Source organism: Pseudomonas sp. DW-iso3 (genome assembly GCF_058725305.1).
The window spans coordinates 1,123,349-1,178,268 of sequence record NZ_JBZXDZ010000001.1; the positions used below are offsets into that span (position 1 = coordinate 1,123,349).

Genomic DNA, 54,920 nt, shown 5'->3' on the forward strand with positions numbered 1-54,920 from the left:
GACTCCGGCTGCGGCTGGCCGAGCTTTTATGCGCCGATCGCCGACAGCGCCATGGTCGAGATCCGTGACGTCAGCCACGGCATGATCCGCACCGAAGTCACTTGCGCCAAATGCGATGCCCACCTGGGGCACGTGTTTCCGGACGGTCCGCCGCCGACCGGCCTGCGTTACTGCATCAACTCGGTGTGCCTGAACCTCGTCCCGCGCTGAATTGAACCGCGCGGCGCCCTGTAGGAGCGAGCCCGCTTGCTCCTACAGGTTTGGGTTGATATCACGGCATCAATGTCGTCAATTAAATTGCACGCAATTGAATTGCTTACTATGTTTGTTGTTCTTTTCTCCCGATCGAGGCATTGCCATGAGCAACAACCTGCTGAGCATCCCTTGCACCACCATCAAGGGTGAGCAAAAGACCTTGGCCGATTTCGCCGGCAAGGCCATCCTCGTGGTCAATACCGCGAGCAAGTGCGGCTTCACCCCGCAATACAAGGGGCTGGAACAGCTCTGGCAGCAGTACAAGGACCAGGGATTAGTGGTGTTGGGCTTCCCCTGCAACCAGTTCGGCAAGCAAGAGCCCGGTAACGAAGGCGCAATTTCCGAGTTCTGCGAGCTGAATTTCGGCGTCAGCTTCCCGCTGTTCAAGAAGATCGACGTGAATGGCAGCGACGCCCACCCGTTGTTCGTGCAACTGAAAGAACAGGCGCCGGGCCTGCTGGGCTCCAAGGGCATCAAGTGGAACTTCACCAAGTTCCTCATCGGCCGTGACGGCCAGGTGGTCAAACGCTTTGCGCCGACCACTAAGCCGCAGGACCTGACCCAAGAGATCGAAGCCCTGCTCAAATGACCGTCTCCCTGGCTCTCGACAACCAACTGTGTTTCAAGCTCTACGCCGCGTCCAGGGCGGTGACTCGCGCATACAAGCCGATGCTCGATCAATTGGGCCTGACTTATCCGCAATACCTGGTGATGCTGGTGTTGTGGGAGTGGCACGCCGCCACGCCGGCGCAACCCACGGTCAAGGCGTTGGGTGAGCGCTTGATGCTGGATTCGGGCACGCTGACGCCGCTGCTCAAGCGCCTTGAGCAACTCGGTTTGGTCAAGCGCCAGCGCAGCGCCAAGGATGAGCGGGAGGTGCACCTGAGCTTGAGCGAAACCGGTGTGCAGTTGCGCGACCAGGCTCATGGGCTCAAGACCCGGCTGCTGTGTGACAGCGGCATCGACCTGAACCAGGCCGACGCCCTGCGCGATGGCCTGGATCAGTTGCTTCGGCAGATCAGAGACTTGTCGTCTTCGGCACCCACAGCTCCAGCAGGCCACTGAGTTCTTCGCGACGGAACGGCTTGGCCAGGTAGTCGTTCATGCCCGCGGCCCGGCAACGTTCGCGCTCTTCGGACAGCGCGTTGGCGGTCAACGCGACAATCGGCAGGTCCGGCCAGCGCCCGCTGCGACGAATCTGCCGGCTGGCTTCGTAGCCGTCCATCACCGGCATATTGCAGTCCATCAACACCAGGTCGAAGTGTTGTTCCTCAAGAAACTTGAGTGCCTCGCCACCGTGGGCGGCCACGATCACCTCACACCCCAGTTTGCTGAGCATACCCTTGGCCACCAGCTGGTTGACCGGGTTGTCCTCCACTAGCAGGATGCGTGCCCTGTGCACCAGGGGCGCGGTTTCCATCTGGATCGGGTCGAGGATCAGTTGCGCGTCGCTGCGCAAGTTACGTTGCAGTATCTGATACAGCGCATTGCGGCTCAGCGGGCGCGCCTGTTGTTGCAGCGGTGCGAGTGCGGCGACTTCTTCACTGGGCATGAAATTGCCATAGGCGGTCACCACCAGGATCGGTGCCGTGATGGTGGGGCGTAGGCGAAACAGGCATTCCGGGCAGTCGGTGATCAGCAGGTCGGGGGTTTGCCCGCTTAAATCTTCATCACGCGGGTAGCATCGGGGTGTCAGCCCCCAGTGGGGCAGCAGGGTGGTGAGCAGTTCCGTCAGGCCGCTGCCGGTGCTGGTGATGGCGATCACTTCACCCTTGAGCGGTGCGGGTTGTATTGCGGGAAGATGGGTGGGCAGCGGCAGGTCGGCGCAGAACTGGCTACCGAACCCCACTTCGGAGCTGATGCTCAGCCGGCCTTTCATGGCTTCACACAGGTTATGTGTCAGCGCCAGACCCAGGCCCGTGCCGCCGAACTGGCGAGTGATACCGGCGCCGGCCTGGGTGAAGGGTTGGAAGATCTTCACCTGGGCTTCCTGCGCAATACCGATGCCGGTATCGCAGACCTCGATACGTACCTGGCCTTCATGCGCGCTGAGGCGAACATCCACGCGGCCGAAGCGCGTGAACTTCAAGGCGTTGGACAGCAGGTTGCTGACGATCTGCCGTACACGGGTCGGGTCGCCCAGGACCTGGGCGGGAAACTGCGGGTCGATCAGGCACGTCAGCTCGACGCTCGGCGCGGCGTTCTGCGACAACAGGTTGGCGGTGTCTTCCACCAGCGAACCCAGGTCGAACGGGATGCGCTCCAACTCCAACTGGCCAGCGTCGAACTTGGACAGGTCGAGGATATCGTTGAGCAACTCCACCAGCACCTTGCCCGAGTCATGGGCTATAGACAGTTGCTGGCGCTGTTCGGCGTTGAGTGGGCTGTCGAGTGACAGCGCGATCATCCCCAGCAGGCCGTTGAGCGGTGTGCGGATTTCGTGGCTCATGTTGGCCAGGAACGCCGCCCGTGCCTGGGCCATGCCCAATGCATGCATCTTCGCCGCTTCCAGTTCATCGTTGGACTGGCTCAGCCGCTGGTTGCTGGCTTTGAGCTCCAGGGTACGGGCAGAGACGATGTCTTCCAGTTGCCCGAGGTATTCGGTGAGCCGATCTTCAGCGTGACGACGTTGCTGGATCTCCGTCTCCATGTTTTCAAACTGCTGATTGGCAACGTTCACCAGCACGCCGATTTCGTCGTGCTCATGGCCCGGTGGGCAATCCAGGCGTGCCTGTTTGCGGTTGCTCAATTCGCGGATGATACGTACCAGGGGCTGGGTCAACATCACGTAGAACAAACCCAGCAAGATGCCGGTCAGTAACAGGCTGCGGACGAAGCCGTTGAGGAGGGTGACCTCCGCGCGGCGCAGGAAGCGGCTACCAAAGGCATAGGTGTCCACGTCCAGGCGTAGCACGCCGAGGGACTCGTTGGGCATATGGCTGAGGAACAATCGGTCTTCAAACTGGCGGTTGGCACCGAACAGGAAGTCGCTGACCGGGCGGTAGGAGCTTTCTTTGCGTGGGCGGTCGACATCGGCCAACACCACACCGTTGTTGTCGATCAACTGGGCATGAATGATGGCGGGGGAGTGCAGCAGGCCCAGGGTCAGTTCCTGAGCCAGTTCGGCGTCGATGTTATAGGCGATGCGTGAGGCGGGGTTATGGCTGATTTCGATCAGCGAGCGAATTTCGCGGTTGATGGATGCGTCTTCGCTGGCATAATCAATGCCGATTTGGATCAGGCTGAGCAAGGTTCCCAAGACGAAACCGACCAGCACAGTCAATCTGGCTTGTTTATAAGACAAGCGGTGGGCGAACTTGATATCCATCGAGTGTTGAACCACTTCACGTTTCCCTTCGCCCGGCAAGCATAGCTGAACATCCACAGGCTCTGGCTTACCCGGCATGAATCGTTTTTTTACGCAGCCTCGTGCGGTCTGCCGCAGGGTTGCCAATACGCCATCTTTTGCAAGAACTTGCCAGAGGAATAATCGTGGATTCTCGATTGGATGCCTTTCTTGAACGGGCCGACGCAGTGCTAGCCCGCCTGGAACCCTTGTTGCCCGCGCCGCGTCAAGCCATTGATTGGAACCAATGCCTGGCTGCCCGCTGGCAGCGTGAGGGCCGCAGTGGTTTCTTGTTGCCGCTGGACGTGAGCCTGGAGATGCGCCTGTCCGACCTGATCGGTGTGGACAAGCAACGTGAAACACTGGCACGCAACACTCAGCAATTCATCGACGGCCTGCCCGCCAACCACGCCTTGCTGTGGGGTTCGCGTGGCACTGGCAAATCGTCCATGGTGCGTGCCTTGCTCGCCCAGCATGCCAAGGCCGGTTTGCGCCTGATCGAAATCGAGCGCGACCATTTGGCCGACCTGCCGCGTGTGGTCGAGCAACTGGTCAAGCTGCCGCAGCGGTTTATCCTGTTCTGCGATGACCTGTCATTCGAGGCCGGTGAAGGCGATTACCGCGTACTGAAAAGCGTACTGGACGGCTCACTCGAACAGGCCCCGGAAAACGTACTGCTGTATGCCACCTCCAACCGCCGCCACCTGGTGCCGGAAAACCAGAGCGACAATGACAACTGGAAACGCGTGGATGGTGAGTTGCACCCAAGCGAAGCGGTAGAGGACAAGATTGCCTTGTCCGATCGGTTTGGTTTGTGGCTGTCGTTCTATCCGTTTACCCAGGAGCATTTCCTGGATGTGGTGGAGCACTGGATCGGCGAGCTGGCGAGCAAGGCCGGTTTGCAGTGGCAGCGCGATGAAGCCCTCGACATCCTCGCCGTACGCTGGGCAACCGGCCGTGGCAACCGCAACGGCCGCTGCGCTTACCAGTTCGCCCGTTACTGGGTGGGCCTCAAATTGCTGGAGCGTCAACCATGATCGACCTACAAAGCGCCGGTACCGGCCTGAATGGCTATGCCATGCTGTGCGCGCAGTTGGAGTCGCTGCTGGCCGATGAGCGGGATTTCATCGCCAATAGCGCGCAGTTCTCTGCGTTCCTGTTCAACCAGCTGGACGACTTGAACTGGGCCGGTTTCTACCTCAACCGTAACGAAGAACTGGTGCTGGGCCCGTTCCAGGGCCAGATCGCCTGTGTGCGCATTCCATTCGGCCGTGGCGTGTGCGGCGCGGCAGCGGCAACGCGCCAAACCCAGCGGGTGGAGGACGTGCACGAGTTTCCCGGGCATATTGCCTGTGACAGCGCCTCGAACAGCGAACTGGTGGTGCCTCTGGTCAAGGACGGCAAGCTGATTGGCGTCCTTGACCTCGACAGCCCATCGCTGTCGCGTTTTACCCTTGAGGACCAGGCGGGTATTGAACAACTGGCGGCGATTTTCCTGAAATTGACCGACTGCTGACGGTTCCATCGGGGGCGAGCCGGGAGGCTCGCTCCCGCCTATTGCTCTGTCGTTAAACTGTCCAGTTGCATTCGCAGCTGCCTTTCCAGTTCAAGCATGCATTTTTCCAGAGTCTTGATGCCGGTTTCGATCAGTGGCAGTTCATCACCTCGGGCACACCCCTGTTCCAGCGCTTCGCACTGAGCGGCCAGTACGCTGGCTTGCACAATGCGCGCGGCGCCCTTGATCTTGTGCGCCTGTTCGATGATGTCTTGGAGTGGCGCCTGTCGAGCCACTAGCGCAATTATTTCCTGGCGGTCATGCGCGCTGCTGCTCAACAACTCCTCCAGCAGGCGCCGGCTCAGTTGCGGGTCGCCTCCCGTCAACGCGTCCAAGCTGCTCAGATCCAGCAGTGTACTGGTGGGGTGTGGACCGATCTGCGCCAGCTGTCGCTCCAGTATCGTGAGGCTGATGGGTTTGAACAGGCAGTCGTTCATTCCCGCTTCAGCGCAGCGCCGCTTCTCTTCCGGTTGGGCATTGGCCGTGAAACCCAGTATGACGCAAGGGGGCAACTGCTCGCGTTGTTCGTATTCACGGATGGACCGGCTTAACTCATAACCGTTCATGATGGGCATGTTGCAGTCGGCGATGACCAGGTCGAAGTGTTCCTGGCGCCAAGCCTGGAAGCCGGCCGCGCCATGCTGGGCAGCCGTGAACTGGTGGCCGAGGTAACCCAGTTGCTGGCACATCAGCAAGCGGTTCGCGGGGTGATCATCTACCACCAGCACATTGAGCACCGGCGCAGGCGTGGGGGTTGCCGGCTTGGGTTCTTCCACCGCATGCACGGGCTGCAGGCTGTGCATCTTAAGGCTTACGTACACCTGCGTGCCCACCATGGGAACGCTGCTCAGGCTCAATTGCCCGCCCATCATTGCGCACAGGCTGCGGCAGATCACCAACCCCAGGCCCGCCCCGCTGCGGGCCAGGTGCCCCGAGTTGTCGGCCTGGGAGAAGGGTTCGAACAAGCGCAATTGGTCTTCTCGGCTGATGCCTATACCCGTGTCCTCGACCACCAGCTTCATTTCGACTTGCTGCGGCAGGTCGGTAGCGTGCACCTCCACCTTGACCTTCACCTCACCGCGCTCGGTGAATTTGATGGCATTGCTCACCAGGTTCGACAGCACTTGTTTGAAGCGCAGCGGGTCGATCAGGACGTCGGTGTCGTCAAGCCCAGGTTTGAACTCCAGCAGCAAACTGAGCGTCTTCTGGCGCGCCAGGCCGTCGAACACGCGGACCACCGACTCAATCACGTCCTTCAGGTTTACCCGCTCGGGGGACAGGCTCAGTCGGCCTGACTCGATGCGCGCGATGTCGAGGATATCGCCGATCAGCTCCAGCAGGTCCTTGGCCGAGTGGTAGGCAACCTCGATGGCCGGGCGATCCAGATGGCCCTGATCTGCTCGCTTGAGGGTCAGTTCCAGCATGCCGATGACGGCGTTCATCGGTGTGCGTATTTCGTGGCTCATGGTCGCAAGGAAGGTACTTTTGGCGCGGTTGGCCTCATCGGCACGCTCCTTGGCCGCGCGCAGCTCATCGAACAGTTGGCGCCGTTCGCTGATGTCGATCCAGCCTCCGATGATGCCCTGGACTTCGCCGGTCGAGTCGCGATAGGGGAGGATCCAGTGATAGATCGTCAGTTTTTTTCCGCGAATATGCAGGGGGCGATCCACGATCAGCGGGTTGCCTTGCGCGACCACACGCTGATAGTCAGCGTGGTATTGCGACGCTTCTGTTTCCAGTGCCGTACTGATCTGAAGGGCACTTTTTCCGATGACGTCCTCACGCTTGACGTCGAATACCTGCAGGTAGCTGTCGTTACAGGTCTGCAACAGGCCGTTGCGGTCGCGTACGTAAATCGGATGAGGCGTTTCATTGACCAGCGCGCGCATGAATTCGAACTGATCGTTGAGGGCGCGCTCGGCCATCCTGCGATGTTGTATCTGGCGGCGCATGTAGGCGTTCCAGGCCAGCGAGATCAATAGCAGCAGCCCGGTGCCGATGATGATCTGGGCAATCAAGTCGTTGTAGTCGCGCCAGTAGCTGTCGGAGGCGGCGGTGTAGCCTCGCCAGCGGCTGTTGATCACACCGAGCTCATCCGGAGCGATACTGAGCAGCGCCTTGTCCAGGATCGAGCTCAATTCCGTGGCGTCGCGTGAGGTGGCCAGCGCGAAAAGGGCTGGCAGGGTGCCGATGCTGGTGCCGATCTGTAATCTGTCCTGGAAGACGTGTGAAGACAGCAAGTAGTTGGCGACCACCAGTGAGTTCACCGCACCCTCAACGTGGCCTTGCGCGAGTAATTCCGCAGCCTTGAAGGTGTCACTGGTTTCCACCAGTTGGATATGTGGGAAGTCCTTGCGAAGAGTGACTTCGAGCGGGTTACCCTGGGTGATCGCCAGACGTTTGCCGGCCATTTGTTCCAGGTTCAACGGGGCGTCAGGCTCTTTGCGCGTCAGCAGTACGTAGGAGTTTTCCAGGTAGGGACGGCTGAAGTTCAACTGCGTCTCTCGCTCACTGCTGGGCACAATGGCGCCGATGATATCGACTTTGCCGGTGTCGATTTGTTCGATCATCGCGTTGATGTCACGCCCGCGTTGAATCTCGAAGCGTAGCCCGGTACGCAGGCGTATCAGTTCCAGGAGGTCGGCTGTAATGCCGCGGAAATTGCCGTCGGCATCAAAGAACGTCAGCGGCGCAAAGGTTTCGTTGGCGATGACCGTGACCACGGGGTGTGCCTTGAGCCAACGCTCTTCGCGTTGGGTCAGTTGCAGCTTCTGATCGGTCAGCAGAATGTCGCTGCCGGCACTCCAGCGTTTGGCGATGTTTTCCCGTTCATGGGTGGGCAGTGCTGCCAGCACGGCGTTTACGATGTTCAAAAGGATGGGCTGGTCCTGGCGCAGGGCAAAACTAAATCCGTAGGCTTCGTGCTTGCCGAAGTTGGCCATATGGATATTTTTCAGGTAACCCTTGTTGATCATGTAATGGGTGGAAATGGTATCGCCAAGAAACACATCGGCCTGGTCGAATGCGACGGCATTCAACGCATTCTGATAGGAGGGATAGGCACGAATAATGGCCTTTGGATACAGCTTTTGTACCTCCTCCAGGGGCAGGTAGTGGTAGACCAGGCTCAAGCGAAGACCGGCCAGGCCATCGCTGAGGCTGCGGGTTTCTCCTTCGCGTGTTACCAGAACAGGCTGGTCCACGGCATACGGTGCCGAAAGGGTGAGCAATGGATGGGTGGCTTCAAAACCGTTGGAAGAACCCAGCAGGTCGATTTCACCTGACTCCAGTGCCTGGATGGACGCCTCCCGGGTCGGGTAGCGCTGCACCCTGACGGGTAACGCCAGTGCCTTGGCCAACACCCCGGCGTAATCGGCGGTGATGCCTTCATAGTCGTACCCGCTCGACGTGATATCGAACGGCGGGTAGTCGGGGGCTGCCGTACCCAGGATCAGCTCACGTTTGTTCTGCAGCCACCGGCGTTGAGTGGCGTCCATTGGCGTGTCCAGTTGGACGTTCCCTGCGCGGCTCAGTAAATTATAGTGCTCCGGTTGTGTTGCAGCGGCGAGCACAGTGGTGCTCAGGCACACGCCTGCGCTCAAAATAATGAGATAGTCCTTTATACACTTCGGCATCCGCTTTCTCACACCAGCGCGTTTCGTTTTGCCAGCTCGATAAGTTCTACCAAGGACTTTGCTTTCAGTTTTTGCATAAGCCTCTTTTTATACGTGCTGACGGTTTTGTTACTTAAAAACATTCCTTTGGCAATTTCCTTGTTGGTACGGCCTTGTGCAAAAAGTTGCAATACCATTAACTCTCGATCATTCACTGTTTTGAACAGCTCCAACTCTTCGTAGTTTGCTTCCGGTCCGCTCGTATTCAAGGCCTGGCTGGGAAAGTAGTTATAACCGGATAATACGGCGCGGATCGCACTCAGCAATTCACTCAGATCACCTTCCTTGCACACATAACCATCGGCACCTGAGCGCATGCAGCGAGTAGCAAACAGGGTGGGGGTTTGCGCCGTGAGGATAAGGGTCTTCATGGAGGTATTCATGGAGTTGAAGCGGCATAGCACTTCGAGCCCATCCAGTTTTGGGATTCCGATGTCCAGAATGATCAAGTCCGGAAGGCACTCGCGAACCATTTGTATCGCATCACAGCCATTATCGGTTTCGCCGACGACTTTATAGCCTTCGTGTTCCAGCAGCATTCGAATGGCCAGCCTGATTACAGGGTGATCATCGATGATGAAAACTGTGTTCATAATCATATTCCACGCAAGTGCAAATAAAGCGGGCACATTAGCTCAGAAGTTGAGGCGGGAGGATGAAGCAGCGGGGGGGAAGGTGCAAAACAGGAAAAGTCCTACAACAAAAACGGCTTAGGCTCACGCATTGCGAAGGCTTTGTGGGCGTTCATGTCGGCGCCTCAGGTTATTTGAGGGGTAAACCGCATGCCTGATGTTATCTAGCCAATCTCGGTAAGTTCTCTTAAGGCAGGATGTTTAATTTCCTACATTGATGAAAGCCATGAGTTCGTCCTGGTTCAGCGGTTTTGATAAGTAACCCAGCAGTGGCAGATTCCGCCGAAAGGCTTGCTTGCTCAGATACTCCAATTCGATCACGGGTAAACCACTGAGTAAAATGGCACCTGCTATAAAACATTGGCGGCTGGCTATTTCTATCAACTCCAGTCCAGGCAGGTCGGGCAGGCATTGATCGCACAGCATGAGATCGAAGGGGGCTTCGCCCTGCGTCATCAGTTGGATCGCTTGTTCAGCGTTTTCAGCCAGCGTCAATTGGTCGAAGCCAAAGCTCTTGAGCAGGCACTGGGTGGCAAGGCGCTGAAAGGGGTGATCCTCCACCACCAGGAGTCGAAGGTTGGACTTGAGCATAGGATGGGCACACGGTGAGTCAGATGGCGATTGGGCACGACGTAAAAGCGTGCGCGATTGTTCATCGTATGCTTGTACGAATTCGATCAGGCCGCTCTGTTCCCTTCGTAGGTAGCTTCCTTTCAGGGAGCAGGCGGTTGATCAAACGCTATTGAGGGCTAGAGCGCCCGGTCATCTCACGGGCCATCTCGGTGGCGTAGCTGTCGGTCATGCCGGCGATAAAGTCGATCATTCGCAGGAACGAGGTGTGCAGCGGCCACGCCGGGTCTGGCGCGTTGTTGCCCAGCAGATCGAGGATGCGTCGGTTCTTGAACGACGGCGTGCGTCCGCCGTGCTGCTCCAGGGCCGCACCGCAGAACGCATTCAGGAGAATTTCCAGGGTGGTGTAGGCGCCGATCTCGTGCAGCGTCTTGCGCTTGTCCTGGAAGATCTTCTTGCGCGCCATGTCCTTGGCATCCAGCACACAGCGCTTGGCCGGGCCGTGCATATGTTCTACCAAGTCGCCGGGCAGGGTGCCGGCGAGCAGGGCGTCCTGCTGTTCGACGAAGGCCTGTGCGGCTGCGTTGGTCAGATGTTCGATGGCCTTGCCGCGCAGGATTGCCAATTTGCGTCGGCGCGAGTCATGGGCGCCCAGTTGGCGATAGGTTTGGGGCAGATCGTCGCCCACCAGGTTCAGTAGCAGCGACTCGACTTCGGCGTATTCCAGCAACTCCATTTCCAGGCCGTCTTCCAGGTCGATCAAGGCGTAGCAGATATCATCCGCCGCCTCCATCAAGTACACCAGCGGGTGTCGGGCCCAGCGTTGTTCTTCGAGTTGCGGCAGGCCGAGCTTGTGGGCGATCTGCTCGAGGATCGGCAGTTCGCTCTGGTAGCAGCCGAACTTGTGCTTCTTGTAACCCAGGGAGTCCGCGTGGCGGGCGGTCCATGGGTATTTCAGGTAGGTGCCCAGGGTCGCATAGGTCAGCCGGGTGCCGCCGTCGAACTGGTGGTATTCCAGCTGGGTCAATACGCGGAAACCTTGGGCGTTGCCTTCGAAGTTGAGGAAGTCGTTACGCTCGGCGCTACTCATGTCGTCCAGCCAGCCGCGTCCTGCGGCTTGTTGAAACCAGTGGCGGATGGCGTCTTCGCCAGAGTGCCCGAACGGTGGGTTGCCGATGTCATGGGCCAGGCAGGCCGATTGCACCACCATGCCCAGATCGCTGGGGTCACACCAGTCGGGCAGGGCGTTGCGCAGGGTTTCACCTACGCGCATGCCGAGGGAGCGACCCACGCAGCTCACTTCCAGGGAGTGGGTCAGGCGCGTGTGGATATGGTCGTTGCTGGAGACAGGGTGCACTTGGGTCTTGCGCCCCAGGCGACGAAAGGCGCCGGAGAAGATAATACGGTCATGGTCTTTGTGAAACGGGCTACGCCCCAGTTCTTCCGGGCTGTGCAGCGGTTTGCCAAGACGTTCGCGAGTCAACAGGGTGGGCCAATCCAAGGCGGGTACTCTCCGTGCGGTGAATGACCCTCCCAGCTTCCCGGTTCAGCGTGCCCTGGGCAAGCGAAAATCTACAGCCCGGCCGCGTCGATATCGATTAACAGCAAACGCTGACCGTTTTCGAAGAATTGTCCGGCCGTGAGGCAATACTGGTTGGTGGTGGCGTCGCGGTAGGTCGAGGACAGGGTCAGGCGACGTTCTTCCCAGCCTTCGGCCAGCAAGTGATAGAAGTAGGGGCGCCATGACCAGTTGTGGCCCAGGTAGCGGCTATCGGACTGCCAGGCATCCTGGCGCCACTCGAAGTTGGGTGTCAGCTGGGTGCCATGCCGGTCACACTGGTAGAAGCGCAGCAGCCAGGGAAACGCCGGCAGTTGCGGCAGTTTGCTCAACGGTGCCTGGGCCTGGGCCCAGGTTTGCAGGATCTTCATCAGTTCGACCAGTTGATGGCGCAGCTGCATGATCCGCCCGCGCTCCGCCAGCTTCTGCTGGACGTAGGCCGCGCGCAATTGGGCGAAGCGCGGGACGAAGGCGTCGGCGGCGAACCAGTCCAACCGGGCCTGGGCAAACAGATAACCCTGTACATAGCGCGAGCCGCACTCCAGGGCAAAGCGCAACTGCGCCTCGGTTTCCACACCTTCGGCAATGATCCAGCAACCGGTCTTCTCGGCCATTTGCGCCAGGGCACGCACCACTTCACTGCTTGGCCCACCACGGGCAGCTTCCTGGAACAGGCGCATGTCCAGCTTGAGGATATCCGGCTGCAACGCCAGCACCCGGTCGAGCTGGGAATAGCCGGCGCCAAAGTCGTCGATGGCGATGCGCGCACCGGCTTCGCGATAGCGCGCCACCACGTCAGCCAGGCGACGGATGTCGCCACCCAGCTCGGTGATCTCGAACACGATGCGCTGCGGATCGACGCCATGGTGCTGGATCTGTTTGAGGCTCGGCAGGGCCTGGCCCGGTCGCAGGCGATTGATCCAGCGTGGCGAGATGTTCAGGCTCAGGAACCAGTCTTTGGGGGCTTCATGCAAGCGGCTCAGCGCATTGTCGCGAATCTGTCGGTCGAGTCGGCGCAAGGTTGCGCCCGGTGTGCGCGGGTCAGCGAACAGCGGGCCTACGGACTGCAGGCGACCGTCAGCCTGACGCAGACGGCCCAGGGCCTCGACGCCGGCGATGCGGCCCGTGGCAGTGTCGATAAACGGCTGGAAGCAGGCGAGCGGTTGCCCGTCGATCACGGCGCCTCCTTAGAATGGTTGGCGAAAAAAGGCCCGACCCTCGAAATGAGGGCCGGGCCGTTTCTGTTAGCAAGAATGCAGCCAGCCAGGCTCAACTTTTACGCGAAGAGCCCTGCATGGCCAGTTTGATCAGCGGGATCAAGCCGGCACCGAGGCGCACCAGGCGCGTCAGGCTGCCGATACCACCGCCCTTGGCGCCTTTGCCGGTAAAGAAGCCCATCAGCGTCACCGCGGCCACGCCCCACAGCGGCGCGTGCTTGAGGCCGAGGCTGTCTTGCCAGTTATGGCCCAGGTTGCGCACCTTGTTCAAAGGCAGCATCAACTGCTGGGACTCGTGGCGAATCTCCTGACGGTGCATTTCCATGCGCAGACGAATCAACGCCTTGCGCATTTCCCGGCGGGAGGTGGTTTTCGGGATTTCAGTGATGCTCATGGCAGCAGGCGCTCCCGGTCATTGGCCAGCTCTTCGAGGGTGGCGTGGAACGGCGTGGACTCATCAAACACCGCCGCTTTCAAGCGCACCCCGCAAAACGCTGCGGCCAGGGTGTAGAACACGCACAGGCTGATGATCCCGGTCAGGCGATAACCGGTGTCCCAGACGAGGATCATCACCAGCGTGGACAGGCCCACCAGCAACAGCAGCGCAAACACCAGCGCCAGGCCGGCAAACAGCAGCAGGCTGACGGTGCGGGCTTTCTGTTCCTGCAATTCGATGCCAAACAATTCGACGTGGCTGTGCAGCAAGCCCAGTACGGCCGCGCCCAGACGTCTTGAGGTGGTGCCCGTGGACGAGCCCGTTTCGCCGATAGACATGATTAGCGCCTTGTGGCCAGCAGGCCGATCAGAAAGCCCACGCCGGCAGCAATGCCCACCGACTGCCAAGGGTTGGCTTGCACGTAATCTTCGGTCGCAGTGACCGCCGCCTGCCCGCGTTCGCGCAGGGAGTCCTCGGTCAATTGCAGGGTTTCGCGGGCCTTGAGCAGGCTTTCGTGGATCTTGCTGCGCAGCTCGTCAGCCTGGTCACCCGCCAGCACCTTGGTGTCATCCAGCAACTTTTCAGTGTCGCTGACCAGGGTTTGAAAATCCGCCATCAGTATTTCTTGAGCAGTCTTTGCAGTTCTTCTGGCCATGGGTATCTCCGTGATTGGCTGATCTGTACGTTTTCGAGTCACCGGCTTCGGTGAAGGTTCAGTGCAATTGTGTGGTACAGCTTTTGCTTTGCCTTGGTGCGCAGGCCCTGAGGCTTGCGCTGAATCTGGGCGGTCGGGCAGGAAGCCTTGAAAAACCTTACCCTAAATAACTGAAATTCGCGGAAAAATCCTATCGGTATCGGCTTGTTGTGTTGATCGCTGCGCTAAAGCGGTTCACGCCCTCTTAAGAGGGGTGGGGCCGGCGGTGCCAATTTAGTGCGCGCAACCCCGGATTGAACCGCTTTGGTGCTTTTTGCCTTTATTGCAGGCCTGCCAACCTCCATGGAAAATTTGCACAGTGCAGTGGACACGCTCGTCCACAGTTCCAATACCCTGTTTATTCTGATCGGCGCGGTCATGGTCCTGGCGATGCACGCGGGCTTCGCGTTCCTTGAAGTCGGTACGGTACGCCAGAAGAACCAGGTCAACGCGCTGTCGAAGATCCTCAGCGACTTCGCTATCTCTACGTTGGCCTATTTCTTTATAGGCTATTGGATCTCCTACGGTGTGAGCTTCATGCAACCGGCGGCGGTGATCAGTGCCGACCATGGCTATGGTCTGGTGAAGTTTTTCTTCCTGCTGACCTTTGCGGCGGCGATCCCAGCCATCATTTCCGGGGGCATTGCCGAGCGTGCACGGTTTGCTCCACAACTCTGCGCTACGGCGTTGATCGTGGCATTTATCTATCCGTTTTTCGAAGGCCTGGTGTGGAACGGCAATTTCGGTCTGCAGGCCTGGCTGCTCGCGACCTTCGGTGCCAGCTTCCATGACTTTGCTGGCTCCGTGGTGGTGCATGCCATGGGCGGGTGGCTGGCGCTGGCGGCGGTGTTGCTGCTTGGTCCGCGCAACGGACGTTACCGCGAGGGGCGCTTGGTGGCGTTCGCGCCGTCGAGCATTCCGTTCCTGGCGTTGGGTTCTTGGATTCTGATCGTCGGCTGGTTTGGCTTCAACGTGATGAGCGCGCAGACCCTGAACAGCGTCAGCGGCCTGGTGGCGGTCAACTCGCTGATGGCCATGGTGGGTGGCACGGTTGCGGCCCTGATCATCGGCCGCAACGACCCAGGCTTCCTGCATAACGGCCCACTGGCCGGGTTGGTGGCGATCTGCGCCGGTTCCGACCTGATGCATCCGGTGGGCGCGCTGGTCACGGGTGCAGTCGCTGGCGGCTTGTTTGTGTGGTTCTTCATCGCGGCCCAGGATCGCTGGAAGATCGACGACGTGCTGGGTGTGTGGCCCTTGCACGGCCTGTGCGGCGTGTGGGGCGGCATTGCCTGCGGCATTTTCGGCCAGACAGCCCTGGGTGGATTGGGCGGCGTCAGCCTGATCAGCCAGTTGATCGGCACGGCCCTTGGCGTGCTGGTGGCGTTGGTGGGCGGCCTGCTGGTATACGGCGTGATCAAGCGCGTGCATGGGCTGCGCCTGAGCCAGGAAGAGGAGTACTACGGTGCGGACCTGTCGATCCACAAGATCGGCGCGGTCAGTCAGGATTGATCGGCGCCTCGTCAGCGGCGTCCGGGTGTGAGTAAAAGCCGTGCAGCAGGCGATAGCGGTTCTGCCGCACCTCATCGACTCGCGCCTGGACCTGTTGGTCCGGCAGGCCCAGCAGGATCAGGGCGTGGGAGGCGAGCATCAGGCTCGACTCCAACAGCTCGGGCACCACTTCGCTGGCGCCCGCGGCTTTCAGTTCCGCGAGCTGGCTGTCATCGCGAGTGCGCACCAGGATCGGCACTTCGGCGTTGATCCGGCGCGCCTCTTTCAACACCGCCAGGGCGACATCGCTGTTGTCCACGGCAATCACCACCAGCCGCGCACGTTCCACGCCGACCGCGCTGAGCAGGGCGCCGCGCCGACAGTCGCCGTAATGCACGCTGCTGTCTTCGGTGGCTGCTTCCTGTACGCGCTCCGGGTCGTCATCCAGGGCGATATATGCCTGTTGTTCCTTGCGCAGAAAACGCCCGATCGATTGGCCGACGCGGCCATAGCCGCAGATCACTGCGTGCCCGCGCAGCTCGGCGTTCAGCGCAGTGATTTCTTCCAGTTGCACTTGCTGGTTGGGTTTGCGGTGCAGGCGCAGGGCGATGCCAGGTGCGGCGCGCAACAGCAGCGGCGTGAGCAACATCGAGCAGAAGGTCGCCGCGAGCAACAAACCGTTGAATTCGTCAGGGATCAACCGGCTCTGCTGCATCTGTGCCATCAATGCAAAGCAGAACTCGCCACCCTGGGCCAGGGCCAGGCCGCTGCGCCAGGCTGTTTCACTGTCGCTGCCGCGCAGCTTGACCAGCACGGCGACCACGCAGCCTTTGACCAGCATCAAGGTAAGGGTCAGGCCGAGGATGAGCAGGCTGTGGCTGACAAACAATTGCAAGTCGATGAGCATGCCGATGCTGACGAAAAACAACCCTAGCAGGATGTCGCGAAAGGGCCGGATATCCGCCTCGATCTGGTGACGGTAGTGGCTTTCGCCCAACAACATGCCGGCCAGGAACGCCCCAAGAGCCGGGGAGAGCCCCAAGAGGTGAGTGAGCCAGGCGGTCAGCAACACGATCACCAGCGCCAGCAGCACAAACAACTCCGCTGAATGGGAGGCCGCCACTTCATGAAACAGCCGTGGCAATAACCAGCGACTGGCGAGCAGCAGGCCGACAAACAACACCACGGTCTTGCCCAGGGTCAGTGGCAGCGCCCAATACCAGGCTTGCTCGCCAGTGCCGGCGAACACCGGCACCAAGGTCAGCAGTAACACCGCTACCACATCCTGGAACAGCAACACGCCAATGGCGTTCTGGCCATGACTGCTGAAGATTTCCCCGAGGCTGGTCAGCTCCTTGCTGACGATGGCCGTGGATGACAGCGCCAGCCCAGCCCCCAGCAACAGGGCGATACCCGGCGCCACGCCCAGGATCATCAGCAACAGCCCCAGTAGCACCCCGCACCCCAACACCTGCAGGCTGCCCAGACCAAACACCACACGGCGCAGGGCCAGCATCTTGGTCAAGGAAAACTCCAGGCCCAGGGAGAACAGCAGGAACACCACGCCCAGCTCGGCAAGGTCGGGCAGCTCTTCGCTGTCATTCACCCAGTCCAGCGCGGTGGGCCCCACGGCCAGGCCGACGCACAGGTAGCCGAGCACGGGCGGCAACTGCAGCCGGCGAAACAGCGCAATCACCACCAGGGATGAGGCCAGAATGATCAGCAGGTTGGCAAACACACGCATCTCCGTTGCAAGGGGGCAGGCAAAAAGCCGCAAGAGTCGGTGAATCAGTTATAGGCCATGGTGACCTGGGTCAGGGTTTTTGTGGTGGTGGGCTTCATGCCGCCACCGGGCATAGAATGTTGACCTACTTTCTGATCAGGTCCATTCGTCATGCTTCCTGAATGCCAGCTATTAGGCACCGTGGGTTGCCATCTTTGTGAGATTGCCGAAGCCGAAATCATGCCGCTCGTCGATAACGGGTTGCTGGTCGAACTGGTGGATATCACCGACCCCGAGGACCTGACCGAGGTCTACGGCCTGCGGATTCCGGTGCTGCGTCGGGTGGACAGCGGTGCGGAACTGGATTGGCCATTCGACACACAACAGGTTGTTGCCTTCCTTCGTTAGGTTTATGCGATGGCAGGTTTCCAAATATTAAGTTACTGTATGTTTGTACAGCGATTGAAATAGAGGGAACGCCCGTGGTGAATGTCGAACAACTGAAAAGCAGCGTCAATCGCATGTCCGCCGACGTGGTGCGCGATGCGGTGAAGGAGCTGTGCCTCGATGGTCTGGTCACGGAAGGCAAGACGCCGTTCAACAAAGTGCACTTCAATACCTGTTTTGCCGAGATCGAGGCGCTGTTCCAGCGCGCCGGCTACCACAAGCAGCTGGATGTGGTGGGGTACCAGGGGTTGTTGTACGCGTTGTACGATCCGGGCCGTTGGGAAGCGGTGGATGTGCTGCGCTGGCTCAAGGAATTCACCGAGGCCGCCAGTGCCTCGCCGATCCTGCGGGCGGAGTTGGCCAAGGCCTGAGATCGGCCCTAGGCTCAATCCCGCTGCATGCGGGATAATGCCCGCCTGTTTGGTCAAAGGCGTCGAGCATTTCATGTCCACCTCCGGTTTTTCCGCGTCCCAACACCAAGCCAGCACGTTGTATCTGCCCCCCGGCCCTTGGGTGACGGTGCTGGATTGCCTGTGCGAGCACTTTCCGGCCATCGGCCGCGAACACTGGCTGGATCGCATCGCGCGAGGCCGAGTGCTGGATATCAACGGCAGCCCGATCGCCCTGGACCTGGCCTACAAGGAAGGCTTGTGCATCTACTATTTCCGCGAAGTGCCAAACGAGAAAGTCATCCCGGTGCAGGAAACCATCCTGTATGCCGACGAGCATCTGGTGGTCGCCGACAAACCGCACTTCCTGCCCGTGACCCCGGCCGGTGAATACGTCGAGCAAACCCTGCTGCGCCGTTTGATTCGCCGCCTGGATAATCCATCGCTGGTGCCGTTACACCGTATCGATCGGCACACCGCGGGGCTGGTCCTGTTCTCGGCCAACCCGGCCAGTCGCTCGGCTTACCAGCAACTGTTTCCCACGCGCCAGATCGATAAATTCTACGAAGCCATTGCGCCAGCACTGCCGGACCTGACGTTCCCCAGGGTGCATAAAAGCCGGCTGGTCGATGGCGAGCCGTTCTTTCGCATGCAGGAAGGTCAGGGTGTCGCCAACACCGAAACGGCCGTGGAGGTGCGCGAGAAAAAGGGCGATTTGTGGCGTTATGGCCTGTTCCCGGTGACGGGCAAGAAACACCAGTTGCGCGTGCACATGACCGCCCTCGGCGCGAGTATCTGTAACGACCCGTTCTACCCAGAGGTGATCAAGGACGCGGTAGACGACTACGCCAACCCCCTCAAACTGCTCGCCCAGGGTGTGCGGTTCATTGACCCGGTCACGGGTGAAGAGCGCAGTTTCCGCAGTCGGATCACCCTCGACTGGTAACCCCCGGAAACGACAAGGCCCGCGCGAGGCGGGCCTTGATGGCAAACGTTAAGACTTACAAGTCTTTGACGGTGCGAACCTGGTCTTTGTTGATGCGGGTGCGCTTGCCGTCAAGTTGTTCGAATTCGTAGAAACCCGAATCTTCATTGTATTTCGGGGTGTCGACGGCCTGGATTTCGCGACCGTCATTCAAGGTGATCACTGTTGGCGAGGCGCAACCGGCGAGGGTGGCGAGGCCCAGTGCAAGCATGAGAGCGGCGATGGTCCGTTGAGTCATGAGTCTGTCTCCGAGAGAATACTTATTAATAGCTGACCTTGTGACGCGTGCAGCGCCGACAAAGTTCCTTGTGCGAGGTTCATTCTGACACGCCCGATGGCGTCTGTAACAGCTCCGGCGTATTAAGGTTGGCCAGGCGAGGGTCATCCGCCGGGCATTCCAGACCCACGCCGCCCAGTTGTAGAAACAGCTTGCGCGGGCTGCGCTCACCGGCGTGCCACGCGCTGTCTACGGCGTCGCGCAGGCCGGTGGGGACGATGCAGATCAACGGTTCCCAGAACGCACCATGGCGCACCATCACCGGCAGCCGCGGGTTGCGTTGCGCGGTTTCACGCAGCGCCTGGATCAGCCCTGCGTCGATATGCGGCACATCGCACGGCAGTATCAGCAGGTGCGCATGACGTGCGGCGGCGAGCCCCGCCCGGATACCGGCGAGCGGGCCGGGGAAGTCCGGGCTGTCGTCATTCACCAACTGGTCGGCGTAGGCGGCATAGTGTTGCGGGTTGCGGTTGCACGAGATGATCAGGTCATCCGTGAGCGGTCGCACCAAACGTTGCACGTGCGCGATCAAGGGCTGGCCGCGCCATTCCAGCAAGCCTTTGTCCTGGCCGCCCATACGTTGGCCGCGCCCGCCGGACAGCAGCAGCACCGAGCAGGGCAGGAGGGATGAATCGATAGGCATAACGGTTCCGCAGCGGCAGCAAAAGGGGGGCCTGTGATATAACATCGGGCTGTTCCTTCGACAACCGGACCGTGCCATGAAAGCCAAGGCAGATGCGCCCTTCGTACCCCTGAATATCGCTGTATTGACCGTCAGCGACACCCGTACCCTCGACACCGATACCTCCGGCCAGGTCTTTGTCGACCGCCTGACTGCCGCCGGCCACCACCTGGCCGAGCGCGTGCTGCTCAAGGACGACCTCTACAAGATCCGCGCCCAGGTCGCTCACTGGATCGCCGAAGACGTGGTGCAAGTCGTGCTGATCACCGGCGGCACCGGCTTCACCGGCCGCGACAGCACCCCCGAAGCGGTGAGCTGCCTGCTGGACAAACAGGTCGATGGCTTTGGTGAACTGTTCCGTCAGATTTCCGTGGCCGACATTGGCACGTCCACCGTGCAATCCCGTGCCCTGGCCGGCCTGGCCAATGGCACCCTGGTGTGCTGCCTGCCGGGTTCCACCAATGCGGTGCGCACCGGTTGGGATGGCATCCTCGCCGAGCAACTGGACAACCGTCACCGCCCGTGCAATTTCGTACCGCACCTGAAACAGGCTGAGCCTTGTGAGTCCCGTGGGTAAGCCCGGCAAGACCGGCGCTCTGCTGCCGGTGGAAGACGCGTTGGCACAGCTGCTGGCCATGGCCGAAGCCGCGCCGATCCGCGAGCAGCAAACGCTGCTGCTGGCGGACTGCGACGGCCGTGTACTGGCGCAAGACCTGATCTCCACCCTCGACCTGCCGCCGTGGCCAAACAGCGCCATGGACGGTTACGCCGTGCGCCTGGCGGACTGGACGGGGGAGCCGTTGGTGGTCAGCCAGCGGATTTTCGCAGGGCAGGCGCCACAGCCTCTGGCGGCGGGCACCTGCGCCCGCATCTTCACCGGCGCCCCGGTGCCGGAAGGGGCCGACTGCGTGGAAATGCAGGAAAACGCCGTGGTTCACGCCGATGAGCGCGTGAGCTTCACCGAACCTCTGCACGCCGGCCAGAACATCCGCCCCCAGGGCCAGGAAACCACGGTTGGCGAGTTAGTGTTGTCGGCCGGCACGCGCCTGGGCCCGATTGAACTGGGGCTGGCGGCGTCCCTCGGTCGTGATCGCCTGGCGGTGGTACGCCGCCCGCGCGTGGCGGTTTTGTCCACCGGTGATGAACTGATCGAGCCGGGCTTGCCGCTGGGGCCGGGGCAGATCTACAACAGCAACCGACGGGTGCTGTGCTCATGGCTGGCGCGCATGGGTTGCGAAGTGATCGACGCCGGCATCTTGCCGGACGATCTGGAGCAGACCCGCGCACGTCTGGGCGGTTTGGGCAGTGTCGACTTGATCCTGTCGACGGGCGGTGTGTCGGTGGGCGAAGCGGACTTTCTTGGGATCGCCCTGCGTGAAGAGGGTGAGCTGGCGTTGTGGAAGCTGGCTATCAAACCCGGCAAGCCGCTGACCTTCGGCCACTTCCGTGGCGTACCGGTGATCGGCCTGCCAGGCAACCCGGCGTCGACGTTGGTGACGTTCGCGCTGCTGGCACGCCCTTACTTGCTGCGCCGCCAAGGTGTGCAGGATGTCGAGCCATTACGTTTTGCAGTGCCAGTGGGGTTCACCTGGCCCAAGCCGGGCAATCGCCGCGAATACCTGCGCGGTCGTATCGAGCAGGGCAAGGCGATCATCTACCGCAACCAGAGCTCCGGCGTGCTGCGCAGTGCGGCGTGGGCGGAGGGGTTTGTGGAGGTGTTGGAGGGGACGACGCTGGAGATGGGTGACCGGGTCAATTTCATTCCTCTAAGTGAAGTTCTGAACTGAACACAGGTCAAAAAAGTGGGAGCGGGCTTGCTCGCGAATGCGTTGGATCAGCCAGCGCATTGAGTGGCTGACACACCACATTCGCGAGCAAGCCCGCTCCCACAGTTTGTTTTGTGTTTGTCTGTGAGTCAGTAGTCATCCCCACGCTCCGTCACATCCCGCTCCACCGGGCCCGCATCCGGGTCATACCCCACCGGGAACTTGCCCTTCAATGTCCATGCAAACGCAATGATCTCGGCAATCGTGCGGTACAACTCCTCTGGAATGCTGTCACCCAGTTCCATCCGCGCCAGCAGCTTCACCAGCTCGGCGTTTTCATAGATGGGCACTTCGTTTTCCCGCGCCAGCTTCAGGATGGCCTCGGCCAGGGCATCGTCGCCCTTGGCGGTCAGGGTTGGTGCCTGCTGGCCGTCGTACTTGAGGGCGATCGCCTGGCGCGGTGGCGTAGGGTTTTTCATGCGGTCTCATCCACCCAGCGTTGCTCCAGTCCGGTTTTAGGCCCGCGCGGCGGGGTGCCGAGGTGGCAATCGAGGTCGCCGACATTGATGCCCGATGTCACCAGGCGTTCGCGCAGGTTGCCCAAGTGGCTTTCGATCAAGCTGGCGGTAAAGGGCCGGGAGGCCCACAACTGGCTGGACAGTTTGCCCTGGCTCAATTGCGCCTGGACCTGCAAAGGCCCCAGCGGCTCCATGTCGAAAGCCAACTCGACGCGCCAGAGCATCTGTTTGGCGTCCTTTTTCTCTTTGCGATCGGGCTGATCCTTGTCCGGCGCCGGCTCTTCGCGTTGGAACTTGACCTGCAACGGCACGATGTCCTGCAGGGTGCGCATGGGGATTTCCAACTGCCAGGTGGTTTGCAGGCGGCCGTCGGCGGTGGTGCCTGTTTGTTCCAGGCTCGACAGCTGATGGCTTTGCAACCGCGAGATCGCCCCGGCGGCCAGGCGCAGCAGGTTTTCCAGGTCGCCTTCGCCTTCCAGTTTTGCCATCAACCGTTCGGGCAGTGGGAAGCCGGCGGGCATCTGGCGCGCGCTGACCTGGCCGAGCGTATTCAGTGGACTGCGCACGAAGTTGGGCAGCACCTGGGCCAGGGTGTTGGCGGCGAGGATGGCATTCATATTGGTGTTGGCGGGTAGGGCTGGCAGCAAATCGGCGACTAGGCGCAGCAAAGCGCCTTTCATATCCAGAGGCGGGATCTGTGGGTTTTGCCCGGCAAGCAGCTTGGCTTCAAGAAACGCGCCGCTGTTCTGGATGACTTGCGCCAGTACCTTGGGATTGCTGACCTGGGCCAGGTCGGGCAGGGCGGCAAGCAAACGCTCGGCGGCGCCGCGCAGCTCGGCGGAGGTCGTGTCGCCGCGCGGCAGGTTTTGCAGCGCGGTGAAGACCGCATCCAGCGAGCCCTGGCGACTTTGCTGGGTCGACAGTTGCTGCGTGACGGCCAACTGATCCTTGAGCCCGCTCAACGGCACAAAGCTCAAGGTCTGCGTATTCTGCACCACAGCGCTGAGCAGGCTGCCGACGCGCAGTGGCTGGGGGCTTTCCACGTTCAGGGTCGCGCTGGCCAGCGCGCTGTTGAGCACGGTGACCAATGACCGATAGATCGCCGGTTGCGCCGTGCCCTGGGGCAGCATCTGGGTGGTCAGCACCTTGGCCTGCAACAGTGTGCCCACCGGCATCTGATCCGTGTCGATGCGGGTGAGGGCGGCGACATTGGCGCTCAAGGCTTGTTGCAGGCTGAGGGTCAGGTTGCCGGTGGGCGTCTGGCTCACCGCCACGTTGCTGCCCAGCGGCAGCGGCTGCGGGCTGCTTGCCTGTACCAATGTCTGGCGACCGCCCTCGAGGGTCAACTTGAGCAACAACTGAAAGGCTTCACCGCCTTGTTTCAGGGCGATGACCTCGGCATTCGCGGTTTTCCCGGGGTCGATCAGGCCGATCTGCGGCTCCAGCAGTTTCAACAGTTCGCCGGCCACAGGCGCAGGGCCGGGCCCGGCTGCCGGAGCAGGTGGAAGCGTAGGAAGGTTGATCTCACCGGTCATCGCGCGCGTCGTCTCTGGGGAAATTGCCCTCTTTAGAGTAGGGCATCACATGTATAATGCCGCCCGTCTGCAAAGAGAGCGGTAAAAACCTCACAACTATTTGATCCAGCTCTCTAAAATCGGTCGCCAAAGCCGTTATTGTGCATTTCTCTTTAACGGCCGCTGCACCGCCGACTTGAACCGTAAAGGCCCGCGATCTTTTGACCAGCCCTCTTCTTGAAGCCGTAGCGCTCTCCTGTGAACGCGACCTGCGCCTGCTGTTCGAGCACCTCGAATTGCGGCTGACGGGCGGTGACATGGTGCAGGTCAGCGGGCCCAACGGCAGCGGCAAGACCAGTTTGCTGCGCCTGCTGGCAGGGTTGATGCAGCCCACGGCTGGTGAAGTTCGACTGAATGGCAAACCCCTCAACGAACAACGCACCGAACTGGCACGCAACCTCATTTGGATCGGCCACGCCGCCGGGATCAAAGACGTGCTCACCGCCGAAGAAAACCTCAGCTGGCTCAGCGCCCTGCATCATCCCGTATCCCGCGATGCCATCTGGCAGGCTCTGGCCGCCGTCGGCCTCAAAGGCTTTGAAGATGTTCCCTGTCACACCTTGTCCGCCGGTCAACAGCGCCGCGTGGCTCTGGCGCGTTTGTATCTGCCGGGCCCGCCGTTATGGATTCTCGACGAGCCCTTCACCGCCCTGGATAAACAAGGCGTCGCCCAGCTTGAAGAGCACTTGGCGCGGCATTGCGAACAGGGCGGCACGGTATTGCTCACCACCCACCACACCCTGACGCGTATGCCCGCCGGCTACCGTGATCTTGACCTGGGGGAGTGGTCAGCATGAGCGTATTCGCCCTGTTGGTCGCCCGCGAAGCGCGGTTGCTGTGCCGTCGGCCGGCCGAACTGGCCAACCCGCTGGTGTTTTTCGCGATTGTCATCGCGTTGTTCCCGCTGGCGGTCGGCCCCGAGACTAAACTGTTGCAAACCTTGTCCCCAGGACTGGTGTGGGTGGCCGCGCTTTTATCGGTCCTGCTCTCGCTGGACGGGCTGTTTCGCAGTGATTTCGAAGACGGTTCCCTGGAACAGTGGGTCCTTTCGTCGCACCCTCTGCCACTTCTGGTACTGGCCAAGGTGCTGGCACACTGGGCTTTTTCCGGCCTGGCGCTAGTCTTGCTCTCGCCGCTGCTGGCGATGATGCTGGGCTTGCCCGTCGAATGCCTGCCGGTGTTGCTCCTGTCCTTGTTGCTCGGTACGCCGGTGCTCAGCCTGTTGGGGGCGGTGGGCGCAGCGTTGACCGTGGGTTTGAAGCGGGGTGGCCTGTTGCTGGCCCTGTTGATTCTGCCTTTGTACATTCCGGTATTGATCCTGGGCAGTGGTGCTTTGCAGGCCGCGCTCATGGGCATGCCGGCGACCGGTTACCTCTTGTGGCTTGGTAGCCTGACCGCCCTGGCGGTAACCCTGACACCCTTTGCTATAGCCGCCGGCCTGAAGATCAGCGTCGGCGAATAATGAGGTCTGGTTAAGCGTTGTCTTAACCAGTAAAGACCCTAAGCTTTTCGCAACGACGAAACGCTACCGTGATGGATACAGCAATGAACTGGACCTGGTTTCACAAGCTCGGCTCGCCCAAATGGTTCTATGGCATCAGCGGCAAGCTGCTGCCGTGGCTGAGCGTCGCCGCCGTGTTGCTGATCGGCATCGGCCTGGTCTGGGGCCTGGCCTTCGCGCCGCCGGACTACCAGCAAGGCAACAGCTTTCGCATCATCTATATCCACGTTCCCGCCGCGATGCTGGCCCAGTCCTGCTACGTGATGCTGGCGGTGTGCGGCATCGTCGGCCTGGTGTGGAAGATGAAACTGGCGGACGTGGCCCTGCAATGCGCTGCGCCGATTGGTGCGTGGATGACTGCCGTGGCGCTGGTCACCGGCGCGATCTGGGGCAAACCCACCTGGGGCTCATGGTGGGTGTGGGATGCACGACTAACGTCCATGTTGATCCTGCTGTTCCTGTACTTCGGTCTGATTGCCCTGGGCAACGCGATCAGCAATCGTGACAGCGCCGCCAAAGCCTGCGCGGTGCTGGCGATTGTCGGCGTGATCAACATCCCGATCATCAAATACTCGGTAGAGTGGTGGAACACCCTGCACCAGGGCGCCACCTTCACGCTCACCGAAAAGCCGGCAATGCCCGTAGAGATGTGGGCGCCGCTCCTGTTGATGGTGTTGGGGTTCTACTGTTTCTTCGGCGCCGTGCTGCTGATGCGCATGCGCCTCGAAGTGCTCAAGCGTGAATCGCGCACCCGTTGGGTCAAGGCCGAAGTACAAAGCAGCCTGGGAGCGCGCGCATGAGTTTTGCTTCTTTCAGCGAGTTTCTCGCCATGGGCCATCACGGCCTGTATGTCTGGACGGCCTATGGCATCTGCCTGGCAGTGCTGGCCCTCAACGTCGCCGCGCCGATCCTGGCCCGCAAGCGTTACCTGCAACAAGAGGCGCGTCGTCTGCGCCGGGAGACCGATAAGTGAATCCGCTGCGTAGAAAGCGTCTGTTGATCATTCTTGCGATTCTGGTGGGCGTCGGCATTGCCGTCGGCCTGGCCTTGAGCGCCCTGCAGCAGAACATCAACCTGTTCTACACCCCGACCCAGATCGCCAATGGCGAAGCGCCGGTGGACACACGGATCCGCGCCGGCGGCATGGTTGAGAAGGGCTCACTGAAGCGTTCCGGTGATTCCCTCGACGTGACCTTCGTGGTCACCGACTTCAACAAGGCCGTGACCATCACCTACCGCGGCATCCTCCCGGACCTGTTCCGCGAAGGCCAGGGCATCGTCGCCCTGGGCAAGCTCAATGCCGACGGCGTGGTGGTGGCCGACGAAGTGCTGGCCAAGCACGATGAGAAATACATGCCGCCGGAAGTCACCAAGGCCCTGAAAGACAGCGGCCAATCCGCGCCAACGCCTGCCAAGGAGGGCTAAGCCATGACGTCCGCACTGTTTATTCCGGAGCTGGGGCAGTTGGCGATGATCCTCGCCCTGTGCTTTGCCATCGTCCAGGCCGTGGTGCCATTGCTCGGCGCCTGGCGCGGTGATCGCTTGTGGATGAGCCTGGCGCAGCCTGCGGCCTGGGGCCAGTTTGCGTTCCTGCTGTTCGCGTTTGGCTGCCTGACCTACGCCTTCATGACCGACGACTTTTCCGTCGCCTACGTCGCCAACAACTCCAACACGGCGTTGCCTTGGTACTACAAGTTCAGTGCCGTGTGGGGCGCCCATGAAGGTTCGCTGCTGCTGTGGGCGTTGATCCTCGGCGGCTGGACCTTCGCCGTGTCGGTGTTCTCCCGGCAACTGCCGCAAGTGATGCTGGCTCGCGTGCTGGCGGTGATGGGCATGATCAGCATCGGCTTCCTGCTGTTCCTGATCATGACCTCCAACCCGTTCAGCCGCATCCTGCCGCAGATCCCGGCGGACGGGCACGACCTCAACCCATTGCTGCAGGACATCGGCCTGATCGTGCACCCGCCGATGCTCTACATGGGTTACGTGGGGTTCTCGGTGGCCTTCGCCTTCGCCATCGCCGCCTTGCTCGGCGGACGTCTCGATGCGGCCTGGGCGCGCTGGTCGCGGCCGTGGACCATCGTGGCCTGGGCGTTCCTCGGCATCGGTATCACCTTGGGGTCCTGGTGGGCCTACTACGAACTTGGCTGGGGCGGCTGGTGGTTCTGGGACCCGGTGGAAAACGCCTCCTTCATGCCCTGGCTGGTCGGTACCGCGCTGATTCACTCGCTGGCCGTCACCGAAAAACGCGGCGTGTTCAAGAGCTGGACCGTGCTGCTGGCCATCGCGGCGTTTTCCCTCAGCCTGCTCGGCACATTCCTTGTGCGCTCGGGTGTGCTGACCTCGGTGCATGCGTTCGCGTCCGACCCTGAGCGCGGCGTTTTCATCCTGATCTTCCTGCTGTTTGTGGTGGGGGGGTCCCTGACGTTGTTTGCGTTGCGTGCGCCAGTGGTCAAGAGCCGGGTCGGCTTCAACCTGTGGTCGCGGGAAACCCTGTTGCTGGGCAATAACCTGGTGCTGGTGGTGGCCGCGTCGATGATCCTGCTCGGCACCCTGTACCCGCTGGTGCTGGATGCCTTGAGCGGCGCCAAGTTGTCCGTGGGCCCGCCGTACTTCAACGCGTTGTTTATCCCGTTGATGGGCCTGTTGATGGTGGTGATGGCCGTTGGCGTGCTGGTGCGCTGGAAAGACACCCCGGTGAAATGGCTGGTGGGCATGCTGATGCCGGTGCTGCTCGGCAGCGTGGCCTTGGCCGTGATCGCCGGGGTTGCCTACGGCGATTTCAACTGGGCAGTGCTCGCCACCTTCCTGCTCGCCGCCTGGGTATTGCTGGCCGGCGTGCGTGACATCTTTGACAAGACTCGCCACAAAGGCCTGATCAAAGGCCTGCCAACCCTGACCCGCAGCTATTGGGGCATGCAGATCGCCCACATCGGCATCGCCGTGTGCGCCCTGGGTGTGGTGCTCTCCAGTCAGAACAGCGCCGAGCGCGACCTGCGCCTGGCACCGGGAGAGTCCATGGACCTGGCCGGTTACCACTTCATTTTTGAAGGCGCCAAGCACTTCGAAGGGCCGAACTTCACGTCAGACAAAGGCACCGTTCGTGTAGTCCGCAACGGTAAGGAAAACGCCGTGCTGCACCCGGAAAAACGTCTGTACACCGTGCAGAGTTCGATGATGACCGAGGCCGGTATCGACGCCGGTTTCACCCGCGACCTGTATGTGGCGCTGGGTGAACCCTTGGGCGACGGTGCCTGGGCGGTGCGTGTGCATGTGAAACCGTTTGTACGCTGGATCTGGTTCGGCGGCTTGCTCACCGGTTTCGGTGGTTTGCTGGCTGCGCTGGACCGGCGTTATCGGGTCAAGGTCAAGAGCCGGGTGCGTGAAGCCCTCGGTCTGCAAGGAGCGGCGGTATGAAGCGTTGGTTGATGGTTGTGCCGCTGGCGTTGTTCCTGGTGGTCGCCGTGTTCCTGTATCGCGGTCTGTATCTGGACCCGGCCGAGCTGCCCTCAGCGATGATCGGCAAGCCGTTCCCGGCGTTTTCACTGCCGACCGTGCAGGGCGACAAGACCCTGACTCAAGCTGACTTGCTGGGCAAACCGGCGCTGGTCAACGTGTGGGGCACCTGGTGCATCTCCTGCCGTGTCGAACACCCGGTGCTGAACAAGCTGGCCGAGAAGGGCGTGGTGATCTACGGCATCAACTACAAGGACGACAATGCGGCGGCCTTGAAATGGCTGGCCGAGTTCCACAACCCTTATCAGCTGGATATCCGTGATGAAGACGGCAACCTCGGCCTGAACCTCGGCGTCTACGGTGCCCCGGAAACCTTTTTCATCGATGCCAAGGGCGTGATCCGTGACAAGTACGTCGGTGTGATCGACGAAGTGGTCTGGCGCGAGCAACTGGCCGCCAAGTACCAGGCACTGGTCGATGAGGCCAAGCCATGAAGCGTCTGTTAGCCGCTGCAGTCCTGGCGCTTGGACTGGTCGGCGTGGCCCATGCCGCCATCGACACCTACGAGTTCGCCAAGGACGGTGATCGCGAGCGCTTTCGCGAACTGACCAAGGAACTGCGCTGCCCCAAGTGCCAGAACCAGGACATCGCCGACTCCAACGCACCCATCGCCGCCGACCTGCGCAAAGAGATCTTCCGCATGCTGGGGGAGGGCAAGGACAACCAGCAGATCATCGACTTCATGGTCGACCGCTACGGTGATTTCGTGCGCTACAAACCGGCCCTCACCGGCAAGACCGCGCTGCTCTGGTTCGGCCCCGCCGGGCTGTTGCTGGCTGGCGTGGTGGTGATGGCCGTGATTGTGCGCCGCCGCCGCGCCGCGCCGACCGATGGTTCCGACGCGCTGTCTCCTGAAGAGCGTAAACGCCTCGACCAATTGCTGGACACCAAGACTGATGATTGATTTCTGGCTCGCAGCCGGCTTGCTGCTTCTGATTGCCCTGAGTTTCCTGTTGATCCCTATACTGCGCGGCCGCCGTGCCCAGCGTGAAGAGGACCGCACCGCGTTGAACGTGGCGCTGTACCAAGAGCGTGTCGCCGAGCTGCAAGTGCAGCAGGACGAAGGCGTGCTCAACGCCGCGCAACTCGACACCGGCCGCGCCGAAGCGGCGCGTGAATTGCTGGCCGACACTGAAGGTGTAGAAAAGCCCCGTGAATCGCGCCTGGGCAAGCCGCTGCCATTTCTGGCCGCGTTTTTGGTGCCAGCCCTGGGTGTTGCGCTGTACCTGCATTACGGGGCCAGCGACAAGGTTGAACTCACCCGCGAATTCGCCCAGCCACCGGTGTCCATGGAAGACATGACCCAGCGCCTGGAACGCGCCGCTGCCGCCCAGCCGGATTCGGCAGAAGGCTTGTACTTTCTGGGCCGTGCCTACATGGCCCAGGACCGGTCCGCCGATGCCGCCAACGTGTTCGAACGCACCGTGGCGCTGGCCGGTCGTCAGCCGGAACTGCTCGGCCAGTGGGCCCAGGCGCAGTACTTTGCCGACAACAAACAGTGGTCGCCCAAGGTTCAGGCGTTGACGGACGAGGCCTTGAAGCTTGATCCGAAGGAAGTCACCAGCCTTGGCCTGCTGGGTATCGCTGCGTTTGAAGGCCAGCGTTATCAGGAGGCTATCGACTACTGGAACCGTCTGCTGGCCCAGCTGCCACCGGAAGACAACTCCCGTGCGGCGTTGCAAGGCGGTATCGACCGTGCTGCCGAAAAACTCAAAGAGAGCGGTGGCACCGTCGCCCCTCAAAAAGCCGCGATGAAAGTTCGTGTGGATCTGAGCGCCGACGTGAAGGCCAAAGCCCTGCCCACCGACAGCGTATTCATCTTCGCCCGCGCCGTGAAAGGCCCGCCGGCACCGTTGGCAGCCAAACGCGTCACCGTCGCCGAACTGCCGATCACCGTCGAACTGGGCGATGCCGACGCAATGATGCCGCAGTTGAAACTGTCGAACTTCCCCGAAGTCCAACTGGTTGCGCGCATATCCCGGGCAGGTGTTCCGACAGCTGGCGAATGGATCGGCCGCAGCCAACCCTTGGCCAGCACCACCACTGCGCTGCAGCAGCTGACCATCGACAGTCCGGATAAGTAATTTCGAGGAAACGCCTATGACCGCACTCGCAAGAATCACCCTGCTCAGCCTGGTATTGGGCCTGAGCGCTTGTGCGGTCCACCGCCCACCTCCTGCGCCCACCGGCCCGACCATTCCACCGTCGGGCCCGTCGACCCAGCCGAGCACCAAGCCGTCCGGCCCGGTGACCCCAGCGCCGAAGCCAGTGCCGACTAAGTCAGCGACGTTCGCCCCACCGCCGGGCGCGGTGAGCCACTGGGACGGCAGGATGCAGGTGTATGTGCTCGACGAACAGCCCGACACCTTCTACCGCCAGCGCACCTACTACCGCTGGAGCAACGGCTGGAGCCGCTCCATCAGCCCGAACGGCCCATGGGAAGAAACCGACGTGCAAGGCGTGCCGCCGGGGTTGAGCAAGCAATACGCGCAATGACAAAAGGCGACCTTTGAAAGGTCGCCTTTTTTATTCTCAACAGCCAACCTGGCCCTCAACCCCCCACTTACCGTCGGCCCAGGTAAGAGGGCGCGCCAAACGTGGTGCGCGGCGGGTGGGACTCGGGTAATGTGGCCGCCGCCGGCCTGGCGGCTGAGGGATTGCTGGGTATACTTTCCAGTGACTATTACCCGGCCAGCCTCTGGGGAGCAGTCAAGATGATTAGCCTGGGCTTCCGGTAATGCAACAAGCAGGGCGACAAGCGAAGAGGGTGTTTTGATGGCAGGCAGGTTGATCTATCTCATCGGGCCCTCCGGCTCGGGCAAGGACAGCCTGCTGGATGCCGCACGCCCACGTCTGGCCGAGCGCGGTTGTCGCATCGTACGCCGCGTTATCACTCGCTCGGCGGAAGCGGTGGGCGAGGCGGCGCAAGGGGTCCGCCCGGAGCAGTTCGCCTCGATGCAGGCCGAGGGCGCATTTGCCCTCAGCTGGCAGGCGAATGGCTTGTCCTATGGCATTCCGAAAGTGATCGACGATTGGTTGGCGGCAGGTGACGACGTGCTGGTCAACGGCTCCCGCGCGCACCTCGCACAGACCCGCGAGCGTTATCCGACGTCGCTGGTGTTGCTGCTGACGGTGGATCAGGCGGTACTACGCCAGCGCTTGATCGCACGCGGGCGTGAGGCACTGGTGGATATCGACGCCCGCCTGGCACGCAATGCGCGGTTCACTGCCGAGTTGATCGCGGGGAATGGGGCGGGGTTGTTCGTGCTAGACAACTCCGGTCCCCTGGAACATACGGTCGAGCGCCTGCTGTGCTGCCTCGACCACGGGCACTCGGCATGCGCCTGACGCGGGCGTTGTGCAGTATTGAGGCTATAGGGTTAACTCGACGGGATCACCCGTGTTGGCGAGGGTGAACCCGTTTTTCTGGAAGCAACTCACCGCCCATGTGGACTTTTTATAGCACCGTGCGTAGATACGCTTCTGGCCATTGTTCAAAGTGATTTCGTGTTGAATCAGCGCTGTCATGCACCCTGTCCGGCGTAACGCTTTCAGCGTCCAGGCCAGGTGGATTTCGATTTCATTAGCATCCACCAGCGACAGTGCGAACGCCGCAGGCACGGAGTTGACTTCGGCCACCCAGGCTCTGGAAGTGACTTGATGGGGACGCGTTTGTCCCGCCCTCAACTTGATCATCGTGAAAGGTACGCCAGAAAGTGCGGCGCCAAGCAACGCGTTCGCTTGGGTGTAGGCAGTGGGTAGAAAGTGTTTGAGTGCAACGCCCTCCTTGAGCATGGCAATCACCGGTGCTCGATCGTTTTCCTGCAGTGGTCGTATGGTCACGGTCATTTTGCTTTCCTTATGGGAGACAGGCAGAACATTGGCCCATCGGTACTTCAAGAGTATCCAGGCATCTACGCAGGTTCTACTCAACTACACGCCGTTCAGCCGTGTTATGTGGGGCGCGCCTCAGTAAACCCGTCCACCTATTCCAGACCAGTTCACCGATGCGCAGGGCGACGTCGATGTCTTCTCATGTGTTTACGGTGTCGAGCAGGCAGGTTTTCAATATCCCGTAAAACAGCCGTCAGTCAGCCCCGCGTCTTTTGTGCTTGAGTAAAGATAACTCTAGGGTTACTTTTATTCAGGCCAAGCCAAGGAGGCAGGGGTGCAAAGCAGGTTATTCATCAAAGAACTGCAAGAGGCGGGTTGGGTGTTGGACCGGGTCGCGGGCAGTCATCATATTTTTACTCACCGCTATAACCCGTACACCATTCCGGTACCCCACCCAAAAAAGGACCTGCCGCTGGGCACTGTCAAAAGCATCAGGAAACGCGCCGGCTTGTTTCAGTTTTAAGGAGAACATTCATGCAATACCCAATCTGTATCGAATGGGGCGATGACTTCACCGCCACCGGTATTCAGATCCCCGACATCCCTGGCGCAGTCACCGCTGGGGACAGTTTTGAGGAGGCCTATAACGCTGCGGTGGAAGTCGCCCACATCATGCTGCAAGAGATTGCCGCAGAGGGTGGACCGATTCCCCTGCCAACGTCGGTGGCCAACCATCATGCGCACGAAGATTACGCCGGCATGGGCTGGGGGATGTTGGAGTTGGACATCTCGCCCTACCTGGGCAAGACCGAGAAGGTCAATGTGACCTTGCCCGGTTATGTCATCCAGCGCATCGACCGTTATGTGCGTGAGCACAAGGTCAAGAGTCGCTCTTCCTTTCTGGCGGATGCCGCGCTGGAGAAGCTGGTGCGGTCCTGAGGAAGATTTAAGGAATATGTCCTGATCGTTGGGAAAATAGCGTACTGGCACCCGAAGTGCTTTTTTAGATTTTGTTTTTTTCTTGTTAAAACAACTCGATGCCGCCGGGGATTTTGTGTTGTCGGGTGTTTAAATTGCAACGGAATACCTGGTTGTATCGCCTCCTGTTTCGACGCGCGCAGGTGTTGCGGTTAGAACCAAATCTGCGTTGGTATCGGATTTTTCAGCGTGCGAATTTACCTCTGGAAGGGTTGGTCAACGATCGCTTGACCGGCTCCCGTTATTGAAACCAAAGGTGTCGCACAATGAATAATTATGACCTGCGCAGTAGGAGCTCTCTGAATAGCGTGCCGGTAGCGGACTTCGGCCCGTTGGGTGTGGGGGCTGGGAGTAAACCGTCTTACACAACGGACCAGGCGGCTAATCAACTTACCCGGGAAAACCTGCGTTTTCATGACCGTAATGGTGATTCGAAAGTCGATGTGAATTACACGGTGGACAACAGCTTCACCCACCAGCAGCAGGGGCGCGTCCGCCAGGCAGTGCAGTCCTGGCAGGATGTCGCCAATATCAACTTTCGCGAGCAGGCGAGTGGGACGGACGGCACTCTCAACATTCGCAACAATCCGGGCGGTGATCGAGGGGTGGCCACCTTTCCTGGCCGTTTCACTACCCAGACTTCAGCCACGATTGGCACGCGCAGAGAAAACGGGGCACCGGCATTGGGCAGTCAGTTTTCGATAACGGCTATCCATGAGATCGGCCACGCCATTGGCCTGCAGCATCCAGGGAACTACAACGGGAACGGTTTCGATTACCTGAACAGCGCGGTCTACGCCGAGGATACCAAGGCGCGTACGGTGATGAGTTATTGGTCGGAAAAAAACCAGAAGGGACACGACTTCAAAGGGCAGAATCCGTCCGCGCCGATGATGGACGATATTGCAGCGGCACAACGCTTGTACGGGGCCAATCACCAAACCCGTAACACCAATACCACCTATGGCTTCAACTCCAATACTGAGCGCGAGGCGATGAGCCTCAAGAGCGCTGCTGACAAACCGGTTTTCTGTGTCTGGGACGGTGGTGGCGTCGACACGATGGACTTCTCCGGGTTCTCCCAGGATCAGAACATCAACCTGAAAGCCGAATCGTTTTCCGATGTGGGCGGGCTGAAGGGCAATGTGTCCATTGCCAAGGGCTGCACGATTGAAAACGCGATTGGCGGCTCTGGCCGGGACACTGTGTCGGGCAATGAGGCCGCGAATCGGCTCAAGGGCGGCGGAGGGGGCGACACCCTGAGAGGCGGTGGCGGCGCGGACACCTTTGTCTACGACAAGGCCAGCGACTCCACGCCGACTGACCCGGACATGATCCAGGATTTCACCAGCGGTACGGACAAGATCGATGTGTCGGGCGCCTTGAAGGGCGCTGGGCTGAGCGGCCTGGCCTTCACTGATCGGTTCACGGGGCGAGCCGGTGAAGCGGTGCTCAAGCATGACCCCGGCACAGGCCTTTCAAGCCTGGCCATTGACCTGAAGGGAACGGGCAACGCGGACCTATTGATCAAGAGCAAGGGCGCGATCAAGCCAACTGATGTGCAGTGGGGCGGTCAAGCGCCTGAGGTTCAGCCTGCACCTGCACCCGTGCCGACACCCACGCCGACACCCACGCCGACACCGACACCGACACCGCCTCCGGTCCCAACACCCGCTCCCTCCCCGTTGCCGGATAAGGCACAGGAACACGCCGCCGGCTTGATTCAGATGTTCGCCACCACCCTGCTAGCATTTTTCTCGCAGTTGCTGAGCCGGCTGACATCGCCGTCCGGCCAAGCATCCGCGGAAAAAAACCAGTCTTGAACCGCTGCCTCAAGCAGTGGCGACTGTGGCCTGGCGTGAAGCACTGAGGAACCGCAGTAACGCAATCAGAGGGAATGCGCTGCCCACCAGCATCACGCCCAGCCAGCCGCCGTGTTCATACACGCTGCTGGCAATCGCCGAGCCGAAGGCGCCGCCAATAAAGATGCTGGTCATGTACAGCGCGTTCAGGCGGCTGCGGCTGTTGGCGTCGAGGGCGTAGATAGCGCGCTGGCCGAGCACCATATTCATCTGCACGCAGAAGTCCAGGACCACACCGGTCACGGCCAGGCCGATCACGCTGTACAACGGGTGTACAAAGGCCGGCAGGAAACTCAACGCCGCAAACAGCATGGCCAGCAACGAAGCGCGATGGGTATGCCCGGCATCGGCCAGGCGACCGGCGACGGGCGCCGCAATGGCGCCCAGCGCACCGACCAGTGCAAACAGCGCGATCTCGCTTTGGCTCAGGCCGTGGTTACGCGCCAGTTCCAGTGGGGCAGCGGTCCAGAACAGGCTGAAGGTGGCGAACATGCAACCCTGATAGAACGCCCGTTGGCGCAATACCGGTTGCTCACGCAGCAACGTGCCGAGGGAGCGCAGCAACTGGCCATAGGTGGCACTGTGGTCAGGCTGGCGCTTGGGGATGGTGATCAGCAACACCACGCTGATTAACGCCATCAACGCCGCAGCGGCCATGAACATTGCGCGCCAACCGAAGTGGTCCGCCACCACGCTGGACACGGGCCGAGCCAGCAGGATGCCCAACAACAGACCGCCCATGATGCTGCCGACCACGCGGCCTCGGGACTCGGCGGGTGCCAGGTGCGCGGCCAGCGGGATCAGGATCTGCACCGACACCGAGCTGAAGCCGATCAGCAGCGACACCAGCAGGAACAGGTTCGGTTGTTCGGTAAATGCCGCCCCCAACAGGCTGGCGATGGCCAGCACGGTGGTGGCGATCATCAGCTTGCGGTTTTCCAGCAGGTCACCCAGCGGTACCAGGAAAAACAGGCCCAGGGCGTAACCAATTTGTGTCAACGAGACGATCAGGCTGGCCATGGCGGGCGTCAGGCCGATGTCCGGCGCGATCAGCTCGATGATCGGTTGTGCATAGTAAATGTTGGCAACGATGGCGCCGCAGCAAAACGCGAACAGCATCACCATGCTCCGGGTCATGGTGGTTGTAGCGTGGGAGGTAGCGTTCATGGTGTTCTCATAAAAGCGAATGAAAGTGAGGCGAGCCTAAAGACAACACCGTAGACCGGGTAGGCCGCTTGCAGTGATAACACTCATGCCCAGTAATGATGAGTGAATCGTTAACTTTCGGCGCGAAGGGTGATGATACATTCAGGCACAACTGCCGAAACAGGAAATTGAAGGTCATGAAAATCACATTGAACAAGATGCTCCTGGCTTCCACGCTTGCCGCCGCCATGGCCGTGGGCCTGGCCCAGGCCGAGGATGTCCCGCGGGTGGGCGTACGCGGCGCCATCACGGCGATGGAGGGCGACGCGATGCACGTCAAGGTCAACAGCGGCGAGGACGTCATCGTGCACCTGACCCCAAGCACTCAGGTGCGCGCGGTCACCCTGGCCAAGATCGATGAGATCAAGCCGGGCAGCTACATTGGCTCCGCCGCCATGCCCAACGCCGATGGCAGCCTGACGGCGCTGGAAGTGCACGTGTTCCCACCGGCCATGGCCGGCACGGGCGACGGGCATCGCGCGTTTGACTTGAAGGAAGGCAGCAGCATGACCAACGGCACCGTCGGCGACCTGGTGGTCAGCAACGGGCGGACGTTGACGGTGAAATACAAAGGCGGCGAACAGAAGATCGTGGTGCCGGAGGATGTGCCGATCGTCAACCTGGAACCTGGCGATCGCAGCTTGCTCAAGCCAGGGGTGAAGGTGGTGATGTTTGCGGCGCAGGGGGCGGATGGGATCATCACTGCCCAGGCTATCTCAGCCGGCAAGGATGGCGTGACACCACCGATGTAAAGTCTGGCGCAGAACCCAATGTGGGAGCGGGCTTGCTCGCGAATGGGGAGTATCAGTCACTGAATCAGTTGGCTGATACACCGCATCCGCGAGCAAGCCCGCTCACACAGGTTTAGTGCGTTGCGTCAGTTATTGACCCGAGTAAACCTGATCAAACACCCCACCATCATTAAAGTGGGTCTTCTGCACCGTGCGCCAGTCACCAAAGGTCTTCTCTACCGACAGGAAGTCGACTTTCGGGAAGCGGTCAGTGTATTTGGCCAGCACTTTCGGGTCACGTGGACGCAGGTAGTTGTTCGCCGCGATTTCCTGACCTTCCGGCGACCACAGGTACTTCAGGTAGTCTTCGGCGGCCACGCGGGTGCCTTTCTTCTCGACCACCTTGTCGACCACCGACACCGGTGGCTCGGCTTCGGCGGAGACGCTTGGATAGACCACTTCGAACTGATCGCGACCGAATTCACGGGCGATCATTTCCGCCTCATTCTCGAACGTCACCAGCACGTCGCCGATCTGGTTGGTCATGAAGGTGGTGGTGGCCGCACGGCCACCGGTATCCAGCACCGGTGCCTGTTTGAATAGCTTGCCGACAAAGGCCTTGGCCTTGTTTTCATCGCCGCCGTTCTTCAGCACATAGCCCCAGGCCGACAGGTAGGTGTAGCGGCCGTTACCCGAGGTTTTCGGGTTGGGCACGATCACCTGCACGCCGTCTTTCAACAGGTCCGGCCAGTCCTTCAGGGCTTTTGGGTTGCCTTTGCGCACGATGAAGACCGTGGCGGAAGTAAACGGCGCGCTGTTGTTCGGCAGGCGAGTGACCCAGTTGTCCGGCACCAGCTTGCCATTGTCGACCAGGGCGTTGATGTCGGTGGCCATGTTCATGGTGATCACGTCAGCCGGCAGGCCGTCGATCACCGAGCGCGCTTGTTTGCTGGAACCACCGAAGGACATCTGCAGGGTCAGCTTGTCGTTCGGGTGTTCGGCTTCCCAGTGCTTCTGGAAAGCGGCGTTGTAGTCCTTGTAGAAATCGCGCATTACGTCGTAGGAGACGTTGAGCAGTGTGACGGGTGCGGCCTGGACGGCGCCCGCCAGGGCAAGGCCGGCGGCCAGGAGAGAGGCGCTAACGAGTTTTTTCACTGCTCATTCCTTGTTGTTCGAGACGGTTGTCAATTGAGTAGGGGCAATTTGCCAGCGACTATAGCTGGCGCCGCATAGACGCTTAAAGATTAAAACGTACTTTGCTTATTCCACTTTATGGAAAAGGTTGCTCCCGCAGCGCGAGCAGAAGGCGGCATTTGGCTCATGGCTGTTCTTCTTGCACACCGGGCAGTCGGTTTGCAGCTGTTCGCCCCGCATTGCGCTCGCCAGTTCAGCGGTAAAAATCCCGGTGGGCACGGCGATGATCGAATAACCGGTGATCATCACCAGCGATGAAATCACCTGGCCCAACGGCGTCTTCGGCACAATGTCGCCAAAGCCCACGGTGGTCAGGGTCACGATGGCCCAGTAGATGCCCTTGGGGATGCTGGTAAAGCCGTGCTCCGGACCTTCAATCACGTACATCAAGGTGCCGAACACCGTGACCAGCGTGCACACGCTGACCAGGAACACCACGATCTTCTGCTTGCTGCCCCGCAACGCCGACATCAGGTAGTTGGCCTGCTTGAGGTAGGGGCTGAGCTTGAGCACGCGGAAGATCCGCAGCATTCGGATGATGCGGATGATCAGCAGGTACTGCGCATCGCTGTAATACAGCGCGAGGATGCCGGGCACGATGGCCAGCAAGTCCACCAGCCCATAAAAGCTGAAGGCATAGCGTAACGGCTTGGGCGAGCAATACAGGCGCAACCCGTATTCGATCAGGAAGATCAGCGTGAAGCCCCATTCGATATAGGCCAGCACATCGGCGTAGTTCTGGTGTATCTGGTCGATGCTGTCGAGCATCACGATCACCAGGCTGGCGAGGATGATCAGCAGCAAGATGCCGTCAAAGCGCCGCCCGGCGACCGTGTCACTTTGAAAAACCATGACGTAGAGCCGCTGGCGCCAGTCGTTATTGCTGTCCATAAATCCCGCCTGAAACGAATATCGAGCAAGCCTAGGGGGATTCGAAGGGCCTGTCCATGCGGGGTTTGCGCAGCACCCGAGCGCCAGCGCGCACCAGCCAACAGGCGAGGATGAACGGCGCGGTCAACGCAGGCAGATGCAGGGCGGCAAAGCCTGGGGTGAGGGTGATTGCCAGCAGGATGCCGAGCAGCGGCAGCCAGGGTTGGCGACGTATTTGGCTCAACGCCACGGCAGCCAGCGCCGGGTTGTAGCTGTGCAGGCCAAGGAGGGCAGTGGCGGGTTCGTCCAGCCACAGCGCGATCAGTACGCCGACACTGGCGCCGATCAACGCCCAGGTGGCCGCGCGGCGGTTGGCCAACCACAGGCCCAACGCAATCAAGGCGCCGGCCACAGGCTGGTCCAGCAGCATGATTTGGGCGAGCCCGGTAAAAGGCGCGGTGAAGATGGCCGAGGCGTCGGGTACGTTCAGGGCAAATGCACGCTCCGGCAGGGTGCCCAGCAGCAACCAACCCAGGCCGACAAACGGCGCGGTGTAGGCGGGCAAATCACTGGGCTGAGTGGCGCGTTTCAACCATTGCCGCGTCAGGATCGCACTCAAGCCACCGCACGCCAGGATCAGCGGCGGCAACACGGCTGACCAGGCGAAGTGCTGGCTGATCAACAACCCCAGCAACACGCCGTTGTAGCTGTACAGCCCTGCCTGGCGTTCGGCCTTGGGATAGGCCCGGCGCTGGGCCGTGAGCAACCCCGCCAGGCCTCCCAGCAGCGCGCCGCCAAGCAAGGTCGGCGCGCCGATCAGGATCGCCAGCAGGCACAGCAGGCCACACAGCGGCTGGCGCTGCAGGAAGATCTGGCTGAAGCCGTTAAGCAGGGCTTCGGCCCAGTCGGGACAGGTTGGGTTGTGCATTTGGGGTCATTCAATCAGGCCGAGTTGCCCTTATCGCAGGCAAGCCAGCTCCCACAGTTGACCGAGTTTTCATGTCGAACATCGATCAAATGTGGGAGCGGGCTTGCCCGCGATGAGGCCCTTACAGACGCTAAATCAACGTCTCGATACGCAATGAGTTCGTCGACCCCGGCTGCCCGAACGGCACCCCCGCCGTAATCACCAAGGTATCCCCACGCTCCGCCATCCCCTGCGCCTGGGCAATCTCCAGCGCCGTGGAACACACCTCGTCTACTTGGCGCAGCCTGTCATTGACCACCGAATGCACGCCCCACGCCACGCTCAACCGCCGCGCCGTGGACAGGTTCGGCGTGAGGTTGAGGATCGGCGCCACCGGCCGTTCCCGCGCCGCGCGCAGACTGGAACTGCCCGACTCGCTGTAGTTCACCAGCACTGCCACCGGCAGGATGCTGCTGATGCGGCGGATTGCGCAGCTGATGGCGTCCGATACGGTGGCATCCGCCTTCGGTCGGCTGACGTCGAGCTGAGCCTGGTAATCCGGGCCGTTCTCCACCTGGCGGATGATCTTGCTCATCATCTGCACGGCTTCCAGCGGGTATTCGCCGGATGCGGTTTCCGCCGACAGCATCACCGCGTCCGCGCCTTCGGCCACGGCATTGGCGACATCGGTGACTTCGGCGCGGGTCGGAGCCGGTGAGAAGCGCATCGACTCCAGCATCTGGGTCGCCACCACCACCGGTTTGCCCAGTTGGCGGCAGGTACTGATGATGTCTTTCTGGATCTGCGGCACACTCTCGGCGGGCACTTCCACGCCCAGGTCGCCTCTGGCCACCATGATCGCGTCGCTCAGTTCGGCGATTTCCTGCAGGCGCTGCACGGCCGAGGGCTTCTCGATCTTGGCCATCAGGAAGGCCTTGTCGCCGATCAGCTCGCGGGCTTCGCGGATATCTTCCGGGCGCTGTACGAACGACAGTGCCACCCAGTCCACGCCCAGCTCTAGGCCAAAGCTCAAATCGCGCCGATCCTTGGCGGTCAATGGGCTGAGCTCCAGCAGGGCTTGTGGGACGTTCACGCCTTTGCGGTCAGACAATTCGCCGCCGTTCAGTACGGTGGTGTCGATGGCGTCGGCATGTTTGGTGATGACCCGCAGGCGCAGCTTGCCATCGTCCAGCAGCAGGTCCATGCCGGGTTCCAGCGCCGCGATGATTTCCGGGTGGGGCAGGTTGACCCGACGCTGGTCGCCCGGTGTTTCGTCCAGGTCCAGGCGCAATGCCTGGCCACGCACCAGTTGCACCTTGCCCTCGGCAAAGCGCCCGACCCGCAGCTTCGGCCCTTGCAGGTCCATGAGGATACCCAGCGGGTAATTCAGCTGACGCTCGACCTGACGAATCCACTGGTAGCGCTGGGCGTGGTCGGCGTGGTCGCCGTGGCTGAAATTGAGCCGGAAGATGTTCACGCCAGCTTCCACCAGCTCGCGGATGTCATCGATACCGTCGGTGGCCGGGCCCAGGGTGGCGAGGATTTTGACCTTCTTGTCAGGCGTCATGTTTGGCAGTCTCAAGGATCAGGATGGCGCGGAAGTCGTTGACGTTGGTGCGCGTGGGCTCGGTGATGATCAAACCGTCGAGGGCGGCGAAATAGCCGTAGCCGTTGTTGTTATCCAGCTCGTCGCTGGCCGACAGGCCGAGGGCTTCGGCGCGCGAATAACTGCACGGCGTCATGATGGCGCCGGCGTTGTCTTCCGAGCCGTCGATGCCGTCGGTGTCACCGGCCAGGGCGTACACGCCGGGCAGGCCCTTTAGGCTGTCGGTGAGGCTCAGCAGGAACTCTGCATTGCGTCCGCCACGACCATTGCCACGTACCGTCACGGTGGTTTCGCCGCCGGAGAGAATCACGCACGGCGCTGCCAGCGGCTGGCCGTGTTGCACGATCTGTCGGGCGATGCCGGCGTGCACTTTAGCCACGTCCCGCGCTTCGCCTTCCAGGTCGCCGAGGATTAATGGACTGAACCCGGCCTGGCGCACTTTTACGGCGACTGCCTCCAGGGATTGCTGGGGGCGGGCGATCAATTGGAAGTGGCTACGGGCGAGCACCGGGTCGCCGGGCTTGACGGTTTCCGAGGCGGGGTTTTGCAACCAGCTGCGCACCGAAGCGGGGGCGTCGATGTTGTAGCGCTTGAGGATCGCCAGGGCTTGTTGCGAGGTGCTGGGGTCTCCGACCGTCGGGCCGGAGGCGATCACCGTGGCCTGGTCGCCCGGCACATCGGAAATCGCGTAGGTGTATACAGTGGCCGGCCATGCCGCTTTCGCCAATCGACCGCCTTTGATGGCCGACAGGTGCTTGCGCACGCAATTCATCTCGCCAATGGTGGCACCGGATTTGAGCAGGGCTTTGTTGATGGCCTGTTTGTCGGCCAGGGTGATGCCCTCGGCGGGCAGCGCCAGCAGGGCAGAGCCACCGCCGGACAACAGGAAGATAACGCGGTCGTGCTCCGTCAGGTTGCTGATCAGTGCCAGCACGCGCTGGGCCACGGCCAGGCCGGCGGCATCGGGCACCGGGTGAGCGGCTTCGACGATTTCGATTTTCTTGCACGGCGCGCCGTGCCCGTAGCGGGTCACGACCAGGCCGGTGACTTCACCCTGCCAGACGTTTTCCACGACCAGGGCCATGGCGGCGGCCGCTTTGCCAGCGCCGATCACGATCACACGACCGCTGCGGTCGGCGGGCAGGTAGGGTTCAAGGACTTGCCGGGGGTGGGCGGCGTCGATGGCTGTGGCAAACAGCTCGCGAAGCAGGTGTTGCGGATCGACCGACATAAGCGGGCTCCCGGGGATTCTTGTTATTAGAGGTGCATCACGTTTCGGATCGGAATGCGATCAAATGTGGGAGCGGGCTCGCTCGCGAATGCGGTCTGACATCCAACATCCATGCTGACTGATCGACCTCTTTCGCGAGCAAGCTCGCTCCCACACTCGACCGCATTTCAAAGGTGCGGTGAAACGGGGTTATTTATCGCGAATCGAGAAATTCGCCATATGTTCCAGGCCCTTGATCAGCGCCGAGTGGTCCCAGTTACCGCCGCCAATCGCGGTACAGGTGCTGAAGACTTGCTGCGTACCGGCGGTGTTCGGCAGGTTGATCCCCAATTCCTTGGCACCGGCCAGGGCCAGGTTGAGGTCTTTCTGGTGCAGGTTGATACGGAAGCCCGGGTCGAAGGTGCCCTTGATCATGCGCTCGCCATGCACCTCAAGGATTTTCGACGAAGCGAACCCGCCCATCAGCGCTTCACGCACCTTGGCCGGGTCGGCGCCGTTCTTGGAGGCGAACAGCAGCGCTTCGGCCACCGCCTGGATATTCAGCGCCACGATGATCTGGTTGGCGACCTTGGCGGTCTGCCCATCACCATTGCCGCCCACCAGGGTGATGTTCTTGCCCATGGCCTGGAATAGCGGCAGGGCGCGTTCGAAGGTCTGCGGTTCGCCGCCGATCATGATGCTCAGGGTGCCGGCCTTGGCACCGACCTCACCGCCGGACACCGGTGCATCCAGGTACTGCGCGCCGGTTTCGTTGATCTTTGCTGCGAACGCCTTGGTGGCGGTGGGGGAGATCGAGCTCATGTCGATCACGACTTTGTTCGGCGACAGGCCCGCCGCGACACCGTCTTTGCGGAACAGCACGTCGTCGACCTGCGGGGTGTCCGGCACCATCACGATGATGAACTCGGCCTCCTGCGCCACTTGCTGAGGGTTGGCCAAGGCCACGGCGCCCGCGTCGACCAGGGCCTGCGGAGCCTTGCCGTGGTGCTCGGAGAGGAACAGTTGGTGACCTGCTTTCTGCAGGTTGGCGGCCATGGGTTGACCCATGATGCCGGTGCCGATAAATCCGATTTTAGCCATGAGAAAAGCCTCTTGTTATTCGATAGGCAGGCCCAGCTCGGTCTGCCAAACACCGAAGATCTACTGTGGGAGCTGGCTTGCCTGCGATGGCGATCGTTCAGTTACAGACTGATTGCCTGATACACCGCTATCGCAGGCAAGCCAGCTCCCACATTGGTTTGTGTTGTGTCTGTTAGATCGCGTTGTGGGTTTTGAGCCAACCCAAACCGGCTTCGGTGGTGGTCAACGGCTTGTATTCACAGCCGACCCAACCCGTGTAGCCGATGCGGTCCAAATGTTCGAACAGGAAGCGGTAGTTGATCTCGCCGGTGCCCGGCTCGTTGCGCCCTGGGTTATCCGCCAGCTGGATGTGGTTTATCTCACCCAGGTGCGCGGCCATGGTGCGGGCCAGATCGCCTTCCATGATTTGCATGTGGTAGATGTCGTATTGCAGGAACAGGTTGTCGCTGCCCACCTGTTCGCGAATCGACAGGGCTTGCGCCGTGTTGTTCAGATAGAAGCCTGGGATGTCACGGGTGTTGATCGCTTCCATCACCAGCTTGATGCCCACGGCTTGCAGTTTTTCGGCGGCGTACTTGAGGTTGGCGACGAAGGTCTTTTCCAGAATCTCGTCGTCAATGCCTTGTGGCCGGATGCCTGCCAGGCAGTTGATCTGGGTGTTGCCCAGCACTTGGGCGTAGGCGATCGCCAGCTTGACCCCGGCACGAAACTCCTCGACCCGGTCGGGGTGGCACGCCAGGCCGCGTTCGCCCTTGGCCCAGTCGCCGGCCGGCAGGTTGAACAGCACCTGGGTCAGGCCGTGGGCGTCAAGTTGCGCCTTGATTTCGGCAGAGCTGAATTCATAGGGGAACAGGTACTCGACACCTTCGAAGCCCGCATCGGCGGCCGCTTTGAAACGGGCAAGAAAGTCCTGTTCGGTAAACAGCATGGACAGGTTGGCGGCGAAACGCGGCATAAGGTTCTCCTTAATCGAGCAGGGAAATGGCAGTCGGCGCATCGTTGCCGACCAGTGCCAGATCTTCGAATTCGTTGACGGCGTTGATCTCGGTGCCCATGGAAATATTGGTGACGCGCTCCAGAATAATCTCAACGATCACTGGAACCTTGAATTCTTCGATCATCTCCTCGGCGCGACGCAGGGCCGGCGCGATCTGGCTTGGTTCGAATACGCGCAGGGCCTTGCAACCCAGGCCTTCGGCGACGGCGACGTGGTCTACACCATAGCCGTTGAGTTCCGGGGCGTTGAGATTGTCAAAGGACAGCTGCACGCAGTAGTCCATTTCAAACCCGCGCTGGGCCTGGCGGATCAGACCGAGGTAGGAGTTGTTCACCACCACGTGGATGTATGGCAGCTTGAACTGCGCGCCCACGGCCAGTTCTTCGATCATGAACTGGAAGTCATAGTCGCCCGACAGTGCCACCACCTTGCGGCTCGGGTCAGCCTTGACCACGCCGAGCGCGGCGGGAATGGTCCAACCCAACGGGCCGGCCTGGCCGCAGTTGATCCAATGCCGCGGCTTGTACACGTGCAGGAATTGCGCGCCGGCAATTTGCGATAAGCCGATGGTGCTGACGTAGCAGGTGTCTTTGCCGAACACCTGGTTCATTTCTTCGTAAACGCGCTGTGGCTTGACTGGCACGTTGTCGAAGTGAGTCTTGCGGTGCAGGGTGGCTTTGCGTTGCTGGCAGTCGTTCAGCCAGGCGCTGCGGTCCTTCAACTTGCCGGCGGCTTTCCACTCGCGGGCCACTTCAATGAACATCGTCAGGGCGGAGCCGGCGTCGGAGACGATGCCCAGGTCCGGGGTGAAAACGCGGCCGATCTGCGTCGGCTCGATGTCGACGTGAATGAACGTGCGACCCTCGGTGTACACCTCCACCGAGCCGGTGTGGCGGTTGGCCCAGCGGTTACCGATGCCCAGCACCACGTCCGACTTGAGCATTGTCGCGTTGCCATAACGGTGGGACGTCTGCAGACCGACCATGCCGACCATCTGTGGGTGATCGTCCGGAATGGTGCCCCAGCCCATCAGGGTCGGAATCACCGGGATGCCGGTCAGTTCAGCGAATTCAACCAGCAGCTCGCTGGCGTCGGCGTTGATCACGCCCCCACCGCTCACCAGCAGTGGGCGTTCAGCCTTGTCCAGCAGCGCCAGGGCTTTTTCCACCTGCACGCGGGTTGCCAGTGGCTTGGCCAGGGGCAGTGGCTGGTAGGCGTCGATGTCGAATTCGATCTCGGCCATCTGCACGTCGAACGGCAGGTCGATCAGCACGGGGCCCGGGCGGCCGGAGCGCATTTCGTAGAAGGCTTTCTGGAAGGCGTACGGCACTTGGCCGGGTTCGAGGACGGTGGTCGCCCACTTCGTCACCGGCTTGACGATGCTGGTGATGTCCACGGCCTGGAAGTCTTCCTTGTGCATGCGGGCGCGGGGTGCCTGGCCGGTAATGCACAGGATCGGGATTGAGTCGGCCGAGGCGCTGTACAGGCCGGTGACCATGTCAGTGCCCGCCGGGCCCGAGGTGCCGATGCACACGCCGATATTGCCGGCCTTGGTGCGGGTGTAACCCTCGGCCATGTGGGAGGCGCCTTCAACGTGGCGAGCAAGGACGTGATCGATGCCACCCACCTTCTGCAAGGCCGAATACAGCGGGTTGATCGCGGCGCCCGGGATGCCGAAGGCGGTGTCCACACCTTCGCGGCGCATCACCAGGACAGCGGCTTCGATTGCTCTCATTTTGCTCATGATTTTGGTGCCTCTTGCGTTTTGTAATTGTATACAAGTGGTGTCTGGTCAAAGTGTATTAACGGCGAGCGGCGCAGGTCAATGCATTTTATGCACGGGTCTTTACGTTCGTCGGAACAGCTTTTTTCGACGTATGGAGCCTTTGTGCGAAAATATTGTATACAAAATTAAAAGTCATTGTGTTCTATTTGTTTGATCGAGCATCTGATCATTCAGACCTCCACCGCTTTCCCAATAACAAAAGAAGGACGGCACCATGAGCGCTTTAACCTTGAAACTCGCCACCCAACTGGCCAGCCAGGCCCTCAGCGCCGGGCGCACCATCTCAGCCGCACCGCTGACCGTCGCCGTGCTCGACAGCGGCGGCCACCTGGTCACCCTGCAACGCGAAGATGGCGCCAGCCTGCTGCGCCCGCAGATCGCCATCGGCAAGGCCTGGGGCGCGATCGCCCTGGGCAAGGGCTCACGTCTGCTGGCGCTGGACGCGCAACAGCGCCCGGCGTTTATCGCGGCGTTGAATAGCCTGGGACACGGCAGCGTGGTGCCCGCGCCGGGCGGGGTGCTGATTCGGAGTCAGGAGGGCGTGGTGCTGGGGGCGATTGGAATCAGCGGGGATACGTCGGATATTGATGAGCAGTGCGCGATTACGGCGATCGAGGGGGTGGGGTTGATGGCGGATGCGGGGGTGTCGGCCTGATTTTTTGCTGGTCTGTCGGGCCTCATCGCGGGCAAGCCCGCTCCCACACTTGAATGAGTTCACACATTTATATTTGTGAATACGCTCAAATGTGGGAGCGGGCTTGCCCGCGAATGCAGGCGACTCGGTATCCAGTCAAAGCCAAATGGCATCCCAAAGTGGGTAGTCGCCACACTTCTTTACCAGACCCGCCCGCAGAGGGTTGGCCACGATGTACCGGGCGATTCCTTCAAGGCTTTCTTCCCGCCGTACGGCATGGTCATGAAAACCAGGTTGCCATAAGCGTCCTTGACGGCCTGAAACCGCATTCACCATTCGAGTACTTTTAGACTTCACCTGACGCATCAAATCGGCAAGTGAGCCCTTTTCCAATGAGATCAACCAATGGAAATGATCGGGCATCACTACCCAAGCCAAAGAAGTAGCCAGCCCTTGATGCTGGGCGATCCTGAACTGCTGCACGACCAGCCGGCCCAGTTTGAAGTCACTGAATATAGGTATTCGATCAAGGGTATTACTGGTCAGCAAATAGACACGGTTGGGTTCGTCATAGCGACCAATACGCAGGCGATTTGAAGCAGGTTGATCAGGCATTCCTTAGCCTCTCTTCAGATGGAGTTCTGAGAGGCTAGATCAGCTAGTTAATGCCGATCGGCAGGCTTTTGGCAGGATGTGTCTGGGAGGGCGCTTTCGCGAGCAAGCCCGCTCCCACAGGGGGGTGGCAGTGTTCTTGCTATTTATGTCAGTCCGGCTCACACCCCTTGAGCACCAGTCTGATAATCGTTTGCGCCGCCGCCTCATAATCCGCCTCATCCAGCTTGGCCTTCCCGGTTACCGCCGAGATCTGCCAATCAAAATCCGCATAGGTCTGCGTCGCCGCCCAGATGCTGAACATCAAGTGATTGGGGTCAATCGGCGCAATCAGGCCACGATCCACCCAGCTTTGGATGCACGCGATATTGTGCTTGGCCTGGGCGTTGAGCTGCTCGACCTGATCCGCACTGAGGTGCGGCGCGCCGTGCATGATTTCACTGGCGAACACTTTGGAGGCGAAGGGCAGGTCGCGGGAGATGCGGATCTTGGAACGGATGTAGTTGCTCAGGACCACCGAGGGCTCGCCATCCGGATTGAACGGCGTGGAAGCAGCCAGGATCGGCTCGATAATGCTTTCGAGCACCTCGCGGTAGAGGTTGTCCTTGGACTTGAAGTAGTAATAGACGTTGGGCTTGGGCAGCCCGGCCTTGGCGGCGATGTCGCTGGTTTTGGTCGCGGCGAAGCCCTTGTCGGCAAACTCCTCGCTGGCCGCCCGCAGGATTTTTTCTTTGTTGCGCTCGCGAATGGTGCTCATGAACCAGAGGTTTCCTTGCCAGTACAGGCGGTTGCGCATGGTAGCACCGGCCATCCGCGCGCCTCAACAATGTGCCCATAAAGCGTTGCGCCGCGCTATGCTCGGTCCATCCCTCTCTTATGGAAGCCCGATTCATGGCAGGAAGCAGTTTGTTGGTGTTGATCGACGATATCGCCGCAGTACTCGATGACGTTGCCCTGATGACGAAAATGGCGGCGAAAAAGACCGCCGGCGTGCTGGGTGATGACTTGGCGCTCAATGCCCAACAGGTCTCTGGGGTGCGCGCCGAGCGGGAAATTCCCGTGGTGTGGGCGGTGGCCAAGGGCTCCTTCGTCAACAAGTTGATCCTGGTGCCCACCGCCTTGTTGATCAGTGCGTTTGCGCCTTGGGCGGTGACGCCGCTGCTGATGCTTGGCGGGGCCTACCTGTGTTTCGAAGGTTTCGAGAAACTCGCGCACAAGTTCCTACACAGCAAGGTCGAAGACCACGCCGAACATGCGCAATTGGTCAAGGCTGTGGCCGATCCGGCCATCGACCTGGTGGCCTTTGAAAAGGACAAGATCAAAGGCGCCATTCGCACTGATTTCATCCTTTCGGCCGAGATCATCGCCATTACCCTCGGCACCGTGGCCGATGCGCCATTGACGCAGCAGGTGATCGTGCTGTCCGGTATCGCCATCGTCATGACCGTGGGCGTCTACGGGCTGGTGGCCGGTATCGTCAAGCTGGATGACCTGGGCCTGTGGCTCACCCAGAAGCCTGGCCAGGCGGCGCGCAGTATCGGTGGCGCTATCCTGCGCGCGGCGCCTTACATGATGAAGAGCCTGTCGGTGATCGGTACGGCGGCGATGTTCCTGGTGGGTGGCGGGATCCTTACCCACGGCTTGCCGGTGGTGCATCACTGGATCGAGACGGTCAGCCAGAGTGCTGGCGGGGTGGCGTGGTTGGTGCCGACGTTGCTCAATGGCGTGGCGGGGATCATCGCCGGCGCGGTGGTGCTGGCGGTGGTCAGCGGGGTGGGCAAGCTCTGGAACACCGCGAAGGCTTGATCGCGCAATAAAAAAAGGCCATTCAATCGAATGGCCTTTTTTGTGGGCGTTTACTCGGCAATCTGCAACTTGCGTGATTCCGTATAGATGTACCGCACCTTCTCATACTCGAACGGCGAGTTCATCTGGCCATACCGAAAGCTGGTCTGGTAACGCTTGTCTACCGCACGCAACGCCCAGATTTCCGGGTGGTTGGAACTGACTTCCGACACGTTGAGGAAGTTGATCTGGGTTTCCGCGCCGTAGTCGACGATCAGGCCGCCGGTATCGCGCAGGTTCGACGGGCCAAAGATCGGTAGCACCAGGTACGCACCGCCTGGCACGCCGTAGAACCCCAAGGTCTGGCCAAAGTCTTCGCTCTGGCGTGGCAGGCCCATGGCGGTAGCCGGGTCCCACAGGCCGGCGATGCCGATGGTGGTGTTGACCAGCAGGCGGCCGGTGGTTTCCAGGGAGCGATGGCCTTTAAGCTGCAGCAGGCTGTTCAACAGGTTGGGCACATCGCCCAGGTTGTTGAAGAAGTTGCTCACGCCGGTACGCAGGAAGCTGGGGGTCACGTAGGTGTAGCCGTTGACCACCGGCAGGAACACCCATTGGTCGAAGCGGTAGTTGAAGTGGTACACGCGACGGTTCCACGATTCCAGCGGGTCATACACGTTGAGTGCAGTGAGCGACGAACGCTCGAACTCACGCTGATCCAGGCCCGGGTTGAACTTGAGTTTGGTCAGCGGTTCCTTGAACCCATCGGCGTCGACATTGACCGGCTCATGGGCCTTGCTGTTGTCGGCATTGGCCACGCCTGCGCACATCAAGGCGGCAAGCAGCAAAAGATATTTAGCCACGGAAGAACTCCAGCATGGCGTCGGCGTTGACGCGGTAATTGAGGTTGCCGCAATGGCCGCCCAGCGGGTAGACGGTCAAGCGATCGCCGAAGGTTTTACGCAGGAAGCCGAGGTCGCCTGGGCCAAGAATCACGTCGTCGGCGTTGTGCATCACGGCGATCTTCGGGTTGGTGTGCAGGTAGTCCTTGAGGGCGTACAGGCTGACTTGGTCAACCAGTTGCAACAGGCTGCCGCCGTCGGAGCGGGCGCGCCACATCGGAATCACTTGTTCGGTGAGGTAGCAATCGAAGTCGCACTGCAGCGCACGCTTGAGGAACGGCGTCAGGCTGGTGCCTTCGGTGATCGGGTACTTCGGCGGGATGATCAGGCCGCGGCGGTTGATCAGGTCCGAAGTGAAGGCGATGTCGGCCGCCGAGAAGCGGAACGAGGTACCGATCAGCATGGCCATTTGTTCGTTGGTCAGGTGCTGCTTGGATTGCTGGAAGTCGTAGAGCAGGGCATCGTTCAGGTCGATGTAGCCCTTTTGCTGGAAGTAGCGGGTCAGCTTGCTCAGCACCAATTCATAGAAGGTGGTGGTGTTGTTGATCCCTTTCACCTCGGTCTGCACCAGCTTGTCGAGGTTGGTGATCGAGGTGTAGAGGTTGACCGGCGGGTTGAGCAGCAAGACTTTCTTGAAGTTGAAGCTGCGGCGGGTCTCGTCGAGCTTGCTGACGAACGCCGCATCCAGCGCGCCGAGGCTGTAGCCGGTGAGGTAGAAGTCGGTCACCGGCAGCGAAGCGTTCTGCGCACGCACGGCTTGCATCACGCGGTACATGTCTTCGGCGTCTTCCTGGGTGATACCCGGGGTGGCGAAGCGCGAGGCGGCGCTGATGAAGTCGAAGCTGGTGGGCGACGACAGTTGCACCACGTGGTAGCCGGCTTGGTAATACAGCTTTTTAAGGTATTCGTTGATGCTGCTGTCAAACCGCGCACCGGTGCCCGCGATCAGGAAGATCAACGGCGCGGCGCGATCCTGTTTGGCGATGCGGTAGGTGAGTTTCTTCACCGCCCAGAAGTTGTCCGGCAGGCTGAACTCGCGCTCGGGGCGCATGTTCAGGGTGTAGTCGGACTGGTTGATCTCGTCATCGCTCGGCAATTTCGGCCGAAGGTCAGGCGGGGTAGTGGCGATGGTCGCTTCGAACGGATTCGTCAAAGGGAAGCCATAGGTGGCCTGGTCGATATCGACGGCCAGTGCTGACGCACTCAAAAAAAGGCTGCCCAGCAAGGCAGCGCAGCGCAAGGAACGGAGCATGACTTAATCCCTAGGAGGAAACGTACTTAATGAAGTTCGCAGGCTATGACCGCCGTCCACTCGCCGAAGTGCCATCACGCGGCACGAAATGTCGGAAAAAAGGCGGAATCGGGGTAATAGTAGCCAGACGATACACGTTGACACGTATAGGTAAAAATTAATTGTGTGTATGCGCCTTGCCAACGGCCTCTGGCGCATTAAGCTGAGCGCCGTTTTTGCCTATTGGAGTGCCCCAATGTCCCATCGTTTTCCGTTGATACTGCTGCTTATTGCCCTGCCGCTGTGGCTGGCCGCCAGTTATGGCGCACGCTACGGCTTTATGGAAGATGGCCAGTGGGTGGGGATCTGCGCGGATGAGGCCAGCCGCTGGGAATGCCAGCTGCGTTCAAACCTGGGGTTGATGATTCACTTCAAGGTGTTGGGCTGGGCGGCGTTGATCACGTCGCTGCTGGCGTTTTTCGTGCCGGGGCGGGCGGGGTGGGGGTTGGCGGTGCTGGGGATGGTGTTCGGCCTGCCGGCGCTGGCGTTGTACAACACCACGTTTGCGGTGTTTGCGGTGGTGATTGCGGGGTTGCGGTTGGTCAGGAAGCCTCGGGCTGCTTGATAGAACCTCTTCGCAGGCAAGTCGAAGCGGCGGTTCGACGCTTCGACTTGCTCGCGAAAGCGGTCTTAAGCCTCGCGCACCCGCAGGCAACGCCACAAGGCTGCAACCATGAGCAGGCTGACCATGGCCCAGCCCCACGCCTGCTGGTTCAGCAAGCCTTCACGGTACAGTTGTGGCGCAACGCCAGCGCCGATGATAAAGGCCAGCAGCGCAATCTCCCGACGCGGTCCCGTCACCGGTCGCACCAGGTACACCAAGGCTGGCAGCAGCAGCGCCGCGCTTGGGAAGCTGCGATAGCGCGGATCAAACACCAACGTCAGCATCATCACCGCACCCGCGAACCCGGCAATCGCCACCAGCCAGCCTGCGCGCTGCTCCAGCCAGTCGAATGCCCGCTCACGCCAACCTTCCCGTGCGCTCAACGCCAATGCCGCGTGAGCCAGCACCAGCAGGTTCAACACCAGCAGCAACCCCGCCCACACCCATTCATCATTAAAGCGCGCCGTCACGCGGGTCAGCTCGGCCCAGGTGCCGATGGAGCAAGCCGCCACCGCACCCAACAGCGGCAGGGCAATAGCGGCACGCGGGCTGCGTATACGCCCCCCCAGCACCAGAGTGCCCAACAGGATAATCCCGCCGACGCCCAGCCATAGCGGCCAGTACGGCACGTTGGTCACCGCCCCGGCGAGGATGCCCTTGTCCTGGCGATCCGCATCGAACAGGCCCCAGTAACCGCCCACGGCGCCTTCGCTCGCACGTTTCCAGGGTTGGTCAAAGGCTTCAATCAGGTTGTAGTGCCAGCCATTCGCCTCAGCCATGGCTACAAAACCGCGCATGAACTTGGCCTCATTGACCCGGCTCGGTACGGCGGTCTCGCGCTGGCGGCCTTCGCTTGGCCAGCCGGTTTCACCGATCAAGATGTCCTTGGGTGCAAACTTGTTGCCGAAGGTCTGGCGCACATCGCCCACGTGCTTGAGGGCCTGATCGATGCCCGATGGATCATCTTCCCAGTACGGCAACAGGTGGATAGTGAGGAAATCCACCGCCGGGGCGATTTCCGGGTGTTGCAGCCAGAACTCCCACACATCCGCGTAGGTCACCGGCTGCTTGATCTGGCTTTTGACGGTCTTGATCAGCTTCACCAGCTGTGCGGCGGTGACTTCCTTGCGCAGCAGCGCTTCGTTGCCGACGATCACGGCGGTGACCACATCCGGGTGGGCGTTGGCCGAGGCGATCAGTTCGTCGATTTCCTTTGCGGTCGCTACCGGGTCGCTGCTCACCCAGGCCCCGGCCATCACCTTCAGTCCATGCTTGCGCGCCATGTCCGGCAAGGCTTCCAGGCCGGTCATGGAATAGGTGCGAATGCACTCGAAGCGGGTGGCAAGCAGGGCAAGGTCGGCGTCCATGCGTTCGGGGCGCAGGGCGAACGGCTGGTCGAACGGCGATTGATCCTTATCGAACGGGGTATAGGACGCGCACTGCATCTTGTGCGTGGCGCTGGCGACATCGGGCAGCACGACGGGCCGGCCGAGGCCATACCAATAAGCAAAGAGGGCCAGCAGGCCGAGGATCAAGGCGAAGCAATAGGGCAGGGCAGGGAAGCGGGCAGTCGCAGGCATGGTCGGCTTATCTGGAGGAGCAAAGGCGCGCATCTTACCCGGATTTTCCCCTTCTCAGTGGGGATGCATAATTTTGACATGCAAAGTTCAGGCGGGATTTTGACGCAGGGTCCTACAAAACATCCTACTGGCGATGTGATGTCGTTCCTTGCTTGCAGGATGTCGTTGACAGAGCAGGTCGAACACCCGGGCAGGTTGATGATCGAGGTGTCAGTACTCCGCTGACGGCGCACTACCGTGATCGATGCGCGTGAAGGGGGCGCGGTGCACCACATAACAACAGGTTGACGTCGCTCGGCATTCGCCGGGCGCAGCACTTTCGGGGAAGTACTATGAAGATGCGACGACTCTTGGGCGCAGCTGCCACTCTGGTAGTTGCGATGAGCTCCACACTGGCCAGCGCCGACAGCAAGACCCTGAGCATCGG

59 protein-coding genes and 1 pseudogene (2 of these 60 running past the window's edge) are annotated in these 54,920 nt (G+C 60.8%); 31 read left to right on the plus strand and 29 right to left on the minus strand.

Features of this window, described 5'->3' with window-relative positions:
* The 3 genes from msrB to AC4PS7_RS05235 form a co-directional block, all read left to right on the plus strand.
* Positions 1-210, plus strand: the 3' portion of a protein-coding gene (msrB, locus tag AC4PS7_RS05225; RefSeq protein WP_044286865.1) for a peptide-methionine (R)-S-oxide reductase MsrB. Its footprint begins 183 nt before the window's first position; the window shows 210 of its 393 coding nt (coding positions 184-393); the start codon falls outside the window, past its left edge; the stop codon is at positions 208-210.
* A 148-nt stretch (positions 211-358) separates the two neighbouring features.
* A complete protein-coding gene (locus AC4PS7_RS05230) occupies positions 359-844 on the plus strand; it encodes a glutathione peroxidase (protein ID WP_010211834.1) in 486 nt (161 codons plus the stop codon).
* The gene (locus tag AC4PS7_RS05235) at positions 841-1,320 is read left to right on the plus strand and encodes a MarR family winged helix-turn-helix transcriptional regulator (RefSeq protein WP_010211832.1); all 480 of its coding nucleotides are present in this window, start codon (positions 841-843) and stop codon (positions 1,318-1,320) included. The genes AC4PS7_RS05230 and AC4PS7_RS05235 overlap by 4 nt, the downstream gene beginning before the upstream one ends.
* Here the strand turns inward: AC4PS7_RS05235 and AC4PS7_RS05240 are convergent.
* Positions 1,274-3,583 carry a hybrid sensor histidine kinase/response regulator gene (locus AC4PS7_RS05240; RefSeq protein ID WP_029529199.1) on the minus strand — a complete coding sequence of 770 codons (2,310 nt, stop codon included), beginning with the start codon at positions 3,581-3,583 and terminating at the stop codon, positions 1,274-1,276. The genes AC4PS7_RS05235 and AC4PS7_RS05240 overlap by 47 nt on opposite strands.
* A 164-nt stretch (positions 3,584-3,747) precedes the next feature.
* Between AC4PS7_RS05240 and AC4PS7_RS05245 the strand changes: the two genes are divergently transcribed.
* Positions 3,748-4,638 (plus strand): ATP-binding protein, encoded by an 891-nt coding sequence (locus AC4PS7_RS05245; RefSeq protein WP_010211829.1) that lies wholly within the window; start codon positions 3,748-3,750, stop codon positions 4,636-4,638.
* A complete protein-coding gene (locus tag AC4PS7_RS05250) occupies positions 4,635-5,117 on the plus strand; it encodes a GAF domain-containing protein (RefSeq protein WP_010211827.1) in 483 nt (160 codons plus the stop codon). The genes AC4PS7_RS05245 and AC4PS7_RS05250 overlap by 4 nt, the downstream gene beginning before the upstream one ends.
* A 38-nt stretch (positions 5,118-5,155) precedes the next feature.
* Here AC4PS7_RS05250 and AC4PS7_RS05255 read toward each other — a convergent pair whose 3' ends face one another.
* The 8 genes from AC4PS7_RS05255 to AC4PS7_RS05290 form a co-directional block, all read right to left on the minus strand.
* A complete protein-coding gene (locus AC4PS7_RS05255; protein ID WP_029529198.1) occupies positions 5,156-8,791 on the minus strand; it encodes a transporter substrate-binding domain-containing protein in 3,636 nt (1,211 codons plus the stop codon).
* Between the two features lie 8 nt (positions 8,792-8,799).
* The gene (locus tag AC4PS7_RS05260; protein WP_010211823.1) at positions 8,800-9,423 is read right to left on the minus strand and encodes a response regulator transcription factor; all 624 of its coding nucleotides are present in this window, start codon (positions 9,421-9,423) and stop codon (positions 8,800-8,802) included.
* 240 nt (positions 9,424-9,663) lie between these two features.
* Positions 9,664-10,053, minus strand: coding sequence for a response regulator (locus AC4PS7_RS05265; RefSeq protein WP_021492236.1), 390 nt, complete (start codon positions 10,051-10,053; stop codon positions 9,664-9,666).
* 148 nt (positions 10,054-10,201) lie between these two features.
* Entirely contained in the window at positions 10,202-11,533 is a 1,332-nt protein-coding gene (locus AC4PS7_RS05270) for a deoxyguanosinetriphosphate triphosphohydrolase (RefSeq protein WP_010211819.1), read from the minus strand.
* A 71-nt stretch (positions 11,534-11,604) separates the two neighbouring features.
* Positions 11,605-12,768, minus strand: coding sequence for an EAL domain-containing protein (locus AC4PS7_RS05275; RefSeq protein ID WP_042570788.1), 1,164 nt, complete (start codon positions 12,766-12,768; stop codon positions 11,605-11,607).
* Between the two features lie 91 nt (positions 12,769-12,859).
* Positions 12,860-13,201, minus strand: coding sequence for a hypothetical protein (locus tag AC4PS7_RS05280; RefSeq protein WP_042570789.1), 342 nt, complete (start codon positions 13,199-13,201; stop codon positions 12,860-12,862).
* Complete coding sequence (locus tag AC4PS7_RS05285; RefSeq protein ID WP_021492234.1) at positions 13,198-13,581, minus strand: phage holin family protein; 384 nt, start codon at positions 13,579-13,581, stop codon at positions 13,198-13,200. Before AC4PS7_RS05285 ends, AC4PS7_RS05280 begins: the two co-directional genes overlap by 4 nt.
* 2 nt (positions 13,582-13,583) lie before the next feature.
* Positions 13,584-13,898, minus strand: a complete 315-nt coding sequence (locus AC4PS7_RS05290) for an ElaB/YgaM/YqjD family protein (protein WP_010211812.1) — start codon at positions 13,896-13,898, stop codon at positions 13,584-13,586.
* 342 nt (positions 13,899-14,240) lie between these two features.
* Here AC4PS7_RS05290 and AC4PS7_RS05295 point away from each other — a divergent pair, with 342 nt between their 5' ends.
* Positions 14,241-15,449: an ammonium transporter gene (locus AC4PS7_RS05295; RefSeq protein WP_010211811.1), complete on the plus strand. Its 1,209-nt coding sequence runs from the start codon at positions 14,241-14,243 to the stop codon at positions 15,447-15,449.
* Here the strand turns inward: AC4PS7_RS05295 and AC4PS7_RS05300 are convergent.
* Complete coding sequence (locus AC4PS7_RS05300; protein WP_021492232.1) at positions 15,436-17,172, minus strand: cation:proton antiporter; 1,737 nt, start codon at positions 17,170-17,172, stop codon at positions 15,436-15,438. The two genes, AC4PS7_RS05295 and AC4PS7_RS05300, sit on opposite strands and share 14 nt — an antisense overlap.
* A 150-nt stretch (positions 17,173-17,322) precedes the next feature.
* On the opposite strand from AC4PS7_RS05300, the gene AC4PS7_RS05305 reads away from it, so the two are divergent.
* From AC4PS7_RS05305 to AC4PS7_RS05315, 3 genes are all read left to right on the plus strand, one after another.
* Positions 17,323-17,559 (plus strand): glutaredoxin family protein, encoded by a 237-nt coding sequence (locus AC4PS7_RS05305; protein ID WP_010211808.1) that lies wholly within the window; start codon positions 17,323-17,325, stop codon positions 17,557-17,559.
* Between the two features lie 74 nt (positions 17,560-17,633).
* Positions 17,634-17,969 (plus strand): hypothetical protein, encoded by a 336-nt coding sequence (locus AC4PS7_RS05310; RefSeq protein ID WP_021492231.1) that lies wholly within the window; start codon positions 17,634-17,636, stop codon positions 17,967-17,969.
* 73 nt (positions 17,970-18,042) lie between these two features.
* Positions 18,043-18,933: a pseudouridine synthase gene (locus AC4PS7_RS05315; RefSeq protein ID WP_010211806.1), complete on the plus strand. Its 891-nt coding sequence runs from the start codon at positions 18,043-18,045 to the stop codon at positions 18,931-18,933.
* A gap of 55 nt (positions 18,934-18,988) precedes the next feature.
* Here AC4PS7_RS05315 and AC4PS7_RS05320 read toward each other — a convergent pair whose 3' ends face one another.
* Positions 18,989-19,210 (minus strand): YgdI/YgdR family lipoprotein, encoded by a 222-nt coding sequence (locus AC4PS7_RS05320; RefSeq protein ID WP_010211805.1) that lies wholly within the window; start codon positions 19,208-19,210, stop codon positions 18,989-18,991.
* 79 nt (positions 19,211-19,289) lie between these two features.
* Entirely contained in the window at positions 19,290-19,892 is a 603-nt protein-coding gene (mobA, locus tag AC4PS7_RS05325) for a molybdenum cofactor guanylyltransferase MobA (protein ID WP_021492229.1), read from the minus strand.
* A gap of 76 nt (positions 19,893-19,968) precedes the next feature.
* On the opposite strand from mobA, the gene moaB reads away from it, so the two are divergent.
* Both moaB and AC4PS7_RS05335 read left to right on the plus strand, forming a co-directional pair.
* A complete protein-coding gene (gene moaB, locus AC4PS7_RS05330; protein WP_010211803.1) occupies positions 19,969-20,508 on the plus strand; it encodes a molybdenum cofactor biosynthesis protein B in 540 nt (179 codons plus the stop codon).
* Positions 20,492-21,718 (plus strand): molybdopterin molybdotransferase MoeA, encoded by a 1,227-nt coding sequence (locus tag AC4PS7_RS05335; RefSeq protein ID WP_021492227.1) that lies wholly within the window; start codon positions 20,492-20,494, stop codon positions 21,716-21,718. Before moaB ends, AC4PS7_RS05335 begins: the two co-directional genes overlap by 17 nt.
* A 128-nt stretch (positions 21,719-21,846) precedes the next feature.
* Here AC4PS7_RS05335 and AC4PS7_RS05340 read toward each other — a convergent pair whose 3' ends face one another.
* Entirely contained in the window at positions 21,847-22,176 is a 330-nt protein-coding gene (locus AC4PS7_RS05340) for an EscU/YscU/HrcU family type III secretion system export apparatus switch protein (protein ID WP_010211799.1), read from the minus strand.
* The gene (gene fliK, locus AC4PS7_RS05345; protein WP_492179175.1) at positions 22,173-23,750 is read right to left on the minus strand and encodes a flagellar hook-length control protein FliK; all 1,578 of its coding nucleotides are present in this window, start codon (positions 23,748-23,750) and stop codon (positions 22,173-22,175) included. The genes AC4PS7_RS05340 and fliK overlap by 4 nt, the downstream gene beginning before the upstream one ends.
* Before the next feature lie 200 nt (positions 23,751-23,950).
* Between fliK and ccmA the strand changes: the two genes are divergently transcribed.
* From ccmA to phnN, 12 genes and pseudogenes are all read left to right on the plus strand, one after another.
* Positions 23,951-24,586, plus strand: coding sequence for a cytochrome c biogenesis heme-transporting ATPase CcmA (gene ccmA, locus AC4PS7_RS05350; RefSeq protein WP_044286874.1), 636 nt, complete (start codon positions 23,951-23,953; stop codon positions 24,584-24,586).
* On the plus strand, positions 24,583-25,251 hold the full coding sequence (gene ccmB, locus AC4PS7_RS05355; RefSeq protein ID WP_003189951.1) for a heme exporter protein CcmB: 669 nt from the start codon (positions 24,583-24,585) through the stop codon (positions 25,249-25,251). The genes ccmA and ccmB overlap by 4 nt, the downstream gene beginning before the upstream one ends.
* 83 nt (positions 25,252-25,334) lie before the next feature.
* Positions 25,335-26,090 (plus strand): heme ABC transporter permease, encoded by a 756-nt coding sequence (locus AC4PS7_RS05360; protein WP_010211793.1) that lies wholly within the window; start codon positions 25,335-25,337, stop codon positions 26,088-26,090.
* On the plus strand, positions 26,087-26,263 hold the full coding sequence (ccmD, locus tag AC4PS7_RS05365; protein ID WP_010211791.1) for a heme exporter protein CcmD: 177 nt from the start codon (positions 26,087-26,089) through the stop codon (positions 26,261-26,263). The genes AC4PS7_RS05360 and ccmD overlap by 4 nt, the downstream gene beginning before the upstream one ends.
* The gene (gene ccmE, locus AC4PS7_RS05370; protein WP_042570794.1) at positions 26,260-26,715 is read left to right on the plus strand and encodes a cytochrome c maturation protein CcmE; all 456 of its coding nucleotides are present in this window, start codon (positions 26,260-26,262) and stop codon (positions 26,713-26,715) included. Before ccmD ends, ccmE begins: the two co-directional genes overlap by 4 nt.
* 3 nt (positions 26,716-26,718) lie before the next feature.
* Positions 26,719-28,707, plus strand: coding sequence for a heme lyase CcmF/NrfE family subunit (locus AC4PS7_RS05375; protein ID WP_492179179.1), 1,989 nt, complete (start codon positions 26,719-26,721; stop codon positions 28,705-28,707).
* Positions 28,704-29,240: a DsbE family thiol:disulfide interchange protein gene (locus AC4PS7_RS05380; RefSeq protein WP_010211784.1), complete on the plus strand. Its 537-nt coding sequence runs from the start codon at positions 28,704-28,706 to the stop codon at positions 29,238-29,240. Before AC4PS7_RS05375 ends, AC4PS7_RS05380 begins: the two co-directional genes overlap by 4 nt.
* On the plus strand, positions 29,237-29,710 hold the full coding sequence (locus AC4PS7_RS05385; RefSeq protein WP_012723038.1) for a cytochrome c-type biogenesis protein: 474 nt from the start codon (positions 29,237-29,239) through the stop codon (positions 29,708-29,710). The genes AC4PS7_RS05380 and AC4PS7_RS05385 overlap by 4 nt, the downstream gene beginning before the upstream one ends.
* Positions 29,703-30,890 (plus strand): c-type cytochrome biogenesis protein CcmI, encoded by a 1,188-nt coding sequence (ccmI, locus tag AC4PS7_RS05390; RefSeq protein ID WP_047543543.1) that lies wholly within the window; start codon positions 29,703-29,705, stop codon positions 30,888-30,890. Before AC4PS7_RS05385 ends, ccmI begins: the two co-directional genes overlap by 8 nt.
* A 16-nt stretch (positions 30,891-30,906) precedes the next feature.
* Positions 30,907-31,302, plus strand: a complete 396-nt coding sequence (locus tag AC4PS7_RS05395) for a hypothetical protein (protein WP_010211781.1) — start codon at positions 30,907-30,909, stop codon at positions 31,300-31,302.
* Between the two features lie 89 nt (positions 31,303-31,391).
* Positions 31,392-31,529: pseudogene (locus AC4PS7_RS05400) on the plus strand (alpha-D-ribose 1-methylphosphonate 5-triphosphate diphosphatase); the annotation flags it as partial.
* 52 nt (positions 31,530-31,581) lie between these two features.
* On the plus strand, positions 31,582-32,154 hold the full coding sequence (phnN, locus tag AC4PS7_RS05405) for a phosphonate metabolism protein/1,5-bisphosphokinase (PRPP-forming) PhnN (RefSeq protein ID WP_154846898.1): 573 nt from the start codon (positions 31,582-31,584) through the stop codon (positions 32,152-32,154).
* A gap of 24 nt (positions 32,155-32,178) precedes the next feature.
* On the opposite strand, the gene AC4PS7_RS05410 is transcribed toward phnN, so the two are convergent.
* The gene (locus AC4PS7_RS05410) at positions 32,179-32,655 is read right to left on the minus strand and encodes a GNAT family N-acetyltransferase (protein ID WP_045792371.1); all 477 of its coding nucleotides are present in this window, start codon (positions 32,653-32,655) and stop codon (positions 32,179-32,181) included.
* Between the two features lie 319 nt (positions 32,656-32,974).
* On the opposite strand from AC4PS7_RS05410, the gene AC4PS7_RS05415 reads away from it, so the two are divergent.
* The 3 genes from AC4PS7_RS05415 to AC4PS7_RS05425 all read left to right on the plus strand — a co-directional run bounded on the left by AC4PS7_RS05415 (position 32,975) and on the right by AC4PS7_RS05425 (position 35,441).
* Positions 32,975-33,163: a type II toxin-antitoxin system HicA family toxin gene (locus tag AC4PS7_RS05415; protein WP_154846897.1), complete on the plus strand. Its 189-nt coding sequence runs from the start codon at positions 32,975-32,977 to the stop codon at positions 33,161-33,163.
* An 11-nt stretch (positions 33,164-33,174) separates the two neighbouring features.
* Positions 33,175-33,579 (plus strand): type II toxin-antitoxin system HicB family antitoxin, encoded by a 405-nt coding sequence (locus tag AC4PS7_RS05420; protein ID WP_010211776.1) that lies wholly within the window; start codon positions 33,175-33,177, stop codon positions 33,577-33,579.
* A gap of 305 nt (positions 33,580-33,884) precedes the next feature.
* A complete protein-coding gene (locus tag AC4PS7_RS05425) occupies positions 33,885-35,441 on the plus strand; it encodes a M10 family metallopeptidase C-terminal domain-containing protein (RefSeq protein ID WP_044286877.1) in 1,557 nt (518 codons plus the stop codon).
* A gap of 9 nt (positions 35,442-35,450) precedes the next feature.
* Here the strand turns inward: AC4PS7_RS05425 and AC4PS7_RS05430 are convergent, their stop codons facing one another.
* On the minus strand, positions 35,451-36,647 hold the full coding sequence (locus AC4PS7_RS05430) for an MFS transporter (protein WP_021492219.1): 1,197 nt from the start codon (positions 36,645-36,647) through the stop codon (positions 35,451-35,453).
* A gap of 176 nt (positions 36,648-36,823) precedes the next feature.
* Between AC4PS7_RS05430 and AC4PS7_RS05435 the strand changes: the two genes are divergently transcribed.
* Positions 36,824-37,438, plus strand: a complete 615-nt coding sequence (locus tag AC4PS7_RS05435) for a DUF5666 domain-containing protein (protein ID WP_021492218.1) — start codon at positions 36,824-36,826, stop codon at positions 37,436-37,438.
* Positions 37,439-37,567: 129 nt separating this feature from the next.
* Here AC4PS7_RS05435 and AC4PS7_RS05440 read toward each other — a convergent pair whose 3' ends face one another.
* The 8 genes from AC4PS7_RS05440 to gcl all read right to left on the minus strand — a co-directional run bounded on the left by AC4PS7_RS05440 (position 37,568) and on the right by gcl (position 47,046).
* Positions 37,568-38,572 carry a sulfate ABC transporter substrate-binding protein gene (locus tag AC4PS7_RS05440; protein WP_010211770.1) on the minus strand — a complete coding sequence of 335 codons (1,005 nt, stop codon included), beginning with the start codon at positions 38,570-38,572 and terminating at the stop codon, positions 37,568-37,570.
* Between the two features lie 105 nt (positions 38,573-38,677).
* Entirely contained in the window at positions 38,678-39,502 is an 825-nt protein-coding gene (locus AC4PS7_RS05445) for an ion transporter (protein WP_010211769.1), read from the minus strand.
* A gap of 31 nt (positions 39,503-39,533) precedes the next feature.
* Entirely contained in the window at positions 39,534-40,409 is an 876-nt protein-coding gene (locus AC4PS7_RS05450) for an urea transporter (protein WP_047543536.1), read from the minus strand.
* Positions 40,410-40,539: 130 nt separating this feature from the next.
* Entirely contained in the window at positions 40,540-41,955 is a 1,416-nt protein-coding gene (gene pyk / locus AC4PS7_RS05455) for a pyruvate kinase (protein WP_016979579.1), read from the minus strand.
* Positions 41,945-43,225, minus strand: coding sequence for a glycerate kinase type-2 family protein (locus AC4PS7_RS05460; protein WP_137206494.1), 1,281 nt, complete (start codon positions 43,223-43,225; stop codon positions 41,945-41,947). Before AC4PS7_RS05460 ends, pyk begins: the two co-directional genes overlap by 11 nt.
* A 189-nt stretch (positions 43,226-43,414) precedes the next feature.
* Positions 43,415-44,305, minus strand: a complete 891-nt coding sequence (locus AC4PS7_RS05465) for a 2-hydroxy-3-oxopropionate reductase (protein WP_021492215.1) — start codon at positions 44,303-44,305, stop codon at positions 43,415-43,417.
* A 172-nt stretch (positions 44,306-44,477) separates the two neighbouring features.
* The gene (gene hyi, locus AC4PS7_RS05470; RefSeq protein ID WP_010211763.1) at positions 44,478-45,260 is read right to left on the minus strand and encodes a hydroxypyruvate isomerase; all 783 of its coding nucleotides are present in this window, start codon (positions 45,258-45,260) and stop codon (positions 44,478-44,480) included.
* Positions 45,261-45,270: 10 nt separating this feature from the next.
* Positions 45,271-47,046 (minus strand): glyoxylate carboligase, encoded by a 1,776-nt coding sequence (gene gcl, locus AC4PS7_RS05475; RefSeq protein ID WP_038453017.1) that lies wholly within the window; start codon positions 47,044-47,046, stop codon positions 45,271-45,273.
* A 256-nt stretch (positions 47,047-47,302) separates the two neighbouring features.
* Between gcl and AC4PS7_RS05480 the strand changes: the two genes are divergently transcribed.
* Positions 47,303-47,743, plus strand: a complete 441-nt coding sequence (locus tag AC4PS7_RS05480; RefSeq protein WP_010211758.1) for a GlcG/HbpS family heme-binding protein — start codon at positions 47,303-47,305, stop codon at positions 47,741-47,743.
* Between the two features lie 135 nt (positions 47,744-47,878).
* Here the strand turns inward: AC4PS7_RS05480 and AC4PS7_RS05485 are convergent, their stop codons facing one another.
* Both AC4PS7_RS05485 and AC4PS7_RS05490 read right to left on the minus strand, forming a co-directional pair.
* Positions 47,879-48,337 carry an REP-associated tyrosine transposase gene (locus AC4PS7_RS05485; protein WP_021492212.1) on the minus strand — a complete coding sequence of 153 codons (459 nt, stop codon included), beginning with the start codon at positions 48,335-48,337 and terminating at the stop codon, positions 47,879-47,881.
* Positions 48,338-48,485: 148 nt separating this feature from the next.
* Positions 48,486-49,091: a TetR/AcrR family transcriptional regulator gene (locus AC4PS7_RS05490; RefSeq protein WP_010211756.1), complete on the minus strand. Its 606-nt coding sequence runs from the start codon at positions 49,089-49,091 to the stop codon at positions 48,486-48,488.
* Between the two features lie 134 nt (positions 49,092-49,225).
* Here AC4PS7_RS05490 and AC4PS7_RS05495 point away from each other — a divergent pair, with 134 nt between their 5' ends.
* Positions 49,226-50,140 carry a DUF808 domain-containing protein gene (locus tag AC4PS7_RS05495; RefSeq protein ID WP_010211754.1) on the plus strand — a complete coding sequence of 305 codons (915 nt, stop codon included), beginning with the start codon at positions 49,226-49,228 and terminating at the stop codon, positions 50,138-50,140.
* Between the two features lie 50 nt (positions 50,141-50,190).
* Here AC4PS7_RS05495 and AC4PS7_RS05500 read toward each other — a convergent pair whose 3' ends face one another.
* Together AC4PS7_RS05500 and AC4PS7_RS05505 are read right to left on the minus strand one after the other, a co-directional pair.
* A complete protein-coding gene (locus AC4PS7_RS05500) occupies positions 50,191-50,979 on the minus strand; it encodes an MlaA family lipoprotein (protein WP_010211753.1) in 789 nt (262 codons plus the stop codon).
* Entirely contained in the window at positions 50,972-52,270 is a 1,299-nt protein-coding gene (locus AC4PS7_RS05505; protein ID WP_010211752.1) for a serine protein kinase PrkA, read from the minus strand. The genes AC4PS7_RS05500 and AC4PS7_RS05505 overlap by 8 nt, the downstream gene beginning before the upstream one ends.
* Before the next feature lie 235 nt (positions 52,271-52,505).
* Here AC4PS7_RS05505 and AC4PS7_RS05510 point away from each other — a divergent pair, with 235 nt between their 5' ends.
* The gene (locus AC4PS7_RS05510) at positions 52,506-52,874 is read left to right on the plus strand and encodes a hypothetical protein (protein ID WP_069673346.1); all 369 of its coding nucleotides are present in this window, start codon (positions 52,506-52,508) and stop codon (positions 52,872-52,874) included.
* A 65-nt stretch (positions 52,875-52,939) separates the two neighbouring features.
* On the opposite strand, the gene AC4PS7_RS05515 is transcribed toward AC4PS7_RS05510, so the two are convergent.
* Positions 52,940-54,493 (minus strand): glycoside hydrolase family 17 protein, encoded by a 1,554-nt coding sequence (locus tag AC4PS7_RS05515; protein ID WP_236267723.1) that lies wholly within the window; start codon positions 54,491-54,493, stop codon positions 52,940-52,942.
* 332 nt (positions 54,494-54,825) lie between these two features.
* Here AC4PS7_RS05515 and AC4PS7_RS05520 point away from each other — a divergent pair, with 332 nt between their 5' ends.
* Positions 54,826-54,920, plus strand: partial view of a glycine betaine ABC transporter substrate-binding protein gene (locus tag AC4PS7_RS05520; RefSeq protein ID WP_010211747.1) — the 5' portion only. Its footprint extends 757 nt past the window's final position; the window shows 95 of its 852 coding nt (coding positions 1-95); it begins with the start codon at positions 54,826-54,828; its stop codon lies beyond the right edge, outside the window.

Coding starts and splice junctions, on each gene's coding strand:
- AC4PS7_RS05230 (WP_010211834.1), top strand. CDS start 359: ATGAGCAACAACCTGCTGAGCATCCCTTGCACCACCATCAAGGGTGAG.
- AC4PS7_RS05235 (WP_010211832.1), top strand. CDS start 841: ATGACCGTCTCCCTGGCTCTCGACAACCAACTGTGTTTCAAGCTCTAC.
- AC4PS7_RS05240 (WP_029529199.1), bottom strand. CDS start 3,583: ATGGATATCAAGTTCGCCCACCGCTTGTCTTATAAACAAGCCAGATTG.
- AC4PS7_RS05250 (WP_010211827.1), top strand. CDS start 4,635: ATGATCGACCTACAAAGCGCCGGTACCGGCCTGAATGGCTATGCCATG.
- AC4PS7_RS05255 (WP_029529198.1), bottom strand. CDS start 8,791: ATGCCGAAGTGTATAAAGGACTATCTCATTATTTTGAGCGCAGGCGTG.
- AC4PS7_RS05260 (WP_010211823.1), bottom strand. CDS start 9,423: ATGAACACAGTTTTCATCATCGATGATCACCCTGTAATCAGGCTGGCC.
- AC4PS7_RS05265 (WP_021492236.1), bottom strand. CDS start 10,053: ATGCTCAAGTCCAACCTTCGACTCCTGGTGGTGGAGGATCACCCCTTT.
- AC4PS7_RS05280 (WP_042570789.1), bottom strand. CDS start 13,201: ATGAGCATCACTGAAATCCCGAAAACCACCTCCCGCCGGGAAATGCGC.
- AC4PS7_RS05285 (WP_021492234.1), bottom strand. CDS start 13,581: ATGTCTATCGGCGAAACGGGCTCGTCCACGGGCACCACCTCAAGACGT.
- AC4PS7_RS05290 (WP_010211812.1), bottom strand. CDS start 13,898: ATGGCCAGAAGAACTGCAAAGACTGCTCAAGAAATACTGATGGCGGAT.
- AC4PS7_RS05295 (WP_010211811.1), top strand. CDS start 14,241: ATGGAAAATTTGCACAGTGCAGTGGACACGCTCGTCCACAGTTCCAAT.
- AC4PS7_RS05300 (WP_021492232.1), bottom strand. CDS start 17,172: ATGCGTGTGTTTGCCAACCTGCTGATCATTCTGGCCTCATCCCTGGTG.
- AC4PS7_RS05305 (WP_010211808.1), top strand. CDS start 17,323: ATGCTTCCTGAATGCCAGCTATTAGGCACCGTGGGTTGCCATCTTTGT.
- AC4PS7_RS05315 (WP_010211806.1), top strand. CDS start 18,043: ATGTCCACCTCCGGTTTTTCCGCGTCCCAACACCAAGCCAGCACGTTG.
- AC4PS7_RS05320 (WP_010211805.1), bottom strand. CDS start 19,210: ATGACTCAACGGACCATCGCCGCTCTCATGCTTGCACTGGGCCTCGCC.
- mobA (WP_021492229.1), bottom strand. CDS start 19,892: ATGCCTATCGATTCATCCCTCCTGCCCTGCTCGGTGCTGCTGCTGTCC.
- moaB (WP_010211803.1), top strand. CDS start 19,969: ATGAAAGCCAAGGCAGATGCGCCCTTCGTACCCCTGAATATCGCTGTA.
- AC4PS7_RS05340 (WP_010211799.1), bottom strand. CDS start 22,176: ATGAAAAACCCTACGCCACCGCGCCAGGCGATCGCCCTCAAGTACGAC.
- fliK (WP_492179175.1), bottom strand. CDS start 23,750: ATGACCGGTGAGATCAACCTTCCTACGCTTCCACCTGCTCCGGCAGCC.
- ccmB (WP_003189951.1), top strand. CDS start 24,583: ATGAGCGTATTCGCCCTGTTGGTCGCCCGCGAAGCGCGGTTGCTGTGC.
- AC4PS7_RS05360 (WP_010211793.1), top strand. CDS start 25,335: ATGAACTGGACCTGGTTTCACAAGCTCGGCTCGCCCAAATGGTTCTAT.
- ccmD (WP_010211791.1), top strand. CDS start 26,087: ATGAGTTTTGCTTCTTTCAGCGAGTTTCTCGCCATGGGCCATCACGGC.
- AC4PS7_RS05375 (WP_492179179.1), top strand. CDS start 26,719: ATGACGTCCGCACTGTTTATTCCGGAGCTGGGGCAGTTGGCGATGATC.
- AC4PS7_RS05380 (WP_010211784.1), top strand. CDS start 28,704: ATGAAGCGTTGGTTGATGGTTGTGCCGCTGGCGTTGTTCCTGGTGGTC.
- AC4PS7_RS05385 (WP_012723038.1), top strand. CDS start 29,237: ATGAAGCGTCTGTTAGCCGCTGCAGTCCTGGCGCTTGGACTGGTCGGC.
- ccmI (WP_047543543.1), top strand. CDS start 29,703: ATGATTGATTTCTGGCTCGCAGCCGGCTTGCTGCTTCTGATTGCCCTG.
- AC4PS7_RS05395 (WP_010211781.1), top strand. CDS start 30,907: ATGACCGCACTCGCAAGAATCACCCTGCTCAGCCTGGTATTGGGCCTG.
- phnN (WP_154846898.1), top strand. CDS start 31,582: ATGGCAGGCAGGTTGATCTATCTCATCGGGCCCTCCGGCTCGGGCAAG.
- AC4PS7_RS05410 (WP_045792371.1), bottom strand. CDS start 32,655: ATGACCGTGACCATACGACCACTGCAGGAAAACGATCGAGCACCGGTG.
- AC4PS7_RS05420 (WP_010211776.1), top strand. CDS start 33,175: ATGCAATACCCAATCTGTATCGAATGGGGCGATGACTTCACCGCCACC.
- AC4PS7_RS05425 (WP_044286877.1), top strand. CDS start 33,885: ATGAATAATTATGACCTGCGCAGTAGGAGCTCTCTGAATAGCGTGCCG.
- AC4PS7_RS05430 (WP_021492219.1), bottom strand. CDS start 36,647: ATGAACGCTACCTCCCACGCTACAACCACCATGACCCGGAGCATGGTG.
- AC4PS7_RS05435 (WP_021492218.1), top strand. CDS start 36,824: ATGAAAATCACATTGAACAAGATGCTCCTGGCTTCCACGCTTGCCGCC.
- AC4PS7_RS05445 (WP_010211769.1), bottom strand. CDS start 39,502: ATGGACAGCAATAACGACTGGCGCCAGCGGCTCTACGTCATGGTTTTT.
- AC4PS7_RS05450 (WP_047543536.1), bottom strand. CDS start 40,409: ATGCACAACCCAACCTGTCCCGACTGGGCCGAAGCCCTGCTTAACGGC.
- pyk (WP_016979579.1), bottom strand. CDS start 41,955: ATGACGCCTGACAAGAAGGTCAAAATCCTCGCCACCCTGGGCCCGGCC.
- AC4PS7_RS05460 (WP_137206494.1), bottom strand. CDS start 43,225: ATGTCGGTCGATCCGCAACACCTGCTTCGCGAGCTGTTTGCCACAGCC.
- AC4PS7_RS05465 (WP_021492215.1), bottom strand. CDS start 44,305: ATGGCTAAAATCGGATTTATCGGCACCGGCATCATGGGTCAACCCATG.
- hyi (WP_010211763.1), bottom strand. CDS start 45,260: ATGCCGCGTTTCGCCGCCAACCTGTCCATGCTGTTTACCGAACAGGAC.
- gcl (WP_038453017.1), bottom strand. CDS start 47,046: ATGAGCAAAATGAGAGCAATCGAAGCCGCTGTCCTGGTGATGCGCCGC.
- AC4PS7_RS05480 (WP_010211758.1), top strand. CDS start 47,303: ATGAGCGCTTTAACCTTGAAACTCGCCACCCAACTGGCCAGCCAGGCC.
- AC4PS7_RS05485 (WP_021492212.1), bottom strand. CDS start 48,337: ATGCCTGATCAACCTGCTTCAAATCGCCTGCGTATTGGTCGCTATGAC.
- AC4PS7_RS05490 (WP_010211756.1), bottom strand. CDS start 49,091: ATGAGCACCATTCGCGAGCGCAACAAAGAAAAAATCCTGCGGGCGGCC.
- AC4PS7_RS05495 (WP_010211754.1), top strand. CDS start 49,226: ATGGCAGGAAGCAGTTTGTTGGTGTTGATCGACGATATCGCCGCAGTA.
- AC4PS7_RS05505 (WP_010211752.1), bottom strand. CDS start 52,270: ATGCTCCGTTCCTTGCGCTGCGCTGCCTTGCTGGGCAGCCTTTTTTTG.
- AC4PS7_RS05510 (WP_069673346.1), top strand. CDS start 52,506: ATGTCCCATCGTTTTCCGTTGATACTGCTGCTTATTGCCCTGCCGCTG.
- AC4PS7_RS05515 (WP_236267723.1), bottom strand. CDS start 54,493: ATGCCTGCGACTGCCCGCTTCCCTGCCCTGCCCTATTGCTTCGCCTTG.